Raw genomic sequence first — 43961 nt, forward strand, 5'->3', positions numbered from 1 at the left:
ACAAGAAGCGTTCATGGCTGTACTGAAGATGGATGATTCGAAGTAACTCAGTAGTGGTAAGGGTTTATAACGTATTTTGATAATTTATTATAGGGTTAAATGGTGGGGCTCCCCACCAATTCCCCACCATAAAAAAATACGTTAGTAATTTTTATATATCTTGAGCAAATGAATCAAGGATGTTCGCAGCATCTCTGGCCATTTTCTCAGTGAGGTGGACATAGCGATCTTCTGTTACGGCAGCTCGACTATGTCCTAATCTTTTTTGTACAGTTTTTACAGGCGTACCATTTTCGATTAAAGTCGTAGCATGTGTATGGCGTAGGGAATGATAATTAAAAGTAATATTTAATTTTTCGCTAATTTTTTTAGTATTATATTTGATCACACTTGGCGTACAATGCTCACCATTTTCTTTTTTACATATATAATCATGTTCCGGAACTTGTTTATAAAATTCACCGTACTTTAAACGATTTTCCAGTTGTCTCTTTTTTGCACGTCTGAGGATTTCAGTTAGAGCATTACCAAAAGGAATTGTACGATAACCAGCCTTTGATTTTGGAGGTCTAGGTTGCCATTGAATTTTTCCGTTTTCTTCTTTAATACCAACCAGTTGTTGTTCAACCTCCAGTGTCATTTCTTCGAAATTTATATGTTTCCATTCAAGACCACAAACTTCTCCAACACGTAATCCACAATGCAAGCCAATATGAAATGGTAAATAAAAAGGATCATCTTCATTTATTAAGCTATTAATGTTTCTTAAGTTTTCTTTTGATTGGATTTTTAACTCTTCTCGTGTAGGTTTTCGATTTTTGTCTCTCATTAATTCCACATAATGCATTGGGTTTTCTTTGATGTATTTATACGGATATACAGCATGATTTAAAGATTTACTAAGGATACCCATGATAATGCTCAATGTTTGACGAGCGTAACCTTCGCGTGTTTTTAGATTAATAAACTGTTGCAGTACATGTGGAGTCAATGATTTCACTTTATACTTACCCAAATGAGGTAATATGTGAATTCTAATTGTCGACTCATAATTATAATACGTATTAGGCTCTAATTTGAGCTCAACATATTCATCCATCCAAAAACTTAAGAAGTCTTGTAATGTGATTTCTTGTGGTTTAAATACAGTTCCTGCATTTTCGTATTCTAATATTTTCCTACGTAGTATTGCTTCAGCTTCAGCTTTGGTATGAGCTCCTTCAGCAGTTGCTGAATACTCTGGACGAATTCGTTTGCCATCCACAATGCCCATATCAAAATAGTAATACCACGTGTTGCCACGTTTACGAACTCCGCCTTTCATAAAAAAATCTCCTCTCATATTTTATTTTTTCTGCTAATTTCACATAGTATTCACCACCTTTAAAGGGAATGTTTGTTCTTTTTAGGGTAAAATTTTTTGGTCTTTTAAACTATTTGCAAATTGTATTTTAATTTCGGTATTTCAATCCAATCAAACATTTCTATTACACCTAAAGGTTCAAAGCAAATTGTAAATTTGTCTATTGATACATATAAACCGTATTTACTTTTATACCATTCAAGAGCAGCTTCTAAAAAGTCCTCAGTAACATTAAGGTAGTCAGCTAGTTCAAAACGGTTAGTTATATGTAAATTGTGAGCTTGTATGATTTTCGAAAGTGGCAGAAGTCTCTCGTATGACCAAATTCGCGCTCTCAACTCTTGTTTGCGATTCTCAATACTGGTTAGATCAAGGATATCACCAGCAGTTGTATGGTGATGCCCTATCTCTTCCGTTAGTATGCAGTATTTATCGACGATGGAAGGCAACGATTTATTTATCCAAATGATATTATCAGCGTATAAACCTTTGCTTTTCATATATTCCATTTCATACACCTCTATATCTAAATTGTCACACTCTATAAGTAATTCATCATATAAATGCATGGGCTTATTCCCCCTTTTGTTGACGCGCCTTTCGTCTCATGGCTACAAACCGTTTAAATTCTTCTATTTCCTCTAATTCCTCATCAGTCCATTCGTCTCCATCATGATGTGCGGCGATGTTTTGAACTGTGTTATCTACTGGAAGTTCTTTTATATCTGTACGACCAAGTAAGTAATCTGTAGATACATGGAAATAATCAGCAACTTTCTCTAAAGTCTCTGACTTGGGACTTTGACTTTTCCATTTGTAAAATGCATTTTCACTAAATCCTAATTTCACAGCAACATTTTTTATATTTTCACCACGTTGTTCAGATAATTCTTTCACTCTATCGAACAGCATAATTACCAACCTTTCACGTTGCTTAAGGAAAATAAATTATACAATTGGATAATTTATGATTGACGTATGTATCCAACTGTATTATTATGTTCACATAAGCTAAATTATTAGCAAAAAAGAGTATAAAAAAGACAACCAATAATTAATACACATTATCGTTGGGGAACGGTCAAAGTGTTGTTATCAGGCTTTTTATAAGTCTTATTTAGCTATGTCTAAATAGTATACTATTGGATACTTTCAGTCAATACAATTGGCTAATTTTTTAGCTTAAAAATTTTCCAATTCAGTAAAGCGCTGTGATACCGAGCCTATGACGGTATGAACTATCAGAGAAATGAGGTGTCATTATGCAAGAAGATTTAGGAGCACAAGTTAGATCCGAGATGTTCAAACGAAAAATGAGCCAAAAACAATTGGCTGAATTAGTTGGAATATCAAATGCCTATCTTTCAGACATTATTCGAGGTCGTAAAGATGGACCCAAAGCTCAGGAACATATAAAGCATATTCGTAAAATACTGAGCATCTAACAAAGAGGTGATTTATCTTGAATGAGCTTTTAGAGGTTGCAGAAGTTGCGAAAAGGCTTAAATGCAATAGAAACAAAGTATATGAATTGATTAAAAGTGGTATGTTACAAGGTCTTAAATTAGGAAGAATGAAAGTTTCTACTATAGAACTTGATAACTTTATGGTTCGCAATACAGGAAAGGATTTAACTGATCCATACAATGTGAAATCAATTGAAAGTCAGGTGAGTTAAATGAAAATCAAAGTAGCTGAATGGTTAGCATTACCAATTGAACAACGATTAGCTTTAATCAGCAATGCGATTAATAAAGCTGTAGCAGTGCGTTACAAATAAAACTATCAATCTATTGGAGGTTACTAGAATGAAAGCAGTGTTGAATGTAAAAGGTACTAAATTGTCAGTAGTTGGTCTTAATATCCATGAAAGCCACGTAACAAGCGTTCAAACTTTAGCTGATGACGGTAAAGTTATAACTCATTACGACAACAAGCATGCTTATTATATCCCTGAAAATGCAAGCGTTATGGATTTAAAAGAAGCGCTCGAATTTCCTAATGCTAATAAGAAGATTGTGGATGACCTAAGCCAGTTACTAGAGGATTCGAGGGACCATCTAAAGGACTTAGGAGAACAAATTATCCAAGAAGTTTTGGTTCATAACGGACTACCGTTTGGTGACAGTGCACTTCCTAATCTAGTGAAAGAATACAAGGAACATAGTGATTACATTGATGGTGTTGAATCAGCACTGGAGGTTGTGAAACGTGACAACTATGCGTAAGCAATTACAGCGTAATGCAGTCATTGAACAGTTGAAAAAGTTTGGCATCCACAGTATTGATGGACAACCGCTAGAAGATGCCTTGTACACAACGTTGCTTAAAACATTGGCGCTTAAACGTGCTGCTGAAAATTGAGAGAGGTGAGTAAATGTCTAGAACAAGAGATTTAAAAGATGCGATTTCCGAAGCTGAAAATTGGATTAATGAAATAGAAAGCAAGTTAGAAGAAATAATAAAGCTTGCAGATGGGGCTGAATCAATTGAAGTGAAAGATGATCTGTATGACTTAATAAATGAAATTCAAAATGAAGCAGAAGCTGCTTTATATGTACTAAGGTAGGTGATTCCATGCGCATAGGCCATACACACGCTGAAGTATACGACAGAGAATCAGATTACTGGCAAGACATCGAAGATGCGGAGAGTGCCCAATTAAAGGCACAAAAAAACTCGTCAAAGGCGGCAACCAATGGCGAGCAAGTAAAAATTAAAAATGACACTGGTATTGTACCACAGGAGGATGCGAAATGACAAAGACGAAAAATGAGCGTATCACAACTTTAGAAAACGAAGTAGCTGAATTAAAATTAATCGTCCATGAATTACGTGAACGTCCACAGTTAACGACTGTTGTAAATAATGCACCACAGGGGCCTTCCACAACTAATACTGTGGAGGACATCATCGAATTTGAAGGGCAGCAATATCGCAAGGTTAATCGTGAAGCACGTGAAGATGATTATGTATCAGTATCTTTTAAAGAAGGTAAATGTTTTAAACCAAATAAAATATACGGTCCTGTTTTCAAAGAAGGTAATGATTTGTACGTTAATGCTGATTCGTCTACCGGTGAGAGAGATTACGAAGAAGCATTGGTTTATAACAGTATGTACAATCGCAGACCTGAAACAGTGGATGTATACGAATTAATCGAATCCAAACCACTAACACCAAATCAACAACGTGCTGCAATTATTGAGAAGGCGAAGAAGTTTGTTGAGGAAAACAATAACAAAATACACCCAGGTAATGACGAAAGAACAACAATTCGTTTCACTGGAAACATCACAGATAAATTAGAGTTCGTTGTAAATGTAGAAAAAAGAACAGTCGTAGCTTTGATAAAAGGGATAGTAAGTGGTGATTTGTATGCTAGAGGAATTGCAAAATGTTTACCAAATGACGTATTCAACGAACACATTGGAAAAGCCATTGCACTAGGACGAGCGCTAGGTCTTGATGTAAGTGAGTTTGAACAGGCGGTGCAACCTACAGTAGCTGAGGGACAAATTCTTAATAAATATTGTAATTATGAAGTCTTAACCCTAGAAGATAAAGATGGGAATTTGAAGATTGTGGATAGCGGAAACTTCGCTAATGGTGGTGATTTGCCAAATACAGATTGGTACACAATCATCAACGACACTAACGCTATATATGGAGGTGTTGAGTAATGAGTTACTATGATGAAGATTTTTACCATGAACCTAGCGAATTCGAAATGCAAATTGAACAATTCAAATCATCTCTATTAGATTCTGTGAAAGATGAATACAAGCAACAGATGGAGAATTTGCAAAAGGAAAATGCAGAACTCCAAGAAGTTAAGAAAAACTTCGAATCTATTAAAAGAGATTTCGCTAACAAAGAAAGACAATTGCAAATTGAACGTAACGATCTAGAACGGAAAGTTCGTAATGAAAGGCTCTCTGAATTAACTAAAGACTTACAAGTCCTAATGTACAAAGCTTATTCTAAGCAAGTTAAAAAACCAAAGTGTGAAAAATGCGATTCGAACAGAAGAATTTATTACAAAACTCCATTAGGCAGAGATGATTATGAACAATGTGAATGTGACACTGGTGAACGTGTTTATGAACCAAAGGAGTTTATGCGTGTCGAGTTTAACATTCGAAACGGAATGAATGCTTGGTATCAAATTAATAATTTTGATAGTCGTGATGAATATGGGCGTTTTGATGAAAGTTCACAATATGCAAAATCGATTTTTAAGGAAGGTATGGAATATAGCTCACTCGAATCATATTCAACTTTCTTTAAAACAAAAGAAGAATGCCAACTGTATTGTGACTACTTAAATTCAAAGGAGGGTCAATAATGGCTACCCTTTACGAATTAACCGACCAATACAAAATGCTTCAAAATTTTATAGAAGAAAACAATGTAGAAGGATTCGAACTAGCACTTTCTCAAATCAAAGGTGAGATTGGTGAAAAGCTAGAGGGCTATGCAATGGTGTTAAAAAATATTGAATCAGACATAGCTGGTATTAAAGCTGAGGAAAAACGTTTAGCTGATCGTCGTAAATCGATGGAAAGCAACATTGCACGCATTAAAGAAAATGTGGCAGATACTTTATTAACTGTGGAAGGCAACCGAGTGAAAACTGAAAAATTCACGTTTAGTTTCCGTAAATCAACATCAGTACAAATCGAAAATGATGCTGCTATCCCTCCTCAGTTTATCAAGGTGGAGAAAACAATCAGCAGAGCAGAATTAGCAAAAGCATTAAAAGCAGGTGAGCAAATTGAAGGTGCTCAACTTATTGAAAATCAATCGTTAAGTATTCGATAGGAGGAAACATATAAATGGCTAAAAAATTACTCAATCAAAAAGAACGATGGTACGCAGATACACATAAAGAGGCAGAAGAAATTGTTGCAGATGCAAAACAGGATGAAGAATTAACAATGCAAAAAATCCACGAAAAGCATAATTCAAAAGGTTTTTACTACCTAGTGGATTTAGAGCGTACGTACAGTACCGCTAAGGAAGAAATGGAAAAGCGTCCTGAAAAGGATGATGCACCAGATGGTCAAATGAGCATCGAAGAAGTACAAGCTGAAGAAGAAGAATTACCAGAGTTCAAGGATCCGTTTGCGGATGTAGAAGTGAAAAATGAGGTCTCTGATGAAAAGGTGCCATTTTAATAGAAAAGGAGTGTGGAAGGCAAAATGAAAGTTTCAAGTGCAACTGATATACAAATAGATGCTTCAACGTTTTTACTTTATGCTCCACCTGGTATGGGCAAAACGTCCACAATCAAATATTTAGAAGGCAAGACACTTTATATCCCTCTTGATAAAACTCATTCAGTTTTAAAAGGTTGCGAGAATATCGACATTGTTGATTTCAATAGTCACCAGGCATGGGAGGAATGGAATGCGCTCATGCGAGATTTAGCGCGAACTGACTTATCGAAATATGACAACCTAGTGTTTGATAATATTTCAGAGTTAACTCGTTCTATGCTTGGTAATTTAGGGCGTGACGGCAAAAACAACCGAGTGCCTTCGATGGCCAACTATCAGCAAATTGATTTCTTCATTATAGATAGTGTTCGTTTTATTCAAACATTAGGCAAACGAGTGGTATTCACTGCATGGGAAACAACTGATAAATGGGAGTTACCAAGTGGTCAAGCTGTTAACCGTTCATATCCGGACATGCGAGACAAGATTTTGAATAACTTTATGGGTCTTTGTCATGTAGTAGGTAAATTAGTTATCAATCCAGAAACGCAAAAGCGCGGATTTATTTTAGAGCCAACTGATTTTTTATTCGCTAAGAATCAATTGGATAATCGCAAGGCATGTTCACAAGAAAATATTTTTAAGGTTGGTCATGTGCCTTCCACAGATAATAAGGAGGAAAAATAATTATGGGTTTTAAAATTAATTTTGATGAAGAAAATGTATCGTCTGGTGAATTCCAATTAGTTGAAGAAGGGAAATATGAAGCTGCAATAATTAACGCCGAGGCTAAAGAATGGCAAGGTCAATATTCAATTGGGTTTGATGTAGAGATTCGTTCAGATGTTAATCAGAAACACCAAGGTGCAAAAGTTCTGTATAACACGCTTTATTTAAGTAGCACTAATCCGGAATACGCTGAAAATACCGAAAAGAAAAGGAATTCATTCTTAGTGGCATGCGGTTACAGCGGTAAGCAAAGTCTTGAATTAGATGAGGTAGTTAAAAATATCATCGGTAAAAATGTGTTGGTGTATATCAAGCATGTGGAAGACAAAAACGACAAGGAACGTAAATATCCACGTGTATCATTTGTAGCTCCTTCTAAGGTATCCAAGAATGAAGATCCATTTGCTAATGGTAAAAAGCCAATTGAAATCAACGAAGACGATTTACCATTCTAATAAAAATTTAATAGAGAGGTCTGTTTTTAGCGGACTTCTCTTTTTTATACAAAAAAACTGGTGAAAAGGTGAAAAAATGAAGGCTCCAATTAATTTTAACGAAATACCATCAGAATTAAGGTCACTTTCCCAGTGGATATTGTGGAAGTCAGAAGAAAAGGGCGGACGATATACAAAAATACCATATCAAACTGATGGTAACGAGGCTAGAAGTAATGACCGTAGAACGTGGTCTACGTTTGCAACAGCAGCTAAGTTTTATACAGAGTCCAATGCCGATGGTGTGGGTTTTGTATTTAGTAGGCAAGATAATTTTATAGGCATCGATATTGATAAATGTGTAACGTACAGCGCTGATGATACTGAAAAAGTGAATCCTATAATCAACACTTTTGCACAAGAAATTATAGATACATTAGACAGCTATACAGAGTTTAGCGTGAGTGGCACAGGCATTCATATCATTATCAAGGGGAGCCTTCCACAGTCTGTAGTGGGCACCGGACGTAAAAGCGCAAAGCATGGACTAGAAATCTATCAATATGGTCGCTATTTTACGATGACAGGTAATCGTGAAAATGCTAATGGAATTTATGATCGTACAGATGAAATAGCAGAGATTTTAGAAAAATATTTTGATGACAGCGATGTGCAAGGGCGTGTGAACTTAGCTGAGTTTGAGAAAGACGAAATCAAGCTTTCGAATGATGCACTTTGGGAGCGAATGTTCCGTAGTAAATCAGGCGATGAAATACGATCGTTGTATGACGGAAATTTAATAAATGATGACCATTCATCAAGTGATTTAGCATTGTGTAATCATTTGGCTTTCTGGACTGGAAAAAGTGCTTCAAGAATGGATTCGATGTTTAGGGAAACAGCACTGATGCGAGATAAATGGGATAGAATTCACTTTTCAGATACAGGTGATACTTATGGTGAAGGTACCATTGCTAAGGCTATTGCTTCCACTACAACAACCGTGTTGGACCATCAGAATGACAGCGAGTTTTCATTCAATTTCCACGGTGACGATGTGGCTGCTGAGGAAGTAGAAAAGCCAGCACGTAAATTCAAATTAACGGACCTAGGAAATGCAGAACGTATTGCTTATGAATACGGCCATGTAATTTGTTATATCCCATCTGTAGGATGGTACATCTGGAACGGCAAGTATTGGGAGTTTGACGAAAAAGGAAAGTTGCACCGCATTGTAGCTAAGGTTGTACGCAAACTTGGTGAATCAGCAGATGAAACAGAACAAAAATGGGCTAGACATTGCGAAAAGCATAATGTGCGTGAAAGTGCCATTAAAGATTTAAAAGTATTGGTTCCAGGAGATCGTAGTGACTTTGATAAACATAAATATCTGCTTAATGTTGCAAATGGAATTGTGGATTTAAAAACAGGAAAACTACAACCACATGATAGGGAATTGAAGCTAACGAAAATAACAAATATCTCTTATGAAGAAAATGCGAAATGTCCAAATTGGTTAGCGTTCTTAGACCAAATATTTTTGGGTGATAAAGATCTTGCAGAATACATGCAACGATTAATTGGTTACAGCTTAACCGGTGATATTTCAGAGCAAATTATGATGTTCTTGGTTGGTGGTGGTAGTAACGGTAAATCAACGTTTATCAATACAATCAAGGATCTTGTCGGTGAATATGGGAAGCAAGCTAAATCAGATACTTTTATCAAGAAAAAAGAAACGGGTGCCAATAACGATATTGCTAGGTTAGTAGGATCTCGCTTTGTATCAGCAATTGAAAGTGAAGAAGGAGAAAAGCTTTCTGAATCATTCGTTAAGCAAATAACAGGTGGTGAGCCTGTATTAGCTCGCTTCTTACGACAAGAGTATTTTGAGTACATTCCAGAGTTTAAAGTGTTTTTCACAACGAATCATAAACCAATCATTGGGGGCTTGGATGAAGGTATATGGCGCAGGGTTAAATTAATTCCCTTTGATTTAAACTTGCCAGCGCACAAGCGTGATAAAAAGCTACCTGAGAAGTTGTCGTTAGAAATGAGTGGAATACTCAACTGGGCAATCGAAGGCTGCTTAAAGTGGCAGAAGGACGGTCTAATTGAGCCAGCAGTAGTAGCAAGAGCAACAGGTAATTACAAAGAGGACATGGACATTCTTGGACCGTTTTTAGCGGAATGTTGTTATGTAGATAAAACAAATGAAAACATCAAAATCGAAGCAAAAGAATTGTATACCGTTTATGACAGTTTTGGTTATAAATCAGGTGAACGTACTGTGAGTAATCGTAGTTTTTACCGAATGTTGGAAACGAAGGGCTTTAAAAAAGAACGTGGTGCAGGAAATAAAAACTTTTTCACTGGTATTACTTTACAGGAGCGAGCGCCACAAGGAGTTACTTTTGAAGAAAAAATAGTTACAAAAGAGGCTGAAAATACGTCATTTAAGCTAGTTTAGTAACTTCGAGTTAACAAAGTAACTCTCAAATGTAACTCTTCGAAATTCAGTTGTATCAATGGTTTAAGAGAGTTTTTATATTACTAAAGTTACTTTTGTTATTTTGTTTTTATATTAATTAAAAAATAAAAAAATATAAATATATATATATAAGAGCGTATTGCACTTTCCAAGTAACAATTTTAACTAAAATTGCTTAAACCTATGTGGCTGTAAGGCGCAAGGGAGTTACTTAAAAGTAACTGAGTTATTTAATAGGGGTTAAAACAGGGTTTTTGAAAAAATAAGTAACTACCTAATTGTAAGGAAGTGGTAAACGGTGGTTTTACATGTATTATCACAAATTTGGAAAAGTGGTGCTGAAATATATCGCGATAAATCGGATGGTAGATTGTCACTTAAAAATGCGAAGTTGGTGCCAGAAGAAATATTGAAGGCAGCTGATCCGATTTTCGGTGAGATAGAAAAATGGTTTGAGTCATGGGAAGAAGCTAAAGCAATTGATAAGCATATTCGAATGATGGTACATCAAGTCTGTGGATGGCAACACAATCCGAAATTGAATGAATGGATATGCGCGGACGCAGAAGCATTGACGTTGTTCATTGAGTGGCAAGAAACACTAGCAAAGAACGGATGGAGTGACATCTACGAAGATTATCGACAATACGAAAATGAAGCTTCAAATGTCATGAAGAAAAAATTGTACGAGAGTGCTGTTTTATACGCTAATCAAAATAAGTGATTTGCAGTCGATTTAAGACGTTTTAGAGAACGGATGATAAATATATCCAGATTGCAATTAGAAAGTCTGTACGGTGCCTTTAACAAGTGAAAATAAGGAGGTTAAGAGAATGATGCTGAAAGATAAATTACTAGCAGAATCATCTAATTCGATTGAAGACTATGCTCTTCGATTTGCATGCAACGTTGAGCCAAGACTAATAGAAGAAGCACAAAAAGGTAGAACGGAATATTGTGTATCAATAGACACTGAAGACAAGCCTATTTTTACATCTCCTATTTTTATAAATATTCTTAATGAATTATTGGGCGGTGTAAAAGCAGAACTTGTACAACTTCCTACAAATAGCCTGTTTTCATATATAAAAAATAGTTATTTAAAATTAAGTTGGGGTGATGATTCCCAATGATTCACTACGCTTACACCGATACCGAAATAGATAAAATCATAAAAACACTCACAATCGTAATAGATACTCGGGAGAAATCGAATGAACACATTAGAGAATATTTCGTAGCGCGGGATATACCATATCGCATTAAAAAACTAGATGTAGGTGATTACGGTTGTCTCATTCCTAAAAACGATGAATTAGGAATACCAAGAGATATTTATCTCAATAGCTTCGTTGAACGTAAAAATGGCGTTGATGAGATAACAGGTAATCTGCAAAAAGATACACAGCATGCATTTGAAAATGAATTGATTCGTAGTCAAGGAAGCCGTTTTGTATTGTTCGTTGAAGAATTAGATTTCGATGAAAAAATTGCTACTGGAAAATACCGTAGCGCATATGATCCTAAAGCTTTAAAAGGTCGATTGGAATCATTTAAAGCAAAGTACAATTTCGAAATTGTTCCAATGTCTAAAAAAATGATTGGTCACAATATTTACAACAGGTTCAAACAGCATATGAAATTAGCTTTGAAGAAGGGTATTTTCTAATCCATGAACATGCGCAATGGGATTCCTATTGTTCAGTCGGTGAAGAAAACGAAGCAACCACAGGGTAGATTGTGGGAGGCAAAACCTAACCCATTTACAAAGTATATCGAGATGTTTATGACAGTCGATGGATGCGAAGTAAGTGTAATCATGCCGTACAAATATAAATGGGTGCAGCAGTATTTAAACGAGGGCTGGATTGAGAGAGGAGTGTGGAATGTACATGAATGCAGACGTGCGTAAAAGGCGCATTGAAGTATTGAAAAAAATTGATGTGCTCACACCGAAATGTAAATGCCAAGCAGCAGAAGATGCTGAAAATTGCTCAAACTGCAAGTTGATAAAACTCTTAGGTCAAGAGTTGAAAGCGTTGCTTAGACCACGCAGCAACAAGCTCATAAAAGACCACAATTACCCTGAAAGCAGAAAGAAACCATCTGTAGTATGGACTGAGGAAATGGTCAATTACATTAAAGAAAATGCGAATAAATACACCTATAAAGAATTAGCCGAAATGATGAATGTGCCAGAGAAGTCTTTACGCACGAAGTGTAATGATTTAGGTCACAAGTGTAAAAGACTATCAGTTAAATACAACTTTTACGAGAATAATATTTTAATCACAACTGGATATATTCCTGAGATAGCCAAACAAACAGGTCTCAGTGATACGACGTTAAGAAACTACGCTCGTGGTAAACGAAAAAATGTGAATAGAAGAATGGAGAAAATAAATGAACTTCAATAGGAGTTGATAACATGGGTAGTCGTAATAAGCATAGAGTGCTTACTCGCTCTAACAAAAAGACAATTATTCAACATGGTGAACTCACTCGTGTTTTGAACGCAACAGAAATTAAACAATGGCATCATCTTGTTAGTAAAATTGAACGTTTTGATGAAAAGGAAGAACAACGATTAAAAAATATATAGTAATAGAAAAGAAATTGTGCAGTAAGGGGGTTACATTATGGGCGTGCCACGAATTTTACATTATCCAGGTTCAAAATGGAGCTTAGCTGAGTGGATTATAAGCCATATGCCAGAGCATTCAACTTACTTAGAACCATTCTTCGGATCGGGTGCCGTACTTTTCAATAAAGAGCCCGTCAAAGTTGAAACGATCAATGATATTGATGATGATGTAGTAAATTTGTTTCGAGTTATTCGTGAAAGACCAAATGAGTTAGCACAAGCGATCCGTTGGACTCCATATTCACGAAAAGAATACATTGATTCTCATATCGATGCAGAGAATGATATTGAAAAGGCAAGAAGATTTTTGATCAGATGTTGGCAGTCAATTAGGGTAAAAACAGGATCGATCTCAGGTTGGAAATGTAGGGGAACAATGGACGAGTACCATCATTTAAGACAATGGAACAACCTACCTGCAGATATTTTGTTAGTAGCTGATCGATTAAAGAATGTTCAAATCGAAAACATAGAAGCCACGAAACTTATAAAACGATATAACAACCCAAATGTATTAATGTACATCGATCCACCATATGTAGCAGCTACAAGAAATGGAACTATTTATGAAAATGAAATGTCTGATAATGATCATGAAAATTTGATCAATCATTTATTAAAACATTCAGGTCCAGCATTGCTATCAGGATATGATAGTGAACTTTACAACGATTTACTAAAAGGTTGGACAAAAGAAACCAAGTTAGGGAAGCCCGTTGTAGGGAAATCAAGGGTTGAGGTCTTATGGATTAATCCATTTGCTGCAGAGTATGGCTACAAACAGCAATCATTATTTTAACTGAACAATATGAGTAAATAAACAAACAAGGTAGGTGCTGCACATGCCTACGTTATCGCGTAGTGATATACAGACAATCGAACGATATTGGATTGAACTGGAGCAATATAGGAAGAAATTAAAATACCGTGAGTGGGAGTTGTTGCATCCACATAATGAACAAGGTGAGCTAGTTGGCGGTCGTAGTAATACGATTTCAGATACTACAGCCAAGAAAGCTACGGCACTTGTTAACGATGCCTATTATCAAAACTTAAAACGCATCATCAAGACTGTGGAAGACCTATATCGTGACCTTGACGAAGATATGCGAACAATCGTAGATATGCGTTACTGGGACAAGGATGGCTGTTACGAGTGGGAGGACATAGCTGACAAGCTGTACATTTCACGACACAAAGTATTGCGTAAACGTAACATCTTAATTGATAAGACAGCCGAAAGAATAGGCTGGGTATAAGGGCATTTATATAGATGTTGTCTAATAAACTAGTATCAGATTAAGGGAGGTAGGTGCTTTTGGTTGGGTATTCTAAATTGGTATTACATTAATCAAACGGTGTTATGGCTAATGTTACTATCGTGCATTATGGTGTGGGGTTTATTCTTCTATTCAAGAGATAAATGGTTGTTTCAAAAATTCACATTTGCATTCGGTTATACAATGATAACCTTATATTTTTTATTCCCTTGAATAAAGTGAACTTGTTAACACCAGGGAAGTTCGCAAAAATCTGTAGTAAATTGATATTGTGATAAGTTTTCAAAAGCGCACGGAAATGCGCTAACAAAATTTCCTTACAATAATCGGCGTTCGCATGTACGGTTGATTCTAAGAAACATGCATACAACTTAATAAGACGATTGCGGAGTCGTCAACACTACAGAGAGGCTACTAAATTAGTGGTCTCTTTTTATATGACAAATGGAGGGAATTAACTATGAATAATAAACTTAAATATGTATTAGTTACTGAGGTAGCTACAGGAAGCAAACAACGATTTGAAGCACATGAAATTAGATATGGAGCTAATATTCAAATCATCAAGGATGGTCAAGTAATTGTTACATTCGATTCTAATTTATATTATGCAGATTATGCAGGATTTGCACCTCAAGGAAATCCAAACAGCAGAGAATTAACAGAGAAAGAGTTTTATGAAGTTTTGGTTTATAATTTCAAAACATTCGGTGGTATACCTGAACTTAGTAACTTGGGTTCGCAGTTACATAAGTCAACAGAAGGTATTGTTACTGATTATCAGAATGGTACAGTAGATACTTACGAAGAGATATACAGAAAGAATCTAAAAGGTAAGCAACAATATGTGTACAAGTACATGGATATGCTATTGGAGTTTATGCAGTCTGATTTATGGGCTAAAGCAATGCAAGAGAAAGCAGATAAGCAGATTCCTTATTGGTCAGACACTGACCCATTGTAATATAAGATACTAAATTGGTAGTCTCTTTTTGTAATGACAATACATTCCATTTATCCTATGATATAGGTAGATGGGAGGTGTTAATATGAAAGTCAACGGGAGAGATCCATTAAAGCCATATTCAGTAGAAATTGTGCAAGGCAATTATGTAATTACAACAACTATTGATGCTTACAATACTGAAAACCTCTTAGAAATAATAGCTGAAAGATATAAAGATGAGCTAACTGAAAACAAAGAAACACAAATTATTTTCAAGGAAAAAGTAATATCTTAATAATGTTATCTTGTATTAAGTCACATCTAACAAGGTGTGGCTTTTTTATTGTTAAACATGTTAATGACAATCATTTCCATATAACTTATTATTAGTTTAAAGGGTGGTGAGAGTCATGAAGTTAATTCTTAACATGAAAAACGGAACAGAGGATTCCATTGATTTTGGGAGAATAGAAGAAGTTTCATTTGAATCACAATTTGATTTTTTAGAGTTCATAAGACAAAATGTATTAAATAATTCAGAACTTCGTATTGGTGATTTATTGGATACTAAAACGACTTGGTCAGAAGTAAAATCAGTAGAAATTTTAATAAACGATAAATAATACATAAAAGTCGCGCTCACTACGAGTTGCGGCTTTTTATTATTCTTACCCTTTTTCATTAAAAATAAATAGAAAAAACTTACATAATTATATTGACGTGAGTAAATATAAATGATATAATTAAAGTATAGAAAGGGGGTAAGGAAATGGAACTTGAAAGAGTAGTAGCGCTAACAGCATTCGTTAACTTAGCAATCTCACTGGTTAACTTGCAGACAGCAAAAGTAAACAGCAAGAAAAGCAAAGAAAATGAAAAAGACACCACTTCAAAGAAGTAGCGTCCCAAACAAAATTTAAAAACGAAGGTTAAGGCTAGCGACCTTAGCCTTCACATTAAATATAAATGAAATCCAGATGAGATACAATAAAAATGAAAAGCCGAGGTGATTTACATGTCGACTATTACTATAATTCTTACGGTTGCCACGGTCTTGGTTATCGGTGCAACAATTGTTACAATGATAAAAAGTAACAAAAAATAGGCGGTGCAATCAATGGCAGAAAACTACTCTTTCAAAAGCCGTGACGACTTAACGGAATACATTAAAAGCGAAATAATCAATACAACTGAAGCGCTGGAAATACTACAATGCACTCGACAGAATCTAAATAACCTGGTGCAGCGTGGTGTACTCAACCCGATCAAAGACTTACCTAGAGATAGACTATTCTTTAAAGAGGATATTGTTAAACGTAAAAATGATATGGATAAGAAAATTAATAAATGAGTCATATCCAAATGGGTATGGCTTTTTCTTATGCAATTAATTATGAATTGTGGAGGGCTGAACAATGGCAAGAGTAGGAGATATTTCAATCAACTTGAACTTCGATGACAAATCTAAATTAAAGCTACGAGCAATCGCAAAGCATGCAGGTGCATTGGCTGATGAGTTGGATAGGATTGATAATGCAGAAACACACAGCATCGAACCAAACTATTCATCAGAAAAACATTATGATGACGATGGTTGTCCGTATTACGAAGTGAAGTGTCATAAGTGTGGCATTAGTTATAGTGGAGAACTACCAACACGAATAGAAGGCACTGACTAACAACCATGCAGCAATACAAAACAGAACAACAAAAGAAAGCATTCTATCGTTCATCATCATGGGAATCATTACGACAAGAAGCGTTGAAGCGAGACAATTACGAATGCCAAATGTGTAAGCATGAAGGAAAGGTTCACTTAGATTCTCAAAAGGTTGAGGGAGAACGCAAATCCATTCAACTCAATGTCCATCACATAAAAGAAATTGAAGACCATCCAGAGCTTGCATTAGAACTTGATAATCTAATGACTATTTGCTTACAACATCACAACATTGAACATGGTCGTTTCGCACGTAAACCGAACAAATGGGAAGAAGATGAAAGGTGGGAGTGAATTGGAAGCATGGAAGACAATCGAAGGACATAATTATGAAATATCGAATCATGGTAGAGTTAGGAACAAAACTACAAAGAAGATAAGAAAGTTAGAACTTCACGATGGCAAGTATCTTCGAATTAAATTAAATAAAAGAAATTATAGAGTCCACCGATTGGTTGGGCTTTATTTTATTTCTAATCCAGAAGACAAACCAGAGATAAATCATAAAGACGGAAACACGTTAAATAATCATATTGATAATTTAGAATGGGTAACAGCAAAAGAAAATACTATGCATGCTATCAAAACTGGTTTAATAAAAAGGTTAGATAGCGATACAGTAATTAATATTTATTATGATTTCTGGGTTAGGCATATGTTTATGAAAGAAATTATAGAAAAGTATAATGTGACAAAAAATGTTGCAGAATCAATTAAATATAAAACTAATTACAAAGATATTTTATCGAAGGTGAAACTTCAATTAGTTATAGAAAAGTAATACCCCCCACCTATTAGGTTTTGCCAATTCAAAAAGCCCAGGGACCGGGGAGGGCCTCGATTCTCTAAAAATAAACGTTAAAAAATGCTCTTTGGAGGGAGGAGGGGGAGAAATGGAAAAAGGAATAAAAAAAATCGAAAAAGATTTATTAGCACGTCACGCCGACGATCCAATTAAATTAGCTAAAGTCCATCGCTACATACGATTTTTAAAAATCGATTTAAAGTGCGATACTGATATTGATAATGATGGAACAACAATTAGAATCGAAAATGGTTCACAAAACTTTTTGAAGCAGCATCCAGCCATCGCAACGAAATTATCTATTTCGAAAGAGATTGAAAAACTCGAAGACGCTTTAGGAATTAAGGTTGATACACCTTCTCCCTCTGCAGCTTCAACTGTGGATGAAAAAGCTAGGAAGAGCTTAATTTGATTAGCCATAAGTATATTGATGAATATATTAAGCTGTGGCGTGACAGCAAAATCATTTTAAATAAAAGGCGTGAAAAATTAATCGAATTAATTGAGCGCGACATCCTTACAGCTGATGATATGTATTTCGATGAGGAGCAAATCAAAAATTATATTACATTTACGGAGAAATATTATTTCCCTCTCACATTGACGCAAAAATTTAAAACATGCTTTATTTTCTTGTACTATAGTGACGGCTCTTTGGTGTTTGATGAACATTTGGACTATGAAGGTCGTGGCGGTGGTAAAACAGGGCGTATATCAACGCTAGCAAATTACTTTATCAGTGATTTACACGGCATCGATAATTATAATGTGTCAGTAGTTGCAAACAGTGAAAAGCAAGCGAAAATGTCGTTTACCGAGGTATACAATACCATCGATAAAGACGATACGTTAAAAGAACATTTTGACCACAAAAAAGCATTAATTGAGTCTCGTAGTACAAAGTCATTATTTCAATACCATACATCTAATGCAGGCACGAAGGACGGTTTACGAGATGGTTGTGTAATTTTTGAAGAGGTACACAGGTATGAGGATTCAGGTGTTGTGAATGTATTTACTTCTGGGCTTGGTAAAGTTTCTAACCCACGAGTATTCTATGTAGGTTCTGACGGATTTGTTCGAGAGGGCTTCCTGGATAAATTATTAGAACGAGCTGACAATATTTTAGATGGCCACGTAAGCATTCGAGACGATGGTCTTTTTGCATTTATGTGTAATTTGGATGATGAAGCTGAAATGCACAATCCTGAAATGTGGCAAAAGGCTAACTCGCAATTTCATCCACCGTTGAGTAGCTATGCAAAAACACTTTATAAAACAGTGATGAAGCAGTACAACAAGCTAGAGCATGATCCAGATGGATATGAGGAATTCATTACAAAACGTATGAATCTCCCGAAAGTCGATTTGGAAAAAAGCGTTACATCTTGGGAGAAAATAAAGGCTACTAATCAAGGATACAATTTAGATGAATTGAAAAAACGAGAATGTATCGGATGTTTAGACTATGCTGCAGTACGCGATTTTGTTTCAATGGGATTGTTATTTTTAAAGAATGATAACTTTTTCATACCTAAAGAGTTGACGCACTCATACATTTGTAAACCATTTGCTGATAAGCACTACGCATACAGCAAAGAAAAAGCTGAAAACAACAATAAGAAAGACCATCGTAAATTCGCTCCAATTAGAGAGTGGGAAAACGATGGTCTTTTAAGTGTCCTGGACATTGAAACAATGGATCCGCATTTAGTTGTTGGGTGGTTTGTAAAAAGGCGTGAAGATGGTTGGAACATTAAAAAAATCATAGGTGATAACTTCAAGATGGATATATTAAAACCGCTATTTGAAGCGGAAGGATTCGAAGTTGAAGTAATAAGAAATCCAGATGCAGCAAGTGGTTTGTTAGCACCACGAATAGAAATTGCTTTTGAAAACGAGCAAGTTATTTTCGGAGATAATCCGCTAATGCGTTGGTATACGAATAATGTACTTGTTAAGCGACTGCCAAACGGAAATAAAGTCTACCGAAAGAAAGAAGAAGTAAAACGTAAGACTGACGGCTTTATGATGTTCCTGTATGGTGTATGGGGTTCTCGTGACCTAGAGGACAATGATGTGGATGGCGTACTTGATTTCTTAGATAGCATTGCATTTTAACCGAAGGGAGGTGAGGGATTGGGGTAATTTTAGACGCTATTTTAGGTAATAAGAAAATTGGTCAAGAAACCGCTGAAATGTGGGATTTAGATATTTTCGGTGAAGATATTGACCAGCGAACCTATCTAAAAAAAACAGCAATTGAAACATGTATAAATTTTATTGGCCGAACCATTTCGTTATCTGAATTCCGTTTTACAAAGGACGGGAAACGCCAAAAAAATGATTGGGATTATTTACTTAATGTAAGACCAAACACAGACCAAAGCGCGGCGGACTTTTGGCAGGACTTTGTTTATAAATTATTACATGAAAATGAAGTACTTGTGATTTTAAGCGACAACAACGACTTGTTGATAGCGGATAGCTATAACCGTATAGAATACGCTGTATATCCAGATATTTTTAAAAATGTAGTTGTAAAAGGCTATGAATTTAAAAAATCATTTGAAATGAGTGAAGTGATTCATATTTCATACAACAACGAAAAATTCACACGTTTTTTAGATGGTATGTTTAAAGATTATACAGAGTTGTTCAGCCGGATGATTGAAACAAATATGTATTCTAATCAAATACGAGCATTAGCAGGCATTGATGGTAGTACAAAATTAGATGATGAAAACCGAGGGAAATTAGAAAATTTCATCGACCGCATGTTCAACGCATTTAGAAAAAAAGCCTTTGCTATTGTTCCGAAGATTAAAGGTTTCGATTATGAAGAAATCACAAAAGGCGTAAAGAACGAAGGGCGTTCTGTTGATGAATTAGAAAAGCTTAAAAAGGATTTAACAAGTCATGTAGCTAACATTTTAGGCATTCCAACAACACTAATACATGGTGATATTGCAGAGTACGAAACAGCTTTAAAAGCTTATATTAAATTTTGTATTAAACCACTCATTAAGAAGCTACAAGATGAGCTAAATGCGAAATTAATTGATAAAGATGCCTATATGAATGGCGAACGAATTAGTATTTTCGGCGTTGCTGAGATGGATCCTTTAGAATTAGCAAATGCAATCGATAAGCTTGTTGCAAGTATGGTTTACACACCAAACGAAGTACGTGTCATGCTTGGTGATGAGCCTTCCACAGATGAACGCTTAAATAAGCATTATTTCACAAAGAACTATCAAGAATTAGATTCCGTTAAAGGAGGTGAAAACGATGAAACATAAAATCAAAGGTGATATTACTAGCTGGAACTCAACTATTTACGATTTTAATAACAAAATGCGCAACATAAAAGAAGATGAGGACATTACACTTGAAGTCAACTCTTATGGTGGCGATGTTTTCTTAGGAATCGACATTATGAATACTTTACGATCGCACAAAGGTACAGTAACAGTTATTGTTACAGGTATAGCTGCAAGTGCATGCTCTATTATGGCTATGGGTGCAGATGTAGTAAAAATGTATTCAAACACACAATTAATGGTGCATCATGCTTGGACATATGCAGCAGGTAATGCTAAACAATTGCGTAAAGTTGCAGATGACTTAGAAAGTATCGGGGAATCTGTATTAGCCTCCTATACACATCGAGTAGATGAAGAAACGGTTAAACAATTACTTGATGAAGAAAAATTTATGTCAGCTAAAGTTGCTAAAGAGTATGGCTTTATTGATGAAATTATTGATGGTCAAGCTGAAGAAGTAGAATCAGAAATGTTCTCTAATAAAGCTGAAGAGTTCAATAACGCAATTACTTCCACCTCATCTACTGTGGAGGACAATAACGAGCTATTACAAAAAGTTAGCGATTTAGAAAATCAAGTAATTCAGCTACAAACACAATTAAATAATCCAGATAAAGAACCTGTAGAACCGCAAAAAGTTGTGGCCAAACGCAAAGGGTTCTTTTTTTAATACTTAAAACAGGAGGTCATTATAAATGACAATGAAATTAAAAGGACAAATGGAAAACTTCAAGGCTAAGAAAAAAGCCTATACAAATTTATTAAATGACGAAAATGCTACACCTGAACAAATGCAAAACGCTGTAGATGAAATGTTCACAGCATTACAAAATGATTTATCTGAAAAAATTACAACTGAAGCACGAAACGAAGCAACCGATACACAAATTCTAGTTGCTCGTGGTCAACACATCTTAACATCTGAAGAGACAGCATTTTATAACAAAGTTGTAACAGATGGCGGTTTCAACGATGAATCAGTTTTCCCAGAATCTGTACAGGAACGAGTATTCGAAGGCTTAACTAAAGAACGCCCATTTTTAGCTGCTATTGGCTTACAAGACTTAGGAGCAGCAACGAAGTTTATTTATTCTGATCCAACATTAGCGTTTGCATGGAAAGAAATCTTTGGGGAAATTTCAGGACAAGTAAATGCTGCATTCCGTGACGAAAAAATCACTCAACTTAAATTAACAGCCTTTGGAGCTATTCCGAATGACATGTTAGAACTTGGTCCAGTGTGGGTTGACCGTTACATGGTGACGTTATTGATTGAAGCATTAGCTGCAGGTTTAGAATACGGTTTAGTAAACGGTCGTGGTCCAGTGCAAAATGAACCTGTTGGATTACTAAAAGACGTCAACACAGATACAGGTGCAGTAACTGACAAAGCATCAAGTGGTACATTAACGTTTGCACCATCAGAACGTGGTGAGGTTGTTGTAGGTGAGCTATATGGTGTACTTAAAAACTTATCTACTGATGCAAAAGGTAAGTTCCGTAAAATCTTAAATAAAGTTGTTATGGTACTAAACCCTATCGATGCGCTAGCTGTACAGGCTCGTCATACGATTCAGAATGATTCGGGTGTATTTGTCATGAATTTACCGTACAACTTAACAGTTGTTGATTCAGAAGAAATTCCTGTAGGTAAGGTTGTATTCCTTGTACAGGGTGAGTATATTGCGGCAATTGCAGGTGGGTACAAACTTAAAAAGTATGATCAAACTTTAGCTATGGAAGATGCGACACTTTACACAATCAAACGTTTTGCTAATGGTCGTCCAAAGGATAACAAAGCTGCGTTAGTTTATGATTTAGATGTACAATTCCCTGTACCTACACCAGCACCTTAAATTAAGATGTTAGGTGTTTTTTATATGGAAGGAGGCAGTAAATAGTGACGAAGAAATATAAGGTCGTACAGCGCTTTAAAGAAGTGAAACACGACGGACATATTTATGAAGTTGGCGAACAGTATCCTGTGGAGGGTAAACGTGCTACTAGAGCCCGTATCACAGAGTTATCTACAGCAGAAAATAAATACAAGCAAATTTTCATTACTGAAACGAGTGATGAAGATGATTCAAATTAGTAATGAAATTCTAGTTGAATTTAAGGATCGTATGAAACTCAGTGACGATGAGGACGACAATTTATTACGCATTTTAAAAGCTTCCGCAGAGGACTTACAAGCCATTTGCGGTGATTATGATATAAACACTAGTGAGCGGTTTAAAGAACTAGTATTTGAGCGTTCACGCTATGCTTATAACGATGTGCTAGAACATTTCTCCAACAATTTTTTAACGCAAATTGTAAATTTATCTTTAACTAAAGCGGTGGAGGAAAAGACGAATGAATCGTAATCTAAAACCGATCGTTGAGCAAGAAAAATTAAACACAGGGAAAATGCGTAATCGAATAATTATCCAGGAATACGACTCTAAAGCTGTAAATGAAAATGGTTATCCAAATCCTGAATGGGTAACAATCAAAAAACCATGGGCAAAAATAAAAACCGTAAAGGGTTCTGAAACCATTTCTGGATCCGCTGAAGTAAATACTAAAGTAAAAAGATTCATTATCCGTCCAACTGATGGGTTACATGAAAAACAACGTATCATCCACAGAGACATTGTATATGATATTCAAGCGATATTAGAAGATGATGAAGAAGGAGCAACTTATACAATAGTGGCTATTTCAACAGGTAATAAGGTGATGTCATGAATATTGAATTTAGTGGATTACAAGAATTACAACGTGAAATCGAACGTAGTTTAAATCCTGAAAATATTGTAAATCCGACATTGATTAAAGGCGCCGAGCATTTAAGGGATAAGTTAGAGGAAAGTGTTTATCGTTTCGGATTAAGAAAGCGTACAGGTAAATCTGAAGAATCGATGGTTATTGATGAAAAAATTGTAGATGGAACTATTACCATCGGTGTTAGTAATCAAGCGAACGATGCCTTTTACCTCTACTTCCACGAATGGGGCACAAGTAAAATTAGATCACGGCCATGGATGCGCCCTACCTTTGAAAATGAAATGAATCGTATTATTGAAATCATGAAGGACGAAGTGAGAGCGAGGATGCACCTATGAGCATAAATAAAATCATACGTGATGCATTACTTCCTTTAGGTGTGCCAGTCATGTATATGACTTATACAGGTACAGCAACAACTTATATCACCTTTTTCCGATACAACGAACGTGGAGCGTTACAGGCTGACAATAAAGAGCAATTAACACGTCATTCCGTTCAAGTTGATATTTGGGGTAAGGGAGATATAGAAGCGCTCACAGAGAGCGTTAAAGACCAATTACAAGCGATAGGATTTGTGAGGAATTCGTACTTCGAAGATTTTGAGAAGGAAACGAAAACATATCACAAAGCTTATCGCTTTTATTATGACATTCAATTAGGAGAGTGAAATTAAATGAAAGAAATGAAAATGTTATTACCACTTGATATACAGTTTTTCGCAGGTGTATTAATCGGTTTATCTGATATTCACTATACAAAAATTAAACCTGGTGCTACAGATGCTACAACAGCATTTGCTGATCCAATCAAGAAATTAGCTAAAGCAATCGAGGCTAAAGTTACACCAAAAACATCCAATACAGTATTGTACGCTGATGATGGTGCAGCAGAGTCCACTTCAGCAGAAGGTGAAACAGAAATGGAATTTAAAATTGATGCATTGGCTAATGCAGTCTATGCAGATATTTTGGGTAAGGAAACAAATGAAGATGGCGTTGTAATTGATGCATCTGGTGATGTGGCACCTAACATTGCTTTAGCATTTCGTAGCTTAAAATCGAACGGAAAGTACCGTTATTTCTGGTATTTCAAAGGTAACTTCCAACTACCTGAAGAAAACTATAAAACAAAGGGGGAAAGTGTTGAATACAATACACCATCGGTAAAAGGCGTATTTGTAAACTCTGACGTAGTTAGAAATTCAAAAGGCGAAGGAATCAAGCGTATGTTTGTTGATGAAGATGACGAAGGCGTAGATGCATCAGTTATTGCCAATTGGTTCAAAAAAGTTTATACAGGGGCAACGACACCAACACCTTAAAAAATTAATTTAAGAGGGCGATTATCTCGCTCTCTTTTTATTATGTAAATTTATCAAAAGGGAGCGATTTAAATGGCTAGTAAATCAGAAGTAATGAAAGATGAAGGAGTAAAAATTACATTAGGCAGCAAAGAATTCGAAGTAAGGTTTGACTTAAATGCTTTATGTAACCTCCAAGAGAAGTTTGGAGATTTCACTAAAGCATTTGATGGGTTGGAAAAACAGGATTTCAAAAAAATACGATCATTGTTACATGTGGGCTTGGCTAATGGCGAGAACATTAACATCACTGAAGAAGAAGTTGGAACATTAATCAATATGAAAAACATTACAATCGTAACTGATGCACTTACAAAAGCATTTGGTGACGCTATGCCGTCCACAGCTGAAGAGGGAAAGTAACCGATCCGCAAGGCGATAAAGAGTTGCCAGCGGATTTTTTTATATACATCGGAACAGTTCATTTAAACATGGATGAATTAAAAGTGTGGAGGGCAACCCCGCGAAAGCTACTTGCATTATGGGATAGGCACTGCATTCACAAAGGTTGGAAGAAGAAAGAAGAAGAGCAAGTACCACGTGCTTATGCAGACCAAATTCAGTGGTAGAAAGATGGTGAGAAAATGGCTGATGTAGGTGATTTAAGAGTTAGATTATCGCTCGACAATGCACAGTTCGAACGGTCAGTTGCTTCAATGAACCGCACATTACAAGCGATGGGTCAAGAAATACGAGGGCTTCAAAACAGAGGGCGTGAATGGGGCAGTACGATAGAAGGCTTACGTTCAAAGCAAGAGGCGTATAGTCGATTACTTGAAGGACAACAAACAAAGGTACGTCGGTTAGCTGAAGAGTATGAAAAAGCTAAACAACAATATGGTGAACACTCTGAACAGGCAGAACGACTTGCAGTACAACTAAATAGAGCTTCTGCCGAAATGGACCGTACAGAGCGAGAATTAAGGGAAACTACTGCTGAGTTAGAAAGGCAAGAACGAGAATTAGCTAGGTCTCAAACTACATGGGCAAGGTTTGGTGAAGCAGCGTCAGCAGCTGGTGAGAAGCTTAAAACAGTAGGAAACAAAATGAAAGACGTTGGTAAGGAGTTATCTTTAAAAGTAACTGCTCCACTTACAGCATTAGGTGTAGGCGCAACTAAGGCAGCAATTGATTTCGAAAGTGCGTTTGCAGGAGTAAGAAAGACTGTCGATACAAGTGAAGAAGGTTTTAAGAAACTCGAAAAAGGAATTCTCGAAATGGCTCGAACACTTCCGGCTTCTGCTGCTGAAATAGCGGGCGTTGCCGAGAGTGCAGGGCAACTAGGGATAGCAGAAGAAAATATCTTATCATTTTCCAAAACAATTATAGATTTAGGTGAATCTACAAACTTGTCTTTAGAACAAGCAGCTAGTGAATTTGCTCGTTTTTCTAACATCACAGGTATGTCCCAAACAAACTTTGACCGATTAGGATCATCAGTTGTAGCACTAGGTAACAGCATGGCAACGACTGAATCTGAAATTGTTGAAATGGGTATGCGTTTAGCAGCACAAGGTAAACAAGTAGGTATGTCAGAAGCGCAAATCATGGCGTTAGCAGGTACTATGTCCAGTTTAGGGATACAAGCCGAAATGGGTGGTACTGCAATGACTACTATACTCAAAAAGATTCAATCTGCTGTAGGTTCAGGAGGAAAGGATCTAACCGCATTTGCTAAAGCAGCAGGAATGACTGGGGCAGAATTTAAAAAGGCATTTGAAACAGATGCAGTAACTGCTTTAGATTTGCTTGTAAAGGGTTTGGCAAAGTCATCTGAGGGTGGGGCTAATCTAACAACTATCCTTGCTAATTTAGGCATAAAAGGTGTATATGAATCCGATGTGTTACTACGTTTGGCAGGTGCTAGTGATTTATTATCATCAGCAGTAGACACCTCAACAAATGCCTGGAAAGAAAACACTGCATTGACTAATGAAGCAGAACAGAGGTATGCAACAACAGCCGCCCAATTAGCGATGTTAAAGAATAAAGTTGTGGAAGTTGGGATTTCCTTCGGGAGCGTCTTACTTCCTTTTTTAATTCAAATTGTTGATACGTTGTCACCAATTGTTATGAAATTTGCTGAAATTGATAAAACAATACAAATAGTTATTATGGCGATTGCTGGAATTGTAGCTGCAATAGGACCTTTATTAGTTGTTGGCGGTGTTTTAATCTCGTCTATCGGTTCAATAGTTTCTGCTTTCGGAGTCTTTTCGAGTGCAATGGCAGTTGTTACAACTGGAGTGGCTGCTGCTACACCAGGAGTAGGAGCACTTGCGGGCGTTATCACAGCACTTTCAGGTCCTATAGGTATAGCCATAGCAGCTATAGGCGGTTTAACAATCGGTACAATAGCTTTTGCAAAGCACATGAGCAATGATGCTCTACCAAGCGTTGAACGTTTTGGTAAGAAGGTTTCAGATTCTACAAAAGAAGCACTTAACGGATTTTTTGATCTAAGTGAAAATGCATCACAATCTGTCACTAATATGTATGTGACCTCCACAAAAGTAACATCTGAAATGGCAAAAGAGCTTACTTCACAATTTGATGAAATGAATAAAAAGATTGTGGAGGGTATGAAGAAACGTAATGCTGATCAATTATCAGATTTACAGAATTTCTTTATGAACTCATCAGCTTTATCATCCGAAGAAGAACAAAAAATAATAGCTGATACTCAAAAACGTAATGAGTGGGAACTTCAAGAACAGAACACCATGAATGAACGAGTAAAAGCAATTATGCAAAAGGCTGCTGATGAAAAGCGAGAATTAACAGAGCGTGAGCATGAAGTTATTAATAACTACAATCAAAGCATGAAAGAAAATGCTGTAAGAACGTTCTCTGAAAGTGAGCTAGAGCAAAAAGTTATTCTTGAACGCATGAAAGAGAATGCTTCTATAATTTCAGCCGAACAAGCAGCAGAAGTTGTGAAAAATGCTGTTAAGCAAAAAGAAGATGTTTTAAAAGAAGCGAACGAAACATATGAGAAGCGAATTGCTCAAATTATTCAGATGCGTGATGAAACAGGGGTAATATCAGCAGAACAAGCTGATAAGATGATTGCTGAAGCTACTAAAGCTAGAGATCAAACAGTCCTCTTAGCTGAGGAACAACACCAAAAAATTGTAGAAACAGCTCAAAAGCAAGCAGATGAACATGTTGAGAAAGTGAACTGGGAAACTGGTGAAATTTTATCTAAGTGGGAAGTCTTTAAAAATAAACACGCGGATATTTTTAATCTTGTTGAGGAGAAATACAAATTAGTTACAGATTCACTAAAGGAAATTACAACTACTGCTTATGATTATATAAAAACTACAGTGAATGAAAAATTAGGTTTTGTCGTTGATTTTGTAAAAGAGCAACTTGATAAGCTTAAAGAATTTTGGGATGAAAATGGAGAAGCAATCTTTGCCATAGTCAAATTCTATTTTGAAAATATAAAATCCAACATAGAAATGGTCATGGGTATTATCAAGGGTATCTTTGAAATTGTATGGCCAGTCATTGCGGGTTTAGTAAAAATCACTTGGAGCGCGATGAAATTTACGATAGGTAGTGCACTGGATGTAATTTTAGGAATTATACAAACAGTTTTGAAACTAATCCAAGGAGACTGGAAAGGTGCTTGGGAGACAGTCAAAAAAACTGTTGAAAAAATATGGAGTAATATTGAACAGTTTTTCAGAGATGTCGACCTAGTTCAAATCGGTAAGGATATTATCAACGGATTAATCAAAGGTATTGGTAGTATGGCTGATGCTGTATGGGAAAAAGTTGAAAGCATTGCTGACGGTATTACTACAACAGCCAAGAGAATCTTAGGCATCAAATCGCCTTCTCGGGTGTTTATGGCTATCGGACGAGATACGATTCAAGGTATGGAAATTGGAATGGCTGAACGAGAAGATACCCTCAATGCTGTCATGAAGGATTTAACTAATAATTTATTAGATATTACTGATCACTATAAATCCGAAGAAAAGAAAATCACTGATAAAGCAAATGCTGATATATCTAAAATTGAAAAACGCTCTAAAGAAGATGTTGAAAAAATCCTACGAACAGCTGCATCGAAAAAGCGCAAGACGACACAGGATGAAAACATCAAAATTCAACGTATTCAAGAAGATGCAAACAAGAAAATTGCTGAAATCGAAAAGAAAGCAACAAAAGAATCTGTTAACTTGCTTACCAAAGACCAACAAGAAAAGTTAAAAGAAATTAAGTTGTTTATTGATGATAAAAAATCTTTAGGTGAATTAAGTCTTGAAGAAGAAGCTCAAATTTGGAAAGAGTCGTTAGATCAATTCGATTTATATTCAAAAGAGCGTGTTACAGCACAAAAAGCTTATAACAAAGCTATTGAGGATATTAACAAAAGGGATTTAGAGGAAATTAAACAGTACATTGCTGATAAAAAATCATCAGAAGAATTATCGCTTGTTGAAGAAGCAAAGATTTGGGAAAGAACAATTGGGCTATTTGAAGAAGGAAGTAAAGAGCGTATAGATGCACAGAAGAATTATAAAAAAGCTTTTGAAGCTGTTAATAAAGAGATACTATCCGTTAATAAAGACTTTCAAGGTCAGATGCAAACTATTGTTGATGATTTAACAAAGCAAGAAGAGCAATTAAATAAAACTTATGATGATGTGTATAACAAGCGTAAATCAACGCTTATGTCTTACGCGGGAACATTTGACGAATTCAAAGTTGAACTTAATCGAACAAGTACTGAATTAATAGGAAATCTACAATCGCAAGTAGATGGTTTTAAACAATGGCAAGATCAATTCGCAAAGTTATCAGAACGTGGTATTGATGCTGATTTATTAAAGGAACTTTCTGAGTTAGGTGTTAAAGCACTGCCAGAGTTAGCAGCACTTAATAGTATGACAGATGACCAACTGACAAAGTATAGCGAGTTGTATCGTGAGAAATCACAGTTGGCTCGAGAACAAACAGAAAAAGAATTAGTAGGTATGCGTGAAGATACGGATATGCAAATCCAAAAACTACGTGAAGCTGCTAATGATAAATTGAACCTTATCCAGAAAGAATGGGATAAGGCTATTCGTAATTTAACGAGAACAACAGCTAATGAATTATCATCATTACAACAAATCGGAATCGACGCAGGACAGGGCTTATTAAATGGATTAGAGAGCATGCGTGGACCATTGATTGATAAAGCTACTGAAATAGCAAACAGCATTAAAGAAGCAATGCAAGGAGCATTAGATATTCATAGTCCTTCACGTGTAATGAAAGGTTTCGGTATTAATATTGCTGAGGGTTTAATACAAGGCATGAATAGCATGATTGCACAAGTTGAACAGTCTTCCACAGGATTGGCTAATGCAGTAATAGGTGGTCAGAATAGTTATGATTACTCTAAGCAATTTAGTCCAAGCGTAAAAATTTACACACAAGATAGTGGATCGCGTGAAATGGAACGTACGTTACGACGTATGGCATTTGGATTCTAGGAGGTGACGATTTGAATATAAAAGAATTAAAGATTACTAATAGTCGTGACGATTCGATAACATTCGGTCGTCATTTCTTTTTGATTGAAGATTTTCAAATTAGTGGACTTAAAGCAAATGTAAACACATCTACCTTTACGAGTGATGGAGCACATTATCAATCAACTGTGTTGAATGTACGAGAAGTAGATATTCCGTTTTATATCAAACGTGATGGAAATGAAGCTTGGTGGATTGAGGAAAAGCGCCATGAAATGTATACAGTATGTAACCCTAAACATAATCCGATGCGGCTGGACTTCACTACAAAGGGTGGACAGGAGTTTTATTTATACGCTAATGCAGAGATGGCACCTGTTTATAACAATGGTTTTGAACATGACAATAAAAAGTGGTTAAAAGGGTTACTACAATTTATAGCTACTGATCCGTTTATATATGAAAAAGATGATTACTTTGCCGAAATTGGCCTTTGGAATCCAGGGCTTGAATTCGCACTTGACATACCTGAAGGCGGAATAGAATTGGGATACCGTACGCCTTCTACAATGATAAATGTGGAGAACACAGGGCAAGAAGAAACTGGTATGATTATTCGATTTAAGGCTACAGCCACTGTTAAAAATCCTTCGTTAATCAATGTAAATACGTATGAAATGTTAAAGCTTAATACTACAATGCGACCGGGTGATGAAATCTTTATTAATACAAATCGTGGTAAACGGTCAATTATATTAAGCCGAAACAATGTTCAAACAAACGTTTTCAACATACTAAACTTGTCCTCCACATTCTTGCAGATAGATGCCGGAGACAATCTCTTTAGGTATGAAGCAGAGGAGAACATCGACTTTTTAGAAGTGTCGTTTAATTATCGTGCAAGGAGAATAGGGGTGTAAGCATGGTAGATTTATTTGTCTTTGATTTAAACTTCAATGCTCTTGGAGAAATAAGTGAGTATAAAAAGCTTATTCTCCAAAGGAACTATTATAAATTCAGCATGCTTACTTTGATTGTACCTGGAACACCTGAAATGATTGAGCTTTTAAAAATGGACAACATTATTACTACACAATCAAATCCAAATTACGGCTATATCATTCAGCACTTCGATTACATTGATCAAAATGGAAGTGAAATCGAAGTGGTTGCATACTCGCTAAACTTCTTAACCTCTTGGCGAGTTATTGAAAGGCAACAACGGTATGTAGGAAATGTGGAGGACATAATTAAATCTTTCATTTCATCAAATGCAATCAATACTAGTCCAAATAAAGTATTGCCCAATTTAAGACTTGCAGCAAATACAGGCATAAAGATTGTGGACGACAGCACTAAAACAGGTGGGCCTGTAAGTGAGCATTGTTTTGCTTTATGCCAGAAGCACGAAATGAGCTTTGATATTTTGATTAATCACAAGGATAAAAAGTATGAAGTGTATACATGGCAGGGCGAAGATCACAGTATTACTCAAACAGTTTTACCACACGTAATTTTTAGCAAAGAGTTTGATAATGTCATCAAACAAAACTATGTAAACAGCAATGTAGAAACGAGAACAACTGCTATCGTGGCAGGTGAAGGAGAAGGCACTAACAGAAAGACAGCAACAGTAAACGATCATTTAAAAGGTTTTAACAGGCGTGAATTGTATGTAGATGCAAGGGACTTACAAAGCAGTTACTTAGATGATAATAATAACAATGTCACATTAACTCCTGTGCAGTATATAGCAACTTTACAATCGAGAGGTAATGAAAAGTTAGCAGAATACCAAGAAATCGAAACATACGAAAGTGAGATTGATATGTTTGCTCAGTTTGAATACGGCATCGATTATTCACTAGGCGATGTAGTTAGTATCCGAAATGATGAGCTTACAAAGGTGATGCATGCAAGGGTAGTGTGCGCTGAATTAACGGTTGATAGGGACGGCCAAGAATTACGTGTAGAATTTGGCTCGAATATTCCTACATTGAATGAGAAATTAAAAAAGGCGGTGAGGTAATTGGCTATACGAAGTGGAATGTTTAATAGTGTAAATGGCGATAGAAAAGTTGATGCAGCGTTCTTCTCTCTCTTCTTTTCTACTTTCATCGGTGATGGTGTGTTTCCTAATCCATCAACAGGGCTACAAATTGTGGAAGGTCAGGGGATGCAGACTATCGTTAAACCAGGTAAGGGGTGGATACAAGGTCGATTTGTGATAAATGATAGTGACCACATATTTAAGCATGATATTGCTGACGGTGTATTAAAGCGAATTGACCGTGTGGTGATGCGTCTCAATCATTTAACAAGACAAATTGAAATAGTGTTAAAAAAGGGGTCACAGGCATCAAGTCCAACAGCTCCAACTATTCAAAGAGATGCAGAGGCATATGAATTAGTTTTAGCGGATGTTTTAATTAATGCTGGCACTACTCAAATAACACAAGGTAACATTACAGACCAACGATTAAATAAAAGCTTGTGTGGTATTGTGCATGGTTTTATAGATCAAGTGGATACAACAACAATCTTTAACCAATATCAATCATGGTTCAACCAATATAGCACTGGTAAAGCGCTTGAGTTTCAGGAATGGCAAACTCGCGTTACATCAGAACTTGAAGCATGGATTCAAGCTGAAGAGTTAGATTTCACAGCATGGAAACAAGACCAAGAGTTAACGTTCATACAATGGTCTGACGGTCGTAAAGACGCATTCGATGTGTGGTTCGCAACAATCAGAGGGATATTGGATGAAGAAGCCGCGGGTAATATTATGAACGTTATTAATGACCATAAGGATTCTCCAGTACCTCATAAATACTATGATGAAGGACTGGCTCAACCTATGCTATACGGATTAAAGCGTAATGCGGATTTAAACACACCAGCATTTGTATATGGCGCTACCGAGGCAGGTCCATTATCGACAATTAATCTTCCAAGTTACGAACAAGTAGAGGGTGTTAAGACCGCACTCAAAGTCGAAATGGAGAACACTGGTGGTAAGATTGTTGATATTTATAATAAAAAATATAAAGCGGTCATGAGTGAATTAGGTGAGTTTAAAGATCATTTTGGAGTAGATGAAGGCGCTAAATTGGACGATGATTTCAAAGCGAAATATCCTACTATGGCAGCAAAATACAAATTAATGGGTGGATATGTTAGAACACACCTTTGGAATAATATACACTTTATACAAATTGGTCTCGATGTTATATTCGTCGATATGAAAAATCTTACGGTCATTAGTGCACATACAGTATCTCATATCAATTATGTATATTCTGTGAACACTCCTACCAACTATTTCGTAGATTCAAAATATATTTATATAAGAGGGCGTCCTAATACAAACAATTCATTATCATTTGCTGTTTTTGATAAAAATACTTTCCAATTTGTTACTGCGATTCGTTTAGCAACTGCAATATCTGGATTTACTGACCAAGTAATTGTTGGCGAGATGGTTCTACAGGGAAATAGACTATTCGCGACTTGTGCTAGTTTTAATAACCAAATATTTTGTTTTAACCTTTCGTACGATGGTAATGGCGTTCCGACTGGCTTAACATCAGGTAATGTAGGATCATTCGGAAGTGGTAGTGGTAATCCACCTAAAATTTTCTATGGTGATTCTGAATTTTTATACGTAGGTTATATTACTGGTGGACTCACAATAGAGAAACGAAAATATAATTCAGTAACGTTCTTATATGACCTTATAGCAAGTAATACGAGCCCAACTAATGGATTTTCTACTAATCCCACTTGGATTTATAAATATAAAGTAGACGGCGTTAACTACATGCTAGTCCATGGAACGAGTAATTCTACTATCAATGTTTTAAATATGGATACGATGTCTCTGCATAATCAAATATTTAGCGGACAATCAGACCAATATCCGACATTCGATTATGACAAAGGCGACAAGTTATATATACAACCACAAAGTGCAGTTTTTGTAGATATAAACGGTCTAGTATTCGAACAATATTGCGAGTTGACTTTGGTCGGCAACCTTTGGTATCCAAAATGGAATTTTACTCCGGTATTGAAAAGATATAATAGTGATGCCAGTATCGCCATATCGAGGATATTTATGTTGGGATCTAGAGGGTTTGTTAAAGATGGAGTGTTGTGCGCATACAGATCTTCGCCTATACCTGGTGGTTTAACAGGACACTTTAAATACGATAATATGTCAGTGTTAAGTCACTACAAGGAGGTTATTGAATGATTGGTTATGCATATCCTAATGGCGATGGCTCGTACGCGTTATTCTTCAATATTAATGGCGTTCCCGAATGGATGCGTCCTATTGTTGAAGAAATGACGATTCCTGAAGGCTCTGGTATTTTACAAAAAAAAGAGGATGGTTCTTTCTATTATGAACCGTTCCCGATAGACCATGTGCCGACTCCAGAACCTGAGCCAGAGCCAGTACCACCAGTCGAAACTATCGAGGAAAAAATAAATAATTTATTTAACATGACAGAACAAAACAATTTAATTACAGTCGATGCTGTATTAGGTGTTTATGAAGAAGTTCTTGCATTACGTGAAGAAGTAGCAGCATTAAAAGAAATAACCAACAATGTTTAGAGCGCTGTTGCTAAAAATAAAATTAAAACTAAAATTGGAGGTCTACAAAATGGTAGATGGATATGTATTATTAATTGCAAACACTGACAAAACAGGCTCAACGATTGATCGTGTGCCAGCGAAATTAAAAGAACAGGTACTAGCAAAGTTAAATGCACTCGGGCTAGACGGATATGGAAACCCAATTGAACAGATTACAGGTGAGACGCAAGCATAGCTTAGCGTTATTTTTTATGCCTTCCACAGATAATTGTGGAGGGCTTTTATTATACGAAAAGGAAGGTGTCAGATGAAAACAGACACACTATATACATCAATCGTAGGTGGTTCAATGGCTTGGGTCGCCTATTTTGTTGGGGGCATTGACCATCTAATTAAAGCTTTTATTATTTTTATGATTATTGATTATGCACTCGGATTAATGGTTGGATATGTTTACAAAAATATTGAGAGCAAAAAAGCATTTAAAGGCTTATTCAAAAAAACAGCAATGGTATTAATGGTCATTGCTGCAGTGCAATTAGACTTAGCAACCGAGAGTGGGAACTTCATGCGTAATGCAATGATTCTTTTCTTAATCGGTATGGAAGGCATCAGCATGATTGAGAATCTTGGCAAGTTAGGAATCAAGGTGCCTAAGTTTTTATCTAACGCATTTACGCAACTTCAAATCGACAATGATGATAAAAAGGATGATGCAAAATGAGTACAAGCGTAACAACTACATGCCGAGACTTAGCAGAACTTTTACCTGTAGCACAAACAGCATGTCGATTGCTATTTCAGGAGTGCTATAAAGCAGGCATTAAGAACATCTTCATTACTGAAACATATCGCTCACAGGAACGGCAAAATTACCTGTATGCACAAGGTAGAACACGACCAGGACAGATTGTTACTTGGACTTTAAACAGTAATCATAAATCACGATTAGCATGGGATATTGCGGTTGGTCCTCCACAGTCATTATATGATGTCATTACTTTAAATCGAGTAGGGGCTATTGCACGAAAGCTAGGCATTACTTGGGGCGGTGATTGGATAGGAAGTATTGACCGACCGCATTTTGAAGTGAAACCAACTTGGTTAATGCCTAAAGGCTATAAATTAGAAGGACAAGTAACCGTTCCGACTAATAGCAAAGGACAAGTACAATTAATTGTGGAAGACAAGAAGGAGGAAATTATAGTGGCAAATACAAATTGGAATCCAGGTTCACCAGCTATGAAAACTGAAACAGAAAACTTTATTACTCAGGCAGTGAAGGAAGGTATTATTCAAGATTCACACTTAAAGGATTTACAAAATGGAATTATGACAACGGATCGTTTGATTGGTTTGTACATTACAATCCAGCAAAGACGGAGAAAATAAATAATAATGGCCAGCAAAAGTAAATCTAGCCATAGTTTTTGTATCTACAATTCGTATTAAATTGTTTCAAAAAATTAATAAGTCGAATTTTTAATATAAAAACCTGATAAATGTATCTTTTTTACTAAGTGTTAGTAATCATGGCGCCAAAAGGTGGCGGTGCATTTGGCGCGAAGAGGCGGTATTAACGATAAAATGAATTATAGCGCCAAAAAAATGGCGTAAGGTGACTGTTGATTTGGAAGTATTAGTAATGTTAGGATTAATTTAACTCGAGTGTAAGTGAATTTGCTATAGCAAAAAAAGTACTAAAATAATCAAAAATCAGATATTGCTAAAAAAATAATTTATATGATAGCCCGGTAATAGACAATCGTGATATCTCGGGCGAGTATGGTATAACTAATGAATCTGCTGCGATTGTTATTGGTGGTTATAACTTCGCATGCTCAAGAGAATAAATACCATAATTAAAGGTTAGACAACGAATAAGTGAATGACATTCCTAACGTTTTTTGTTATTCTAATGCCAAACAATATAAAGGAGGAGAAGAAATGGATACTAAATCAACAGAATTTGAGGAGTTAGAGAAGAAAGCTATCTTTAAAATAAGTAAAAAGTTTAATAATAGCTTTTTTATTATAATTTCTTTAATATTTATTGCTATAGTTATTGGTTTATTCATTAACTCCTACTTTGTTCATAAAGAAATATTATATGCTTCTAATATGTGCTATGAAAACAATGGTTTTCCCATCGTAGAAAGAGGTTTTATGTCACTTTCTTGGGCTGTTACTTGTAAATAGGGTAACCAACCCTTGCAACCCTTGAATGCCCAGGTACTCAATTAATTTTGAGCCTGGGCTTTTTTTGTTTCCAAAAATTTTATCTTGCCAAAGTACGAACAATTGTTCTAATATAAATACAAACGAATGTTCTTATAGAAGGAGTGTACAGTGATGAAAGAACAACTGGTAAAGGCTATGCAACGCAATCAAATAGTAAACATGATGTATGTGTCCAAAAATGGTGAGATTACAAAAAGACGAGTAAAACTTATTAAGGTTATCGGTGATTCATTCCAAGCATACTGCTTTACACGACAAGCAAAGCGTACTTTTACTATCAATAACGTCTTGGCAGTTGTTCCAGTCCTTCAAAGAGAGCGTATTGTTGTATGATAAACGCGGAGCAAAGACGATTACTTCATAAATACGTAATTTATGATATGGCCATTCAAGCATTGCAACGTGACTATCAGGTGATTGAAAAACTTAAAATGAGTAAAGTATATTTGCCAATACTCGATAAGCTTTTAGATGACATTTCACAAGAATGTTACAACTCCAAAAGACTGTTGGCTAAAGATAAGATTAGAGTCGTGAGATGGGTAAAGACAGATGAATACTTTAGTGATTTAATTGTTGCTACAGCAGGTGAGGACCTTGTGTTGACGTATGCAAATATGGCTTTGAAAACGCAAGTTGAAAAATTATTATTAAGTCATCTAAATAAACAACCAGGCGCTCATAGTTAATTGAGTACCTGGTCTTTTTTTGTTTATTGTTTGTTAATAATGCCTAAGCGTTCCTTAATTGCGAACTGAAGTAATTGAGAGAAATTTATATTTTCTTTTTCTGCTGCATCATTTAACCATTTAGGAATTGTTAAAGTTTTTTTAACAGCCTTGTTTTCAATCTCATCTCTAATATAATCTGTTCTTACTTCTACAATAGAGATAAATGCACCTTGTGGAAGGTCGATATTACTTGGATTTGAAGGGGTTGGAATTTGTTCTCCATCTTCCTCCATTCCATATAAAAAACCTGCTAATACATCTTTAGCCATGTATACTGATTCATCCATATTAGAACCTTCTGTAATACATCCTGGTAGGTCAGGGAATGTTATTGTAAAACCAATCTCATTGTCAGTGCCCGGATCAAAAATTGCTGGAAAATAATATTTAGCCATCTATATAAAACCTCCTTGCAGGAGGACTATTTAAGTCCTGCCTGCTTTAGTATTGAGTTTGTAGTTTTTATTAAAAGGTCTTTCTTCGGATGTGGAACTGTTACAGTTCCTTTTTTAGTAGGATGTTTAAAGTGATGATGACTTCCGACAATCCTATGTAAATACCATCCATCTTTATTAAGTATCTTTATCATTTCTCTTGATGATATGTCTTTCATCTCCTTTCTATACTCTTATTATAACACGTATTATTTATACGTACAATATATATTTTTAATTTATTTTCCTTTTTTACTAAAAAAATCTAAATAAAAAGCCACTCGATTGAGTGACTTTAAATTATATTAAGATTTAATGGACACCGATTTCTGTAGCGTTCATAGCACCTGTCATTCCTACAACGTTATTTACACCTAAATCAGATGCAGCATATCCATCACCAGACAATGGTCCCCAAAATTCTAGGATATCTCCATTCGTTGCATCTATTTCATGTGGTGTGAAGATAGGCATTATATAACCCTGTTCATTCTTAATTAATAAAGCATCTTCCATGTTGCCAAATAAACCTTCTAATTTCTTAACACCAACTAATTCACCTTTAAAATAATAATTCATTCCTTTGAATTTTGATTCGGTTTTATCATAAAGCATAGCGCCTGGTTCTGCTGGATATTTATCTGCATTTTCTTCGCCTTCAGTACGAAAAGTAGGTTTGCTTTCTACTTGAGGTTTACTATCAGTAACTATAGTTTCTTCTGCATTAGCAAAACCGAACTTATTGTCTAATTTTTCATTGACGAAAAGTAGACTAATTTTAGAATCATCATCGCCTTCAAAGATGTATTCTATAATTGAAGAATTATAACTGTTTACATGTTCCTCTTTTGCTTTACCTCCAACGATTTTCTTTACTTCTTCGTAACTCATGCCTTTTTTCAATTTATTAAATTCCTCATTAGTTACTTTGGGATCGTTCACGGTCTCGTCGGTATCATTAATAGCACCAATCGCACCTAAGATAAATACCACTATTAAAGTGATAAACCACCATTTTTTGTAGAATGGTTTTTTATCTTCCTTAAGTTTTATATTCGACATCTATATTCCTCCCTCTATATTTCCATTTTAGGAAATCTGGTAGCGAAAGTACATACAAAAAACAGACAACTGTAATTAGTTATCTGTTTCTTCATCATCTACTATCATCATTAATTCGTTCATATCTGTTATCTCAAAGGCATTCACTAGTTCATCAATTGCGTGTTTTGTGTAACTCTTAGTTTTGTTATTATACAACTCGCTTATTGTACGAGCTGAAAGTGTAGTTCGCTCCGCTAAATCCTTCTGTTCCCATTCACGTTCTGCAAGTAATACCCTCAGTCTTAGTTTGACTACTTTCGCCATTTACTCACCACCATATTATATTTATTCGTAACTTAATTATAAAATACTTCTTTGAATTACGCAATTTTTATTTGACTTACGAAATTCGTAAATGCATTATGTATTTAAAGAGTTGAATCGTAATTTAAAACCGAATTACGAAATTGAATAACGAATGAGAGAAGGTGAAATAGAAATGGCATTCGAATACTTAGCACAATACACAACATTCGATTCAGTAGTAGATATGGATAAAAGTGTGGAAGACCACATGGCGGTTCACTATTACGACCTAACAGAATCAGAACGAGCTATCGTATACAAACTTGCTAGTCACAGCTTAGAACATACTGGCGCGTGTCATTTAAAGGCTTCAACAATTGCTGATGCATTGGAGATCAGTACAAAGACAGTTTATCGAAGTGTAAAGAAATTAGAGTCATTTGGAATCATCGAAAAGGTAACGCAAAGCAAATTAAATGGCATTAAAGGAGCAAGCATTTATCGCATTCTACCGTATGTCCCATCGAGCGTGTCCCAACGAACGATAGTCGATGAAATCAGTAATGACGCGGTTTGCCGTCCACAATCTGAAAACCTATCTTTAAACTCTTTTAATCTTTTAAGTTCTAAACAAGCAAATAATATTATGAGCCTTGGTAATGAATTGGCTTTGCAAGCTGAAAAGAAAACAGAGTACATGAACGAGTACCAAGTGATGCTGTTCGATTTCATGAATAGCTTGCCATTAGCTGATAACTTGAAAGATGAATTACACAAGTTTGTATTAGCTGCACAGGTTCAAAATGCACCTGACTTCATTAAAGCGAAAAATGTTCTATTCAAAATTGCAATGGATATTAAAGAAGGTACTTTAACTGTAGCTAGTACATTAAGAGCCGTATTTGTAGGAGCATATAACAAGGCTATTGACCGTTTAGAAAGTAAGTCGAGTAAATCTTCATCTATAGAAGAAACTCATACTAAAGAACGTCCAGTCCCATTTTACGACTGGCTAAATGAGCGAGATAGTAGTGCACAAATATGTAGTAAACCGTATTTAGAAAATTGGCTAGAATGGTAATCGCTATGAACTATAGGGGACTCAAAAAGGGGTTTAGTCAGTTTGGAGCTCATAGCGATTCCCCCTTACAAACTTCATCATTCACTAATTCTTTATATTTTAATCAATAATAAATATGCCCGATATTGCGCCCGATTGATTACCGTATGGGAATTAGATGGGGCATGAATGGAATGCAATTGTATCAAGGTTTCAAGCTTCATTTTAAAATGCTCATTTCATGCAACTCTTACTATCGTAAGAGAACCGTGACGACTATGAATTGAAGAAGGGATGAAATTGTGCTGTTTGAAATTTTAACAACTGGATTAATGGGTGGAATTGCATTAAAAGCTTTTTCGCAACACAAGGGACTGTCAACAAATGATAGCGGAAAGATTCAACGAATTATTTCTCTTGCTGGATTAAACGTTAAAGATGGTAAGGACACATTGACAACTCAGCTTAATAGAAAGAACCAATACGAGTGGGGTTGGGAATATAAGTACCGTATACCTTTAGGTCGTTCCTTCAGTGACTATGAAGCCAAGCAAAAGGTCTTAGAAGATGGACTGAATAATCGTAAGAAGAACGTTACCTTTAATGATTTACGTCAATTAAATTTCAGCGGAGATCTTTTTCCTCAGCTTCAACAATTGTGGAAGGCAAAACTGACGGAGCAAAAGGAAATTGAATTAGCTTATGATGGCTTATTAATCGTAAGAGTGTATGATAAACCACTCACTAAAGAAGTCTCTTTCATTCCAGGAGAAGGTTGGAAAGTGCCTGTAGGAGTTACAAGGGCTTTAAACGAATTAAAATATCACAACTTTGAAATGATGCCACATGTAGTCCTTGGTGGAGCTACACGATATGGCAAGAGTAATTTTATCAATTCAACCATTTGTAGTCTGGTGCAAAGTAATCCTGACCACTCTAATTTTTATTTAATCGACCTAAAAGGTGGAGTAGAACTGTGCGACTATGAAAACATTAAACAAACGGTTTCCATTGCATACGAGCCACATGAAGCCCTCCACACTTTACAGATGGCATATGAAAAGATGCGTGATATTCAACGTGATTTAAAAAGAATGGGTAAGAAGAGTGTCCAACATGCGAGTATTAAAGAACGTTATTTTGTCATTGTCGATGAAGTAGGGGAATTAAATCCATCTGAGGCAGTTACAAAGGAAGAAAAGCGATTAAAACTAGAATGTCAAACGATTATGAGTCAAATAGCAAGGCTAGGTGCAGGTCTAGGATTTAGGCTAGTCGTAGCAACACAATATCCAGTAGGCGATGTTATTCCACGACAAGTAAAACAGAATGCAGATGCGAAGCTTTGCTTTAGAGTCCAATCGGCGGTTGCATCACGTGTTGTACTGGATGTAGAGGGAGCAGAGTCTTTACCAATGATTAAAGGTCGCGCTATTTACCAAACAGCCGATAAACGTGAAATACTTCAAACACCACTAATCACTTCACAAATTATCCACGATACTATACAACCTCACATTATCGAAAAGAAAGGGGAACGCGTTGAAGAAACACCTATCAAACCGAGACGAACAGATACTGTTACTTTTGAAGAAGTTTGATTTCATGACGCGTGATCAACTTAGTCGATATTTCAATTTAGGAAAGAAAAGAAATACAAATAGAGTCCTGCACAATTTATCAGAATATTTATCATCCATTAGAGACGGCTACGAAACGATTTATTACCTTAGTAAATTAGGTCGTGTATATGTTGGCTGCGAGAAGGTACGTAGGGTAGGCGGGCATGTATATCACACCATCATGCGAAATGAGTTATGGCTGTTCTATAGGTGTCCGAGGGATTGGAAAAACGAAGTGAAAATATCCGACGGCACTACAAACATCATTGTGGATGGCATGTTTTCTCAAAATGGATTTAAGCACTTTTTAGAAGTCGATAATTTACAAACCATGAAGCAGAACCGTGAAAAGATTAAACGCTACGGAATGTTGATGGATAGCCTGGTTAAACAAATTGGTTATTATCCAACCATTGTATGGCTTACTACAACTGAATTAAGACGTAAGCAGCTAGAGGAATCCTGTGAAGGGCTAAAGTGCAAAGTGTTTACGATTAACGATATTCAATAATAAGGGGGATATTAAATGGTATTCAAAAAGAAAATGCAAGTGGTGCCAGCTAGTGAGTTTACAGATTATACGGAGCGATTTGAAGCACTGGATAAAATGCGTGAGGAATCTAAATTTGCGACTCGTAAAGATGTTGCATTAATGACAGCCATACCTACAGTTGGGGCAATCGGTTTGTTTGCATATAACAAGATGGCGAGTGTGCCATCCACAATTAATGATGTAGCTGCGGTACAAAGTGTACAGCAATCTATACCGGTATCTGTAGAGCCAGTACAATCACTTGTAGATGCGTATACATCGACTGCTATTCCTGTGAATGCATTAGCTCAACCAACTGGAGCAATTGCAGATAAGTCCCTTGAAATGTTAGCAAATATTTTAGATCCAATGATTCAGGTAATGGTTGCAATATCTTTCCCAGTTGCTTCAGTGATAATGATAGGTGCATGCTTCTTCTTTATGTTTGGGAATAGCGAAAGAGCTTGGAATACAATTATGAATGCAGGATTAGGATATGTATTAATTCAAATGTCACCATTATTTTTGGAGATACTTAGAACGATTGGTAAGGCTGTATAATAGAAGAAAGACCACTCCATGATGGGTGGTCTTTTTGTTTATATTCCCCATCATATCCCCACCAATGATAGAAAATAAGTAGAGATAAAACAAGTATATGACTAGATAAAACTAAATAAAAAAATAACCGATAAACCCTTACACTTCAAAGGTTTACCGGTTATACAAGAATACGAATAGATACACCTGAATACAGCGTTTCTACAAGAAGCGTTCATGGCTGTACTGAAGATGGATGATTCGAAGTAAC

63 protein-coding genes are annotated in these 43961 nt (G+C 35.9%); 56 read left to right on the forward strand and 7 right to left on the reverse strand.

What is annotated here, in order from left to right:
- Window positions 1–151: 151 nt before the first annotated feature.
- From ACIP9C_RS22520 to ACIP9C_RS22530, 3 genes are all read right to left on the reverse strand, one after another.
- Window positions 152–1324 carry a tyrosine-type recombinase/integrase gene (locus tag ACIP9C_RS22520; RefSeq protein ID WP_401014918.1) on the reverse strand — a complete coding sequence of 391 codons (1173 nt, stop codon included), beginning with the start codon at window positions 1322–1324 and terminating at the stop codon, window positions 152–154.
- Window positions 1325–1428: 104 nt separating this feature from the next.
- Entirely contained in the window at window positions 1429–1932 is a 504-nt protein-coding gene (locus ACIP9C_RS22525; protein WP_401014921.1) for an ImmA/IrrE family metallo-endopeptidase, read from the reverse strand.
- A 4-nt stretch (window positions 1933–1936) separates the two neighbouring features.
- Window positions 1937–2275 carry a helix-turn-helix domain-containing protein gene (locus tag ACIP9C_RS22530; RefSeq protein ID WP_401014924.1) on the reverse strand — a complete coding sequence of 113 codons (339 nt, stop codon included), beginning with the start codon at window positions 2273–2275 and terminating at the stop codon, window positions 1937–1939.
- Window positions 2276–2625: 350 nt separating this feature from the next.
- On the opposite strand from ACIP9C_RS22530, the gene ACIP9C_RS22535 reads away from it, so the two are divergent.
- The 52 genes from ACIP9C_RS22535 to ACIP9C_RS22790 all read left to right on the forward strand — a co-directional run bounded on the left by ACIP9C_RS22535 (window position 2626) and on the right by ACIP9C_RS22790 (window position 38110).
- The gene (locus ACIP9C_RS22535; protein ID WP_401014927.1) at window positions 2626–2808 is read left to right on the forward strand and encodes a helix-turn-helix domain-containing protein; all 183 of its coding nucleotides are present in this window, start codon (window positions 2626–2628) and stop codon (window positions 2806–2808) included.
- Between the two features lie 17 nt (window positions 2809–2825).
- Entirely contained in the window at window positions 2826–3041 is a 216-nt protein-coding gene (locus ACIP9C_RS22540) for a helix-turn-helix domain-containing protein (protein ID WP_401014930.1), read from the forward strand.
- Window positions 3042–3171: 130 nt separating this feature from the next.
- A complete protein-coding gene (locus tag ACIP9C_RS22545) occupies window positions 3172–3591 on the forward strand; it encodes a hypothetical protein (protein WP_401014933.1) in 420 nt (139 codons plus the stop codon).
- Window positions 3575–3727, forward strand: a complete 153-nt coding sequence (locus ACIP9C_RS22550; RefSeq protein WP_401014936.1) for a hypothetical protein — start codon at window positions 3575–3577, stop codon at window positions 3725–3727. Before ACIP9C_RS22545 ends, ACIP9C_RS22550 begins: the two co-directional genes overlap by 17 nt.
- Before the next feature lie 13 nt (window positions 3728–3740).
- Window positions 3741–3932, forward strand: a complete 192-nt coding sequence (locus ACIP9C_RS22555) for a hypothetical protein (RefSeq protein ID WP_401014939.1) — start codon at window positions 3741–3743, stop codon at window positions 3930–3932.
- Between the two features lie 8 nt (window positions 3933–3940).
- Window positions 3941–4123 carry a hypothetical protein gene (locus ACIP9C_RS22560; protein WP_401014942.1) on the forward strand — a complete coding sequence of 61 codons (183 nt, stop codon included), beginning with the start codon at window positions 3941–3943 and terminating at the stop codon, window positions 4121–4123.
- On the forward strand, window positions 4120–5046 hold the full coding sequence (locus tag ACIP9C_RS22565) for a hypothetical protein (protein ID WP_401014945.1): 927 nt from the start codon (window positions 4120–4122) through the stop codon (window positions 5044–5046). The genes ACIP9C_RS22560 and ACIP9C_RS22565 overlap by 4 nt, the downstream gene beginning before the upstream one ends.
- Window positions 5046–5711 carry a hypothetical protein gene (locus ACIP9C_RS22570; protein WP_401014948.1) on the forward strand — a complete coding sequence of 222 codons (666 nt, stop codon included), beginning with the start codon at window positions 5046–5048 and terminating at the stop codon, window positions 5709–5711. Before ACIP9C_RS22565 ends, ACIP9C_RS22570 begins: the two co-directional genes overlap by 1 nt.
- Window positions 5711–6187 carry a siphovirus Gp157 family protein gene (locus ACIP9C_RS22575; RefSeq protein ID WP_401014951.1) on the forward strand — a complete coding sequence of 159 codons (477 nt, stop codon included), beginning with the start codon at window positions 5711–5713 and terminating at the stop codon, window positions 6185–6187. The genes ACIP9C_RS22570 and ACIP9C_RS22575 overlap by 1 nt, the downstream gene beginning before the upstream one ends.
- Window positions 6188–6201: 14 nt before the next feature.
- Window positions 6202–6543: a hypothetical protein gene (locus tag ACIP9C_RS22580; RefSeq protein ID WP_401014954.1), complete on the forward strand. Its 342-nt coding sequence runs from the start codon at window positions 6202–6204 to the stop codon at window positions 6541–6543.
- A 24-nt stretch (window positions 6544–6567) separates the two neighbouring features.
- A complete protein-coding gene (locus ACIP9C_RS22585; RefSeq protein ID WP_401014957.1) occupies window positions 6568–7272 on the forward strand; it encodes an AAA family ATPase in 705 nt (234 codons plus the stop codon).
- A 2-nt stretch (window positions 7273–7274) separates the two neighbouring features.
- The gene (locus tag ACIP9C_RS22590) at window positions 7275–7769 is read left to right on the forward strand and encodes a DUF669 domain-containing protein (RefSeq protein WP_401014960.1); all 495 of its coding nucleotides are present in this window, start codon (window positions 7275–7277) and stop codon (window positions 7767–7769) included.
- Window positions 7770–7845: 76 nt separating this feature from the next.
- Complete coding sequence (locus tag ACIP9C_RS22595; RefSeq protein WP_401014963.1) at window positions 7846–10218, forward strand: phage/plasmid primase, P4 family; 2373 nt, start codon at window positions 7846–7848, stop codon at window positions 10216–10218.
- Window positions 10219–10537: 319 nt separating this feature from the next.
- Entirely contained in the window at window positions 10538–10963 is a 426-nt protein-coding gene (locus ACIP9C_RS22600) for a hypothetical protein (RefSeq protein WP_401014966.1), read from the forward strand.
- A gap of 109 nt (window positions 10964–11072) precedes the next feature.
- Complete coding sequence (locus ACIP9C_RS22605; RefSeq protein ID WP_401014969.1) at window positions 11073–11372, forward strand: hypothetical protein; 300 nt, start codon at window positions 11073–11075, stop codon at window positions 11370–11372.
- Entirely contained in the window at window positions 11369–11908 is a 540-nt protein-coding gene (locus ACIP9C_RS22610; protein ID WP_401014972.1) for an ERCC4 domain-containing protein, read from the forward strand. The genes ACIP9C_RS22605 and ACIP9C_RS22610 overlap by 4 nt, the downstream gene beginning before the upstream one ends.
- Window positions 11909–11911: 3 nt before the next feature.
- On the forward strand, window positions 11912–12151 hold the full coding sequence (locus tag ACIP9C_RS22615; protein ID WP_401014974.1) for a hypothetical protein: 240 nt from the start codon (window positions 11912–11914) through the stop codon (window positions 12149–12151).
- Complete coding sequence (locus ACIP9C_RS22620; RefSeq protein WP_401014977.1) at window positions 12132–12656, forward strand: hypothetical protein; 525 nt, start codon at window positions 12132–12134, stop codon at window positions 12654–12656. Before ACIP9C_RS22615 ends, ACIP9C_RS22620 begins: the two co-directional genes overlap by 20 nt.
- A gap of 11 nt (window positions 12657–12667) precedes the next feature.
- Complete coding sequence (locus ACIP9C_RS22625) at window positions 12668–12841, forward strand: hypothetical protein (protein WP_401014980.1); 174 nt, start codon at window positions 12668–12670, stop codon at window positions 12839–12841.
- A gap of 37 nt (window positions 12842–12878) precedes the next feature.
- The gene (locus ACIP9C_RS22630; RefSeq protein WP_401014983.1) at window positions 12879–13682 is read left to right on the forward strand and encodes a DNA adenine methylase; all 804 of its coding nucleotides are present in this window, start codon (window positions 12879–12881) and stop codon (window positions 13680–13682) included.
- A 43-nt stretch (window positions 13683–13725) separates the two neighbouring features.
- Window positions 13726–14142, forward strand: coding sequence for a transcriptional regulator (locus ACIP9C_RS22635; RefSeq protein WP_401014986.1), 417 nt, complete (start codon window positions 13726–13728; stop codon window positions 14140–14142).
- 481 nt (window positions 14143–14623) lie between these two features.
- On the forward strand, window positions 14624–15127 hold the full coding sequence (locus ACIP9C_RS22640) for a hypothetical protein (RefSeq protein WP_401014989.1): 504 nt from the start codon (window positions 14624–14626) through the stop codon (window positions 15125–15127).
- Window positions 15128–15212: 85 nt separating this feature from the next.
- Window positions 15213–15404, forward strand: coding sequence for a hypothetical protein (locus tag ACIP9C_RS22645; RefSeq protein WP_401014992.1), 192 nt, complete (start codon window positions 15213–15215; stop codon window positions 15402–15404).
- Between the two features lie 115 nt (window positions 15405–15519).
- On the forward strand, window positions 15520–15732 hold the full coding sequence (locus tag ACIP9C_RS22650; protein WP_401014995.1) for a hypothetical protein: 213 nt from the start codon (window positions 15520–15522) through the stop codon (window positions 15730–15732).
- Window positions 15733–15878: 146 nt separating this feature from the next.
- A complete protein-coding gene (locus tag ACIP9C_RS22655) occupies window positions 15879–16010 on the forward strand; it encodes a hypothetical protein (RefSeq protein WP_401014998.1) in 132 nt (43 codons plus the stop codon).
- Between the two features lie 216 nt (window positions 16011–16226).
- On the forward strand, window positions 16227–16460 hold the full coding sequence (locus tag ACIP9C_RS22660; RefSeq protein WP_401015001.1) for a DNA-binding protein: 234 nt from the start codon (window positions 16227–16229) through the stop codon (window positions 16458–16460).
- Window positions 16461–16524: 64 nt separating this feature from the next.
- On the forward strand, window positions 16525–16788 hold the full coding sequence (locus ACIP9C_RS22665; RefSeq protein WP_401015004.1) for a hypothetical protein: 264 nt from the start codon (window positions 16525–16527) through the stop codon (window positions 16786–16788).
- A 5-nt stretch (window positions 16789–16793) separates the two neighbouring features.
- Entirely contained in the window at window positions 16794–17123 is a 330-nt protein-coding gene (locus ACIP9C_RS22670; RefSeq protein ID WP_401015006.1) for an HNH endonuclease, read from the forward strand.
- A 1-nt stretch (window position 17124) separates the two neighbouring features.
- Window positions 17125–17610: an NUMOD4 motif-containing HNH endonuclease gene (locus ACIP9C_RS22675; protein ID WP_401015009.1), complete on the forward strand. Its 486-nt coding sequence runs from the start codon at window positions 17125–17127 to the stop codon at window positions 17608–17610.
- Window positions 17611–17722: 112 nt separating this feature from the next.
- The gene (locus ACIP9C_RS22680; protein WP_401015012.1) at window positions 17723–18046 is read left to right on the forward strand and encodes a P27 family phage terminase small subunit; all 324 of its coding nucleotides are present in this window, start codon (window positions 17723–17725) and stop codon (window positions 18044–18046) included.
- Window positions 18043–19755 (forward strand): terminase TerL endonuclease subunit, encoded by a 1713-nt coding sequence (locus ACIP9C_RS22685; RefSeq protein ID WP_401015016.1) that lies wholly within the window; start codon window positions 18043–18045, stop codon window positions 19753–19755. The genes ACIP9C_RS22680 and ACIP9C_RS22685 overlap by 4 nt, the downstream gene beginning before the upstream one ends.
- Before the next feature lie 77 nt (window positions 19756–19832).
- The gene (locus tag ACIP9C_RS22690) at window positions 19833–20936 is read left to right on the forward strand and encodes a phage portal protein (protein WP_401015019.1); all 1104 of its coding nucleotides are present in this window, start codon (window positions 19833–19835) and stop codon (window positions 20934–20936) included.
- The gene (locus tag ACIP9C_RS22695; protein WP_401015021.1) at window positions 20926–21630 is read left to right on the forward strand and encodes a head maturation protease, ClpP-related; all 705 of its coding nucleotides are present in this window, start codon (window positions 20926–20928) and stop codon (window positions 21628–21630) included. The genes ACIP9C_RS22690 and ACIP9C_RS22695 overlap by 11 nt, the downstream gene beginning before the upstream one ends.
- Before the next feature lie 25 nt (window positions 21631–21655).
- The gene (locus ACIP9C_RS22700) at window positions 21656–22816 is read left to right on the forward strand and encodes a phage major capsid protein (RefSeq protein ID WP_401015024.1); all 1161 of its coding nucleotides are present in this window, start codon (window positions 21656–21658) and stop codon (window positions 22814–22816) included.
- 44 nt (window positions 22817–22860) lie between these two features.
- Window positions 22861–23055, forward strand: coding sequence for a termination factor Rho (locus ACIP9C_RS22705; protein WP_401015027.1), 195 nt, complete (start codon window positions 22861–22863; stop codon window positions 23053–23055).
- Window positions 23042–23329 carry a hypothetical protein gene (locus ACIP9C_RS22710; RefSeq protein ID WP_401015030.1) on the forward strand — a complete coding sequence of 96 codons (288 nt, stop codon included), beginning with the start codon at window positions 23042–23044 and terminating at the stop codon, window positions 23327–23329. Before ACIP9C_RS22705 ends, ACIP9C_RS22710 begins: the two co-directional genes overlap by 14 nt.
- Entirely contained in the window at window positions 23319–23693 is a 375-nt protein-coding gene (locus tag ACIP9C_RS22715) for a phage head closure protein (protein WP_401015033.1), read from the forward strand. The genes ACIP9C_RS22710 and ACIP9C_RS22715 overlap by 11 nt, the downstream gene beginning before the upstream one ends.
- Window positions 23690–24070, forward strand: a complete 381-nt coding sequence (locus ACIP9C_RS22720; RefSeq protein ID WP_401015036.1) for an HK97-gp10 family putative phage morphogenesis protein — start codon at window positions 23690–23692, stop codon at window positions 24068–24070. Before ACIP9C_RS22715 ends, ACIP9C_RS22720 begins: the two co-directional genes overlap by 4 nt.
- The gene (locus tag ACIP9C_RS22725) at window positions 24067–24402 is read left to right on the forward strand and encodes a hypothetical protein (RefSeq protein ID WP_401015039.1); all 336 of its coding nucleotides are present in this window, start codon (window positions 24067–24069) and stop codon (window positions 24400–24402) included. The genes ACIP9C_RS22720 and ACIP9C_RS22725 overlap by 4 nt, the downstream gene beginning before the upstream one ends.
- A gap of 6 nt (window positions 24403–24408) precedes the next feature.
- Complete coding sequence (locus ACIP9C_RS22730; RefSeq protein ID WP_401015041.1) at window positions 24409–25056, forward strand: major tail protein; 648 nt, start codon at window positions 24409–24411, stop codon at window positions 25054–25056.
- Between the two features lie 72 nt (window positions 25057–25128).
- Window positions 25129–25458 carry a hypothetical protein gene (locus ACIP9C_RS22735; RefSeq protein ID WP_401015044.1) on the forward strand — a complete coding sequence of 110 codons (330 nt, stop codon included), beginning with the start codon at window positions 25129–25131 and terminating at the stop codon, window positions 25456–25458.
- A gap of 221 nt (window positions 25459–25679) precedes the next feature.
- Window positions 25680–30596: a phage tail tape measure protein gene (locus tag ACIP9C_RS22740; RefSeq protein ID WP_401015047.1), complete on the forward strand. Its 4917-nt coding sequence runs from the start codon at window positions 25680–25682 to the stop codon at window positions 30594–30596.
- A gap of 11 nt (window positions 30597–30607) precedes the next feature.
- Window positions 30608–31495, forward strand: a complete 888-nt coding sequence (locus ACIP9C_RS22745) for a phage tail family protein (protein ID WP_401015051.1) — start codon at window positions 30608–30610, stop codon at window positions 31493–31495.
- Between the two features lie 2 nt (window positions 31496–31497).
- The gene (locus ACIP9C_RS22750) at window positions 31498–32604 is read left to right on the forward strand and encodes a siphovirus ReqiPepy6 Gp37-like family protein (RefSeq protein ID WP_401015054.1); all 1107 of its coding nucleotides are present in this window, start codon (window positions 31498–31500) and stop codon (window positions 32602–32604) included.
- Entirely contained in the window at window positions 32605–34833 is a 2229-nt protein-coding gene (locus ACIP9C_RS22755) for a hypothetical protein (protein WP_401015057.1), read from the forward strand.
- Entirely contained in the window at window positions 34830–35198 is a 369-nt protein-coding gene (locus ACIP9C_RS22760) for a hypothetical protein (RefSeq protein ID WP_401015060.1), read from the forward strand. Before ACIP9C_RS22755 ends, ACIP9C_RS22760 begins: the two co-directional genes overlap by 4 nt.
- Window positions 35199–35247: 49 nt before the next feature.
- Window positions 35248–35415, forward strand: a complete 168-nt coding sequence (locus ACIP9C_RS22765) for a hypothetical protein (RefSeq protein ID WP_228134456.1) — start codon at window positions 35248–35250, stop codon at window positions 35413–35415.
- A 72-nt stretch (window positions 35416–35487) separates the two neighbouring features.
- The gene (locus ACIP9C_RS22770) at window positions 35488–35904 is read left to right on the forward strand and encodes a phage holin family protein (RefSeq protein WP_340823385.1); all 417 of its coding nucleotides are present in this window, start codon (window positions 35488–35490) and stop codon (window positions 35902–35904) included.
- Window positions 35901–36572 carry a M15 family metallopeptidase gene (locus tag ACIP9C_RS22775; protein ID WP_401015064.1) on the forward strand — a complete coding sequence of 224 codons (672 nt, stop codon included), beginning with the start codon at window positions 35901–35903 and terminating at the stop codon, window positions 36570–36572. The genes ACIP9C_RS22770 and ACIP9C_RS22775 overlap by 4 nt, the downstream gene beginning before the upstream one ends.
- 555 nt (window positions 36573–37127) lie before the next feature.
- The gene (locus ACIP9C_RS22780) at window positions 37128–37379 is read left to right on the forward strand and encodes a hypothetical protein (RefSeq protein ID WP_401015067.1); all 252 of its coding nucleotides are present in this window, start codon (window positions 37128–37130) and stop codon (window positions 37377–37379) included.
- A 153-nt stretch (window positions 37380–37532) separates the two neighbouring features.
- Window positions 37533–37754 (forward strand): transcriptional regulator, encoded by a 222-nt coding sequence (locus tag ACIP9C_RS22785; RefSeq protein WP_401015070.1) that lies wholly within the window; start codon window positions 37533–37535, stop codon window positions 37752–37754.
- A complete protein-coding gene (locus ACIP9C_RS22790; protein WP_401015072.1) occupies window positions 37751–38110 on the forward strand; it encodes a YhjD family protein in 360 nt (119 codons plus the stop codon). Before ACIP9C_RS22785 ends, ACIP9C_RS22790 begins: the two co-directional genes overlap by 4 nt.
- A gap of 23 nt (window positions 38111–38133) precedes the next feature.
- On the opposite strand, the gene ACIP9C_RS22795 is transcribed toward ACIP9C_RS22790, so the two are convergent.
- The 4 genes from ACIP9C_RS22795 to ACIP9C_RS22810 all read right to left on the reverse strand — a co-directional run bounded on the left by ACIP9C_RS22795 (window position 38134) and on the right by ACIP9C_RS22810 (window position 39954).
- Window positions 38134–38547, reverse strand: a complete 414-nt coding sequence (locus ACIP9C_RS22795) for a type II toxin-antitoxin system HicB family antitoxin (RefSeq protein ID WP_401015075.1) — start codon at window positions 38545–38547, stop codon at window positions 38134–38136.
- A gap of 26 nt (window positions 38548–38573) precedes the next feature.
- Window positions 38574–38765 carry a type II toxin-antitoxin system HicA family toxin gene (locus ACIP9C_RS22800; protein WP_401015078.1) on the reverse strand — a complete coding sequence of 64 codons (192 nt, stop codon included), beginning with the start codon at window positions 38763–38765 and terminating at the stop codon, window positions 38574–38576.
- 133 nt (window positions 38766–38898) lie between these two features.
- A complete protein-coding gene (locus tag ACIP9C_RS22805) occupies window positions 38899–39648 on the reverse strand; it encodes a DUF3862 domain-containing protein (protein WP_401015081.1) in 750 nt (249 codons plus the stop codon).
- 75 nt (window positions 39649–39723) lie between these two features.
- On the reverse strand, window positions 39724–39954 hold the full coding sequence (locus ACIP9C_RS22810; protein WP_401015084.1) for a helix-turn-helix domain-containing protein: 231 nt from the start codon (window positions 39952–39954) through the stop codon (window positions 39724–39726).
- Between the two features lie 175 nt (window positions 39955–40129).
- Between ACIP9C_RS22810 and ACIP9C_RS22815 the strand changes: the two genes are divergently transcribed.
- The 4 genes from ACIP9C_RS22815 to ACIP9C_RS22830 all read left to right on the forward strand — a co-directional run bounded on the left by ACIP9C_RS22815 (window position 40130) and on the right by ACIP9C_RS22830 (window position 43711).
- The gene (locus ACIP9C_RS22815) at window positions 40130–41017 is read left to right on the forward strand and encodes a helix-turn-helix domain-containing protein (protein ID WP_401015087.1); all 888 of its coding nucleotides are present in this window, start codon (window positions 40130–40132) and stop codon (window positions 41015–41017) included.
- Between the two features lie 281 nt (window positions 41018–41298).
- Window positions 41299–42597, forward strand: a complete 1299-nt coding sequence (locus ACIP9C_RS22820; protein ID WP_401015089.1) for an FtsK/SpoIIIE domain-containing protein — start codon at window positions 41299–41301, stop codon at window positions 42595–42597.
- Between the two features lie 4 nt (window positions 42598–42601).
- Complete coding sequence (locus tag ACIP9C_RS22825) at window positions 42602–43129, forward strand: replication-relaxation family protein (protein ID WP_401015093.1); 528 nt, start codon at window positions 42602–42604, stop codon at window positions 43127–43129.
- Between the two features lie 15 nt (window positions 43130–43144).
- The gene (locus ACIP9C_RS22830) at window positions 43145–43711 is read left to right on the forward strand and encodes a hypothetical protein (RefSeq protein ID WP_401015096.1); all 567 of its coding nucleotides are present in this window, start codon (window positions 43145–43147) and stop codon (window positions 43709–43711) included.
- Window positions 43712–43961 lie beyond the last annotated feature (250 nt).

The sequence above is a fragment of the Lysinibacillus sp. NPDC093210 genome (assembly GCF_044753985.1).
In the GTDB taxonomy this organism is placed as follows: domain Bacteria; phylum Bacillota; class Bacilli; order Bacillales_A; family Planococcaceae; genus Lysinibacillus.

Excerpts from the sequence above, each read along its gene's own strand:
- ACIP9C_RS22670 (WP_401015006.1), top strand. The coding sequence starts at position 16,794 with ATGCAGCAATACAAAACAGAACAACAAAAGAAAGCATTCTATCGTTCA.
- ACIP9C_RS22655 (WP_401014998.1), top strand. The coding sequence starts at position 15,879 with ATGGAACTTGAAAGAGTAGTAGCGCTAACAGCATTCGTTAACTTAGCA.
- ACIP9C_RS22595 (WP_401014963.1), top strand. The coding sequence starts at position 7,846 with ATGAAGGCTCCAATTAATTTTAACGAAATACCATCAGAATTAAGGTCA.
- ACIP9C_RS22780 (WP_401015067.1), top strand. The coding sequence starts at position 37,128 with ATGGATACTAAATCAACAGAATTTGAGGAGTTAGAGAAGAAAGCTATC.
- ACIP9C_RS22580 (WP_401014954.1), top strand. The coding sequence starts at position 6,202 with ATGGCTAAAAAATTACTCAATCAAAAAGAACGATGGTACGCAGATACA.
- ACIP9C_RS22825 (WP_401015093.1), top strand. The coding sequence starts at position 42,602 with ATGACGCGTGATCAACTTAGTCGATATTTCAATTTAGGAAAGAAAAGA.
- ACIP9C_RS22795 (WP_401015075.1), bottom strand. The coding sequence starts at position 38,547 with ATGGCTAAATATTATTTTCCAGCAATTTTTGATCCGGGCACTGACAAT.
- ACIP9C_RS22520 (WP_401014918.1), bottom strand. The coding sequence starts at position 1,324 with ATGAAAGGCGGAGTTCGTAAACGTGGCAACACGTGGTATTACTATTTT.
- ACIP9C_RS22815 (WP_401015087.1), top strand. The coding sequence starts at position 40,130 with ATGGCATTCGAATACTTAGCACAATACACAACATTCGATTCAGTAGTA.
- ACIP9C_RS22635 (WP_401014986.1), top strand. The coding sequence starts at position 13,726 with ATGCCTACGTTATCGCGTAGTGATATACAGACAATCGAACGATATTGG.
- ACIP9C_RS22785 (WP_401015070.1), top strand. The coding sequence starts at position 37,533 with ATGAAAGAACAACTGGTAAAGGCTATGCAACGCAATCAAATAGTAAAC.
- ACIP9C_RS22565 (WP_401014945.1), top strand. The coding sequence starts at position 4,120 with ATGACAAAGACGAAAAATGAGCGTATCACAACTTTAGAAAACGAAGTA.
- ACIP9C_RS22750 (WP_401015054.1), top strand. The coding sequence starts at position 31,498 with ATGGTAGATTTATTTGTCTTTGATTTAAACTTCAATGCTCTTGGAGAA.
- ACIP9C_RS22645 (WP_401014992.1), top strand. The coding sequence starts at position 15,213 with ATGAAAGTCAACGGGAGAGATCCATTAAAGCCATATTCAGTAGAAATT.
- ACIP9C_RS22640 (WP_401014989.1), top strand. The coding sequence starts at position 14,624 with ATGAATAATAAACTTAAATATGTATTAGTTACTGAGGTAGCTACAGGA.
- ACIP9C_RS22830 (WP_401015096.1), top strand. The coding sequence starts at position 43,145 with ATGGTATTCAAAAAGAAAATGCAAGTGGTGCCAGCTAGTGAGTTTACA.
- ACIP9C_RS22730 (WP_401015041.1), top strand. The coding sequence starts at position 24,409 with ATGAAAGAAATGAAAATGTTATTACCACTTGATATACAGTTTTTCGCA.
- ACIP9C_RS22605 (WP_401014969.1), top strand. The coding sequence starts at position 11,073 with ATGATGCTGAAAGATAAATTACTAGCAGAATCATCTAATTCGATTGAA.
- ACIP9C_RS22530 (WP_401014924.1), bottom strand. The coding sequence starts at position 2,275 with ATGCTGTTCGATAGAGTGAAAGAATTATCTGAACAACGTGGTGAAAAT.
- ACIP9C_RS22610 (WP_401014972.1), top strand. The coding sequence starts at position 11,369 with ATGATTCACTACGCTTACACCGATACCGAAATAGATAAAATCATAAAA.
- ACIP9C_RS22800 (WP_401015078.1), bottom strand. The coding sequence starts at position 38,765 with ATGAAAGACATATCATCAAGAGAAATGATAAAGATACTTAATAAAGAT.
- ACIP9C_RS22625 (WP_401014980.1), top strand. The coding sequence starts at position 12,668 with ATGGGTAGTCGTAATAAGCATAGAGTGCTTACTCGCTCTAACAAAAAG.
- ACIP9C_RS22680 (WP_401015012.1), top strand. The coding sequence starts at position 17,723 with ATGGAAAAAGGAATAAAAAAAATCGAAAAAGATTTATTAGCACGTCAC.
- ACIP9C_RS22555 (WP_401014939.1), top strand. The coding sequence starts at position 3,741 with ATGTCTAGAACAAGAGATTTAAAAGATGCGATTTCCGAAGCTGAAAAT.
- ACIP9C_RS22735 (WP_401015044.1), top strand. The coding sequence starts at position 25,129 with ATGGCTAGTAAATCAGAAGTAATGAAAGATGAAGGAGTAAAAATTACA.
- ACIP9C_RS22775 (WP_401015064.1), top strand. The coding sequence starts at position 35,901 with ATGAGTACAAGCGTAACAACTACATGCCGAGACTTAGCAGAACTTTTA.
- ACIP9C_RS22630 (WP_401014983.1), top strand. The coding sequence starts at position 12,879 with ATGGGCGTGCCACGAATTTTACATTATCCAGGTTCAAAATGGAGCTTA.
- ACIP9C_RS22720 (WP_401015036.1), top strand. The coding sequence starts at position 23,690 with ATGAATATTGAATTTAGTGGATTACAAGAATTACAACGTGAAATCGAA.
- ACIP9C_RS22740 (WP_401015047.1), top strand. The coding sequence starts at position 25,680 with ATGGCTGATGTAGGTGATTTAAGAGTTAGATTATCGCTCGACAATGCA.
- ACIP9C_RS22790 (WP_401015072.1), top strand. The coding sequence starts at position 37,751 with ATGATAAACGCGGAGCAAAGACGATTACTTCATAAATACGTAATTTAT.
- ACIP9C_RS22620 (WP_401014977.1), top strand. The coding sequence starts at position 12,132 with ATGAATGCAGACGTGCGTAAAAGGCGCATTGAAGTATTGAAAAAAATT.
- ACIP9C_RS22810 (WP_401015084.1), bottom strand. The coding sequence starts at position 39,954 with ATGGCGAAAGTAGTCAAACTAAGACTGAGGGTATTACTTGCAGAACGT.
- ACIP9C_RS22770 (WP_340823385.1), top strand. The coding sequence starts at position 35,488 with ATGAAAACAGACACACTATATACATCAATCGTAGGTGGTTCAATGGCT.
- ACIP9C_RS22660 (WP_401015001.1), top strand. The coding sequence starts at position 16,227 with ATGGCAGAAAACTACTCTTTCAAAAGCCGTGACGACTTAACGGAATAC.
- ACIP9C_RS22690 (WP_401015019.1), top strand. The coding sequence starts at position 19,833 with ATGTGGGATTTAGATATTTTCGGTGAAGATATTGACCAGCGAACCTAT.
- ACIP9C_RS22715 (WP_401015033.1), top strand. The coding sequence starts at position 23,319 with ATGAATCGTAATCTAAAACCGATCGTTGAGCAAGAAAAATTAAACACA.
- ACIP9C_RS22570 (WP_401014948.1), top strand. The coding sequence starts at position 5,046 with ATGAGTTACTATGATGAAGATTTTTACCATGAACCTAGCGAATTCGAA.
- ACIP9C_RS22725 (WP_401015039.1), top strand. The coding sequence starts at position 24,067 with ATGAGCATAAATAAAATCATACGTGATGCATTACTTCCTTTAGGTGTG.
- ACIP9C_RS22765 (WP_228134456.1), top strand. The coding sequence starts at position 35,248 with ATGGTAGATGGATATGTATTATTAATTGCAAACACTGACAAAACAGGC.
- ACIP9C_RS22545 (WP_401014933.1), top strand. The coding sequence starts at position 3,172 with ATGAAAGCAGTGTTGAATGTAAAAGGTACTAAATTGTCAGTAGTTGGT.
- ACIP9C_RS22585 (WP_401014957.1), top strand. The coding sequence starts at position 6,568 with ATGAAAGTTTCAAGTGCAACTGATATACAAATAGATGCTTCAACGTTT.
- ACIP9C_RS22615 (WP_401014974.1), top strand. The coding sequence starts at position 11,912 with ATGAACATGCGCAATGGGATTCCTATTGTTCAGTCGGTGAAGAAAACG.
- ACIP9C_RS22695 (WP_401015021.1), top strand. The coding sequence starts at position 20,926 with ATGAAACATAAAATCAAAGGTGATATTACTAGCTGGAACTCAACTATT.
- ACIP9C_RS22665 (WP_401015004.1), top strand. The coding sequence starts at position 16,525 with ATGGCAAGAGTAGGAGATATTTCAATCAACTTGAACTTCGATGACAAA.
- ACIP9C_RS22560 (WP_401014942.1), top strand. The coding sequence starts at position 3,941 with ATGCGCATAGGCCATACACACGCTGAAGTATACGACAGAGAATCAGAT.
- ACIP9C_RS22700 (WP_401015024.1), top strand. The coding sequence starts at position 21,656 with ATGACAATGAAATTAAAAGGACAAATGGAAAACTTCAAGGCTAAGAAA.
- ACIP9C_RS22650 (WP_401014995.1), top strand. The coding sequence starts at position 15,520 with ATGAAGTTAATTCTTAACATGAAAAACGGAACAGAGGATTCCATTGAT.
- ACIP9C_RS22590 (WP_401014960.1), top strand. The coding sequence starts at position 7,275 with ATGGGTTTTAAAATTAATTTTGATGAAGAAAATGTATCGTCTGGTGAA.
- ACIP9C_RS22525 (WP_401014921.1), bottom strand. The coding sequence starts at position 1,932 with ATGCATTTATATGATGAATTACTTATAGAGTGTGACAATTTAGATATA.
- ACIP9C_RS22760 (WP_401015060.1), top strand. The coding sequence starts at position 34,830 with ATGATTGGTTATGCATATCCTAATGGCGATGGCTCGTACGCGTTATTC.
- ACIP9C_RS22805 (WP_401015081.1), bottom strand. The coding sequence starts at position 39,648 with ATGTCGAATATAAAACTTAAGGAAGATAAAAAACCATTCTACAAAAAA.
- ACIP9C_RS22710 (WP_401015030.1), top strand. The coding sequence starts at position 23,042 with ATGATTCAAATTAGTAATGAAATTCTAGTTGAATTTAAGGATCGTATG.
- ACIP9C_RS22535 (WP_401014927.1), top strand. The coding sequence starts at position 2,626 with ATGCAAGAAGATTTAGGAGCACAAGTTAGATCCGAGATGTTCAAACGA.
- ACIP9C_RS22575 (WP_401014951.1), top strand. The coding sequence starts at position 5,711 with ATGGCTACCCTTTACGAATTAACCGACCAATACAAAATGCTTCAAAAT.